Annotated in this window: 65 protein-coding genes and 2 tRNA genes (1 of these 67 only partly in view); 51 read left to right on the forward strand and 16 right to left on the reverse strand. The window is 59.7% G+C overall.

Annotation, left to right across the window (positions count from 1 at the left end):
• Nucleotides 1–469: 469 nt before the first annotated feature.
• A tRNA-Gly gene (locus tag WH91_RS20370) sits at nucleotides 470–543 on the reverse strand.
• A 227-nt stretch (nucleotides 544–770) separates the two neighbouring features.
• Here WH91_RS20370 and WH91_RS20375 point away from each other — a divergent pair.
• Nucleotides 771–1,163, forward strand: coding sequence for an MAPEG family protein (locus WH91_RS20375; RefSeq protein WP_052953017.1), 393 nt, complete (start codon nucleotides 771–773; stop codon nucleotides 1,161–1,163).
• Between the two features lie 55 nt (nucleotides 1,164–1,218).
• Nucleotides 1,219–1,294: transfer RNA gene (locus WH91_RS20380), tRNA-Trp, on the forward strand.
• 94 nt (nucleotides 1,295–1,388) lie between these two features.
• Here the strand turns inward: WH91_RS20380 and WH91_RS20385 are convergent.
• From WH91_RS20385 to WH91_RS20395, 3 genes are all read right to left on the reverse strand, one after another.
• Nucleotides 1,389–1,886 carry a hypothetical protein gene (locus tag WH91_RS20385; RefSeq protein ID WP_143078111.1) on the reverse strand — a complete coding sequence of 166 codons (498 nt, stop codon included), beginning with the start codon at nucleotides 1,884–1,886 and terminating at the stop codon, nucleotides 1,389–1,391.
• A 60-nt stretch (nucleotides 1,887–1,946) separates the two neighbouring features.
• Nucleotides 1,947–2,210 carry a PilZ domain-containing protein gene (locus WH91_RS20390; RefSeq protein ID WP_052953018.1) on the reverse strand — a complete coding sequence of 88 codons (264 nt, stop codon included), beginning with the start codon at nucleotides 2,208–2,210 and terminating at the stop codon, nucleotides 1,947–1,949.
• Between the two features lie 244 nt (nucleotides 2,211–2,454).
• Nucleotides 2,455–2,736: a hypothetical protein gene (locus tag WH91_RS20395; RefSeq protein WP_046172853.1), complete on the reverse strand. Its 282-nt coding sequence runs from the start codon at nucleotides 2,734–2,736 to the stop codon at nucleotides 2,455–2,457.
• Nucleotides 2,737–2,994: 258 nt separating this feature from the next.
• Between WH91_RS20395 and secE the strand changes: the two genes are divergently transcribed.
• From secE to WH91_RS20440, 9 genes are all read left to right on the forward strand, one after another.
• Nucleotides 2,995–3,189 carry a preprotein translocase subunit SecE gene (gene secE, locus WH91_RS20400; RefSeq protein ID WP_046172854.1) on the forward strand — a complete coding sequence of 65 codons (195 nt, stop codon included), beginning with the start codon at nucleotides 2,995–2,997 and terminating at the stop codon, nucleotides 3,187–3,189.
• A gap of 41 nt (nucleotides 3,190–3,230) precedes the next feature.
• The gene (gene nusG, locus WH91_RS20405; RefSeq protein WP_046172855.1) at nucleotides 3,231–3,761 is read left to right on the forward strand and encodes a transcription termination/antitermination protein NusG; all 531 of its coding nucleotides are present in this window, start codon (nucleotides 3,231–3,233) and stop codon (nucleotides 3,759–3,761) included.
• Between the two features lie 225 nt (nucleotides 3,762–3,986).
• On the forward strand, nucleotides 3,987–4,415 hold the full coding sequence (gene rplK, locus WH91_RS20410) for a 50S ribosomal protein L11 (RefSeq protein WP_046172856.1): 429 nt from the start codon (nucleotides 3,987–3,989) through the stop codon (nucleotides 4,413–4,415).
• Nucleotides 4,416–4,418: 3 nt separating this feature from the next.
• Complete coding sequence (rplA, locus tag WH91_RS20415; protein ID WP_046172857.1) at nucleotides 4,419–5,105, forward strand: 50S ribosomal protein L1; 687 nt, start codon at nucleotides 4,419–4,421, stop codon at nucleotides 5,103–5,105.
• Between the two features lie 314 nt (nucleotides 5,106–5,419).
• Complete coding sequence (gene rplJ, locus WH91_RS20420; RefSeq protein ID WP_046172858.1) at nucleotides 5,420–5,941, forward strand: 50S ribosomal protein L10; 522 nt, start codon at nucleotides 5,420–5,422, stop codon at nucleotides 5,939–5,941.
• A 59-nt stretch (nucleotides 5,942–6,000) separates the two neighbouring features.
• Nucleotides 6,001–6,372: a 50S ribosomal protein L7/L12 gene (gene rplL, locus WH91_RS20425; RefSeq protein WP_046172859.1), complete on the forward strand. Its 372-nt coding sequence runs from the start codon at nucleotides 6,001–6,003 to the stop codon at nucleotides 6,370–6,372.
• Between the two features lie 403 nt (nucleotides 6,373–6,775).
• The gene (rpoB, locus tag WH91_RS20430) at nucleotides 6,776–10,918 is read left to right on the forward strand and encodes a DNA-directed RNA polymerase subunit beta (protein WP_046172860.1); all 4,143 of its coding nucleotides are present in this window, start codon (nucleotides 6,776–6,778) and stop codon (nucleotides 10,916–10,918) included.
• Nucleotides 10,919–10,998: 80 nt separating this feature from the next.
• A complete protein-coding gene (gene rpoC / locus WH91_RS20435; protein WP_046172861.1) occupies nucleotides 10,999–15,183 on the forward strand; it encodes a DNA-directed RNA polymerase subunit beta' in 4,185 nt (1,394 codons plus the stop codon).
• A 164-nt stretch (nucleotides 15,184–15,347) separates the two neighbouring features.
• The gene (locus WH91_RS20440; protein WP_046172862.1) at nucleotides 15,348–16,649 is read left to right on the forward strand and encodes an esterase-like activity of phytase family protein; all 1,302 of its coding nucleotides are present in this window, start codon (nucleotides 15,348–15,350) and stop codon (nucleotides 16,647–16,649) included.
• 43 nt (nucleotides 16,650–16,692) lie between these two features.
• On the opposite strand, the gene WH91_RS20445 is transcribed toward WH91_RS20440, so the two are convergent.
• Complete coding sequence (locus WH91_RS20445; RefSeq protein WP_052953019.1) at nucleotides 16,693–17,160, reverse strand: YbjN domain-containing protein; 468 nt, start codon at nucleotides 17,158–17,160, stop codon at nucleotides 16,693–16,695.
• 487 nt (nucleotides 17,161–17,647) lie between these two features.
• Between WH91_RS20445 and rpsL the strand changes: the two genes are divergently transcribed.
• The 31 genes from rpsL (at nucleotide 17,648) to rplQ (ending at nucleotide 35,940) form a co-directional block, all read left to right on the forward strand.
• Nucleotides 17,648–18,019 (forward strand): 30S ribosomal protein S12, encoded by a 372-nt coding sequence (gene rpsL, locus WH91_RS20450; RefSeq protein ID WP_046136734.1) that lies wholly within the window; start codon nucleotides 17,648–17,650, stop codon nucleotides 18,017–18,019.
• Between the two features lie 12 nt (nucleotides 18,020–18,031).
• Nucleotides 18,032–18,502 carry a 30S ribosomal protein S7 gene (rpsG, locus tag WH91_RS20455; protein WP_046172863.1) on the forward strand — a complete coding sequence of 157 codons (471 nt, stop codon included), beginning with the start codon at nucleotides 18,032–18,034 and terminating at the stop codon, nucleotides 18,500–18,502.
• A 12-nt stretch (nucleotides 18,503–18,514) separates the two neighbouring features.
• Entirely contained in the window at nucleotides 18,515–20,605 is a 2,091-nt protein-coding gene (fusA, locus tag WH91_RS20460) for an elongation factor G (RefSeq protein WP_046172864.1), read from the forward strand.
• Between the two features lie 55 nt (nucleotides 20,606–20,660).
• Nucleotides 20,661–21,851 carry an elongation factor Tu gene (gene tuf, locus WH91_RS20465; RefSeq protein WP_046172865.1) on the forward strand — a complete coding sequence of 397 codons (1,191 nt, stop codon included), beginning with the start codon at nucleotides 20,661–20,663 and terminating at the stop codon, nucleotides 21,849–21,851.
• Nucleotides 21,852–21,918: 67 nt separating this feature from the next.
• The gene (gene rpsJ, locus WH91_RS20470; RefSeq protein ID WP_046172866.1) at nucleotides 21,919–22,227 is read left to right on the forward strand and encodes a 30S ribosomal protein S10; all 309 of its coding nucleotides are present in this window, start codon (nucleotides 21,919–21,921) and stop codon (nucleotides 22,225–22,227) included.
• Between the two features lie 82 nt (nucleotides 22,228–22,309).
• Entirely contained in the window at nucleotides 22,310–23,011 is a 702-nt protein-coding gene (rplC, locus tag WH91_RS20475) for a 50S ribosomal protein L3 (RefSeq protein WP_046172867.1), read from the forward strand.
• Entirely contained in the window at nucleotides 23,012–23,629 is a 618-nt protein-coding gene (gene rplD, locus WH91_RS20480) for a 50S ribosomal protein L4 (RefSeq protein ID WP_046172868.1), read from the forward strand.
• A complete protein-coding gene (locus WH91_RS20485; RefSeq protein WP_046172869.1) occupies nucleotides 23,626–23,919 on the forward strand; it encodes a 50S ribosomal protein L23 in 294 nt (97 codons plus the stop codon). Before rplD ends, WH91_RS20485 begins: the two co-directional genes overlap by 4 nt.
• Before the next feature lie 18 nt (nucleotides 23,920–23,937).
• Entirely contained in the window at nucleotides 23,938–24,777 is an 840-nt protein-coding gene (gene rplB / locus WH91_RS20490) for a 50S ribosomal protein L2 (protein ID WP_046172870.1), read from the forward strand.
• Between the two features lie 3 nt (nucleotides 24,778–24,780).
• Nucleotides 24,781–25,059, forward strand: coding sequence for a 30S ribosomal protein S19 (gene rpsS, locus WH91_RS20495; RefSeq protein WP_046172871.1), 279 nt, complete (start codon nucleotides 24,781–24,783; stop codon nucleotides 25,057–25,059).
• A 1-nt stretch (nucleotide 25,060) separates the two neighbouring features.
• Nucleotides 25,061–25,441: a 50S ribosomal protein L22 gene (rplV, locus tag WH91_RS20500; RefSeq protein ID WP_046172872.1), complete on the forward strand. Its 381-nt coding sequence runs from the start codon at nucleotides 25,061–25,063 to the stop codon at nucleotides 25,439–25,441.
• On the forward strand, nucleotides 25,441–26,187 hold the full coding sequence (rpsC, locus tag WH91_RS20505) for a 30S ribosomal protein S3 (RefSeq protein WP_046172873.1): 747 nt from the start codon (nucleotides 25,441–25,443) through the stop codon (nucleotides 26,185–26,187). The genes rplV and rpsC overlap by 1 nt, the downstream gene beginning before the upstream one ends.
• Nucleotides 26,188–26,202: 15 nt before the next feature.
• Nucleotides 26,203–26,616: a 50S ribosomal protein L16 gene (gene rplP / locus WH91_RS20510; protein WP_046172874.1), complete on the forward strand. Its 414-nt coding sequence runs from the start codon at nucleotides 26,203–26,205 to the stop codon at nucleotides 26,614–26,616.
• An 11-nt stretch (nucleotides 26,617–26,627) separates the two neighbouring features.
• A complete protein-coding gene (gene rpmC / locus WH91_RS20515) occupies nucleotides 26,628–26,822 on the forward strand; it encodes a 50S ribosomal protein L29 (RefSeq protein WP_046172875.1) in 195 nt (64 codons plus the stop codon).
• A gap of 12 nt (nucleotides 26,823–26,834) precedes the next feature.
• The gene (gene rpsQ, locus WH91_RS20520; RefSeq protein WP_046172876.1) at nucleotides 26,835–27,089 is read left to right on the forward strand and encodes a 30S ribosomal protein S17; all 255 of its coding nucleotides are present in this window, start codon (nucleotides 26,835–26,837) and stop codon (nucleotides 27,087–27,089) included.
• Entirely contained in the window at nucleotides 27,086–27,454 is a 369-nt protein-coding gene (gene rplN / locus WH91_RS20525; RefSeq protein WP_046138380.1) for a 50S ribosomal protein L14, read from the forward strand. Before rpsQ ends, rplN begins: the two co-directional genes overlap by 4 nt.
• Nucleotides 27,454–27,765 (forward strand): 50S ribosomal protein L24, encoded by a 312-nt coding sequence (gene rplX / locus WH91_RS20530; protein WP_046172877.1) that lies wholly within the window; start codon nucleotides 27,454–27,456, stop codon nucleotides 27,763–27,765. Before rplN ends, rplX begins: the two co-directional genes overlap by 1 nt.
• On the forward strand, nucleotides 27,758–28,315 hold the full coding sequence (gene rplE, locus WH91_RS20535; RefSeq protein ID WP_046172878.1) for a 50S ribosomal protein L5: 558 nt from the start codon (nucleotides 27,758–27,760) through the stop codon (nucleotides 28,313–28,315). Before rplX ends, rplE begins: the two co-directional genes overlap by 8 nt.
• Nucleotides 28,316–28,345: 30 nt before the next feature.
• On the forward strand, nucleotides 28,346–28,651 hold the full coding sequence (gene rpsN, locus WH91_RS20540) for a 30S ribosomal protein S14 (protein WP_046172879.1): 306 nt from the start codon (nucleotides 28,346–28,348) through the stop codon (nucleotides 28,649–28,651).
• 12 nt (nucleotides 28,652–28,663) lie between these two features.
• Nucleotides 28,664–29,062 (forward strand): 30S ribosomal protein S8, encoded by a 399-nt coding sequence (gene rpsH, locus WH91_RS20545; protein ID WP_046172880.1) that lies wholly within the window; start codon nucleotides 28,664–28,666, stop codon nucleotides 29,060–29,062.
• Between the two features lie 52 nt (nucleotides 29,063–29,114).
• A complete protein-coding gene (gene rplF, locus WH91_RS20550) occupies nucleotides 29,115–29,648 on the forward strand; it encodes a 50S ribosomal protein L6 (RefSeq protein ID WP_046172881.1) in 534 nt (177 codons plus the stop codon).
• Nucleotides 29,649–29,660: 12 nt separating this feature from the next.
• Nucleotides 29,661–30,023, forward strand: coding sequence for a 50S ribosomal protein L18 (gene rplR, locus WH91_RS20555; protein WP_046172882.1), 363 nt, complete (start codon nucleotides 29,661–29,663; stop codon nucleotides 30,021–30,023).
• Nucleotides 30,024–30,046: 23 nt separating this feature from the next.
• Nucleotides 30,047–30,580 (forward strand): 30S ribosomal protein S5, encoded by a 534-nt coding sequence (gene rpsE, locus WH91_RS20560; RefSeq protein ID WP_046172883.1) that lies wholly within the window; start codon nucleotides 30,047–30,049, stop codon nucleotides 30,578–30,580.
• Between the two features lie 23 nt (nucleotides 30,581–30,603).
• On the forward strand, nucleotides 30,604–30,792 hold the full coding sequence (gene rpmD / locus WH91_RS20565) for a 50S ribosomal protein L30 (RefSeq protein WP_046172884.1): 189 nt from the start codon (nucleotides 30,604–30,606) through the stop codon (nucleotides 30,790–30,792).
• 15 nt (nucleotides 30,793–30,807) lie between these two features.
• The gene (gene rplO, locus WH91_RS20570; protein WP_046172885.1) at nucleotides 30,808–31,308 is read left to right on the forward strand and encodes a 50S ribosomal protein L15; all 501 of its coding nucleotides are present in this window, start codon (nucleotides 30,808–30,810) and stop codon (nucleotides 31,306–31,308) included.
• A gap of 131 nt (nucleotides 31,309–31,439) precedes the next feature.
• A complete protein-coding gene (gene secY, locus WH91_RS20575; protein WP_046172886.1) occupies nucleotides 31,440–32,780 on the forward strand; it encodes a preprotein translocase subunit SecY in 1,341 nt (446 codons plus the stop codon).
• Nucleotides 32,777–33,340, forward strand: a complete 564-nt coding sequence (locus WH91_RS20580) for an adenylate kinase (RefSeq protein ID WP_046172887.1) — start codon at nucleotides 32,777–32,779, stop codon at nucleotides 33,338–33,340. Before secY ends, WH91_RS20580 begins: the two co-directional genes overlap by 4 nt.
• Before the next feature lie 176 nt (nucleotides 33,341–33,516).
• Entirely contained in the window at nucleotides 33,517–33,885 is a 369-nt protein-coding gene (rpsM, locus tag WH91_RS20585) for a 30S ribosomal protein S13 (protein ID WP_046172888.1), read from the forward strand.
• An 80-nt stretch (nucleotides 33,886–33,965) separates the two neighbouring features.
• Nucleotides 33,966–34,358, forward strand: a complete 393-nt coding sequence (gene rpsK / locus WH91_RS20590; RefSeq protein WP_046172889.1) for a 30S ribosomal protein S11 — start codon at nucleotides 33,966–33,968, stop codon at nucleotides 34,356–34,358.
• A gap of 97 nt (nucleotides 34,359–34,455) precedes the next feature.
• Nucleotides 34,456–35,481 carry a DNA-directed RNA polymerase subunit alpha gene (locus WH91_RS20595; RefSeq protein ID WP_244542363.1) on the forward strand — a complete coding sequence of 342 codons (1,026 nt, stop codon included), beginning with the start codon at nucleotides 34,456–34,458 and terminating at the stop codon, nucleotides 35,479–35,481.
• A gap of 33 nt (nucleotides 35,482–35,514) precedes the next feature.
• Nucleotides 35,515–35,940 (forward strand): 50S ribosomal protein L17, encoded by a 426-nt coding sequence (rplQ, locus tag WH91_RS20600; protein ID WP_046172891.1) that lies wholly within the window; start codon nucleotides 35,515–35,517, stop codon nucleotides 35,938–35,940.
• A 137-nt stretch (nucleotides 35,941–36,077) separates the two neighbouring features.
• Here rplQ and WH91_RS20605 read toward each other — a convergent pair whose 3' ends face one another.
• Together WH91_RS20605 and WH91_RS20610 are read right to left on the reverse strand one after the other, a co-directional pair.
• Nucleotides 36,078–37,259, reverse strand: a complete 1,182-nt coding sequence (locus WH91_RS20605; RefSeq protein WP_046172925.1) for a type III PLP-dependent enzyme domain-containing protein — start codon at nucleotides 37,257–37,259, stop codon at nucleotides 36,078–36,080.
• 148 nt (nucleotides 37,260–37,407) lie between these two features.
• Nucleotides 37,408–37,977, reverse strand: coding sequence for a hypothetical protein (locus tag WH91_RS20610; protein ID WP_046172892.1), 570 nt, complete (start codon nucleotides 37,975–37,977; stop codon nucleotides 37,408–37,410).
• A gap of 149 nt (nucleotides 37,978–38,126) precedes the next feature.
• Between WH91_RS20610 and WH91_RS20615 the strand changes: the two genes are divergently transcribed.
• From WH91_RS20615 to WH91_RS20640, 6 genes are all read left to right on the forward strand, one after another.
• Nucleotides 38,127–39,593 carry a Do family serine endopeptidase gene (locus WH91_RS20615; protein WP_143078110.1) on the forward strand — a complete coding sequence of 489 codons (1,467 nt, stop codon included), beginning with the start codon at nucleotides 38,127–38,129 and terminating at the stop codon, nucleotides 39,591–39,593.
• Between the two features lie 225 nt (nucleotides 39,594–39,818).
• Nucleotides 39,819–41,132 carry a replication-associated recombination protein A gene (locus WH91_RS20620; RefSeq protein ID WP_046172893.1) on the forward strand — a complete coding sequence of 438 codons (1,314 nt, stop codon included), beginning with the start codon at nucleotides 39,819–39,821 and terminating at the stop codon, nucleotides 41,130–41,132.
• 265 nt (nucleotides 41,133–41,397) lie between these two features.
• On the forward strand, nucleotides 41,398–41,778 hold the full coding sequence (gene crcB / locus WH91_RS20625) for a fluoride efflux transporter CrcB (protein ID WP_046172894.1): 381 nt from the start codon (nucleotides 41,398–41,400) through the stop codon (nucleotides 41,776–41,778).
• Nucleotides 41,775–42,761 (forward strand): RluA family pseudouridine synthase, encoded by a 987-nt coding sequence (locus WH91_RS20630; RefSeq protein WP_046172895.1) that lies wholly within the window; start codon nucleotides 41,775–41,777, stop codon nucleotides 42,759–42,761. The genes crcB and WH91_RS20630 overlap by 4 nt, the downstream gene beginning before the upstream one ends.
• Nucleotides 42,758–43,420: an HAD-IA family hydrolase gene (locus WH91_RS20635; protein ID WP_199533564.1), complete on the forward strand. Its 663-nt coding sequence runs from the start codon at nucleotides 42,758–42,760 to the stop codon at nucleotides 43,418–43,420. Before WH91_RS20630 ends, WH91_RS20635 begins: the two co-directional genes overlap by 4 nt.
• A gap of 3 nt (nucleotides 43,421–43,423) precedes the next feature.
• On the forward strand, nucleotides 43,424–44,203 hold the full coding sequence (locus tag WH91_RS20640) for an ATP12 family chaperone protein (protein WP_046172896.1): 780 nt from the start codon (nucleotides 43,424–43,426) through the stop codon (nucleotides 44,201–44,203).
• Here the strand turns inward: WH91_RS20640 and folK are convergent.
• The 4 genes from folK to WH91_RS20660 are packed head-to-tail and all read right to left on the reverse strand — an operon-like array spanning nucleotide 44,200 to nucleotide 46,751.
• Nucleotides 44,200–44,646 carry a 2-amino-4-hydroxy-6-hydroxymethyldihydropteridine diphosphokinase gene (gene folK / locus WH91_RS20645; RefSeq protein WP_046172897.1) on the reverse strand — a complete coding sequence of 149 codons (447 nt, stop codon included), beginning with the start codon at nucleotides 44,644–44,646 and terminating at the stop codon, nucleotides 44,200–44,202. The two genes, WH91_RS20640 and folK, sit on opposite strands and share 4 nt — an antisense overlap.
• Complete coding sequence (gene folB, locus WH91_RS20650; RefSeq protein WP_046172898.1) at nucleotides 44,643–45,029, reverse strand: dihydroneopterin aldolase; 387 nt, start codon at nucleotides 45,027–45,029, stop codon at nucleotides 44,643–44,645. Before folB ends, folK begins: the two co-directional genes overlap by 4 nt.
• 3 nt (nucleotides 45,030–45,032) lie before the next feature.
• Nucleotides 45,033–45,884 (reverse strand): dihydropteroate synthase, encoded by an 852-nt coding sequence (folP, locus tag WH91_RS20655; RefSeq protein WP_052953021.1) that lies wholly within the window; start codon nucleotides 45,882–45,884, stop codon nucleotides 45,033–45,035.
• 9 nt (nucleotides 45,885–45,893) lie between these two features.
• Nucleotides 45,894–46,751, reverse strand: a complete 858-nt coding sequence (locus tag WH91_RS20660) for a helix-turn-helix domain-containing protein (RefSeq protein ID WP_046172899.1) — start codon at nucleotides 46,749–46,751, stop codon at nucleotides 45,894–45,896.
• 132 nt (nucleotides 46,752–46,883) lie between these two features.
• On the opposite strand from WH91_RS20660, the gene WH91_RS20665 reads away from it, so the two are divergent.
• Nucleotides 46,884–47,822 (forward strand): phytanoyl-CoA dioxygenase family protein, encoded by a 939-nt coding sequence (locus WH91_RS20665; protein ID WP_046172900.1) that lies wholly within the window; start codon nucleotides 46,884–46,886, stop codon nucleotides 47,820–47,822.
• Between the two features lie 90 nt (nucleotides 47,823–47,912).
• Here WH91_RS20665 and WH91_RS23840 read toward each other — a convergent pair whose 3' ends face one another.
• The 5 genes from WH91_RS23840 to WH91_RS20685 form a co-directional block, all read right to left on the reverse strand.
• On the reverse strand, nucleotides 47,913–48,083 hold the full coding sequence (locus tag WH91_RS23840) for a DUF2934 domain-containing protein (protein ID WP_074797465.1): 171 nt from the start codon (nucleotides 48,081–48,083) through the stop codon (nucleotides 47,913–47,915).
• Nucleotides 48,084–48,176: 93 nt separating this feature from the next.
• A complete protein-coding gene (locus WH91_RS20670; protein ID WP_046172901.1) occupies nucleotides 48,177–49,397 on the reverse strand; it encodes an MFS transporter in 1,221 nt (406 codons plus the stop codon).
• 118 nt (nucleotides 49,398–49,515) lie between these two features.
• Nucleotides 49,516–50,742, reverse strand: a complete 1,227-nt coding sequence (locus WH91_RS20675) for an NAD(P)/FAD-dependent oxidoreductase (protein WP_046172902.1) — start codon at nucleotides 50,740–50,742, stop codon at nucleotides 49,516–49,518.
• Nucleotides 50,743–50,755: 13 nt separating this feature from the next.
• The gene (locus tag WH91_RS20680; protein WP_046172903.1) at nucleotides 50,756–51,067 is read right to left on the reverse strand and encodes a MocE family 2Fe-2S type ferredoxin; all 312 of its coding nucleotides are present in this window, start codon (nucleotides 51,065–51,067) and stop codon (nucleotides 50,756–50,758) included.
• A gap of 12 nt (nucleotides 51,068–51,079) precedes the next feature.
• On the reverse strand, nucleotides 51,080–52,168 hold the full coding sequence (locus WH91_RS20685) for a fatty acid desaturase family protein (RefSeq protein WP_046172904.1): 1,089 nt from the start codon (nucleotides 52,166–52,168) through the stop codon (nucleotides 51,080–51,082).
• Nucleotides 52,169–52,320: 152 nt separating this feature from the next.
• On the opposite strand from WH91_RS20685, the gene WH91_RS20690 reads away from it, so the two are divergent.
• Nucleotides 52,321–53,349, forward strand: coding sequence for a LacI family DNA-binding transcriptional regulator (locus WH91_RS20690; protein ID WP_046172905.1), 1,029 nt, complete (start codon nucleotides 52,321–52,323; stop codon nucleotides 53,347–53,349).
• A 148-nt stretch (nucleotides 53,350–53,497) separates the two neighbouring features.
• Nucleotides 53,498–53,979, forward strand: the 5' portion of a protein-coding gene (locus WH91_RS20695) for a TIM barrel protein (RefSeq protein ID WP_046172929.1). 349 nt of this gene lie beyond the right edge of the window; 482 of the gene's 831 nt are visible here — the first part of the coding sequence; the start codon lies at nucleotides 53,498–53,500; its stop codon lies beyond the right edge, outside the window.

Here is a 53,979-nt window from a genome sequence, read left to right on the forward strand (position 1 = left end):
GCATCAGCATATCCTGCTGCATCCGCTGGCGAAGCGGCCTGGTAGGAGCCTCGGTCGATAGAGTAGCCATGGCAAGTTCCTCTCGTTGAAGGGAACTCCATGGTCAGATCAGCTGCCGCTCGATCAAAAGCTTATAATGAAACCGAGACCCCGCCGCCCGCACCCTCCCGCGAAGCGGGTTCGTGCATGGGGCGCGAAGCCGTCGTTAGCGGATTCGCATAATATGCGGTCTGGAACGCCAGAAATTGATTCCATGCTGCAGCAGGTCAAGATGGGGCACCCTTGGCAATGCCCGCCTAGAGTTCATGCTTCAGCGACCCATCATAGTTCAGCAGGAATTCCCGCGATTCTCATGATGCGCTCACATCTCAGAACGCCCGCGGAACATGGCAAGAAACGGCGATGTAACGGCAATGAAACGGTCGACGCTTGCCGAAGCAAAAACTCCAAGCCTTTCAATAGGAAGGCTTGGAGCGGGTAGCGGGAATCGAACCCGCATATTCAGCTTGGAAGGCTGCTGCTCTACCACTGAGCTATACCCGCAAGGTCGGTGACCGACGCACAGGCATTAGCGCGACAGGGCCGCAGATGGCAAGCCCTTGCGATCGGTCGATGTTGGTCGCCGACGTAGCTACTTCCCACATGTCGTTATCAGCTCGGTGCTTGCGTCTGCGCATGCAAAGCAATTGTTGTTCGTTCCGGGGTCCTGATGCGTTAGAAGCCAAGAGCACCGGTTCATTGAGAGCCGGCTTCCAATTTAGAGGTCCGTCGTGCTGGCTGTGATTTTTATCGTTCTGCTGTTGCTGCTGGTCCAGACCTTTTTGCCGGGGCGCTATCTGAGTGCGCAGGTTGGCAATAACGCCCAGATGGGGCCGCGCGATGACCTGCCGAAGCCAACCAGGGAACTCGCCCGATCGCGCCGTGCCCTGGCCAATTTCCAAGAAACACTGCCGATCTTTCTGGTGCTGGCAGTGCTGTCCATTGTGCTGGGCGAACAAGGCTGGCTGTCGGTGCTGGGTGCCGCGGTGTATTTCCTCGCACGTGCCTCGCATCTCTATTTCTACATGAAGGGTCTGTCGCCCTGGCGTTCCATCGCGTTTCTGGTCGCCCTGATCGGCACGTTGATGATGGGCATACCGCTTGTGCCGCATCTGTGGGGTTAAGGCGCAAAGGGTCTTGCGAAACCGAGCCATTGCCATTAGACAAACCCTCGCCTGAAGGGGTTTAGCTCAGTTGGTAGAGCATCGGTCTCCAAAACCGAGGGTCGTGGGTTCGAATCCCCCAGCCCCTGCCAGGCATTTCAAGACATTTTATCAATGAGCCGACCGGTCTTGGATCGGGGACGGAGTCTTGGCGCAGCGCAGTTTGCGCTGCCCAGGGCGGATTGGTTACATCAACGGCGCATCCGCGGTGAGGGGCTCGTATTGTCCGTCTCTGCACAGGGGCAGGTCGAAGCCTTCGCGGACTGCAGGCCTCGCGGTGTCACTGTTGAACACCAGCATCACATTATGAATGCCTTGATTCGCGCCCGGGTCGAGAACGCCTTGCAGCAGCTCATCGATGCGCGGCAAGCGCTCTGGTTTTTTCGCCACGGACAGTCCTCGCACGCAAGAATACCATCGCTGTGGCGATAGAGGCGTCGCGCCGATAAGGTTGCGCGGATAGGATACGGTGATTTGTGCCCGGTCCGCGCCCTTTTTGGCGACAATGCGCGCCGTTTCCCGCTGATAATGCGCAGGAAAGGGCACGGTATCGCCGGAAAACTGGACGCCGTTGGGCGAGAAAGCCGAGCAGCCCGCAAGCAGCACGACGACCGGTAATAGTGCGAGAGCCCTCACGTTTTTGCCCCACAAAACCCTAGGGCGGCAGAGAACCACGTCCTTCACAACTAGGCCACTCCTATTCATGGGTTGCTGAAAGACGACGCCTGATGAATCGGGGTGGCCCTACTCTGCGAGGACTGTTTCGAATTTCACTCCGGCTAACCGGGCCTGGCGCCAGACGACGCGGCAGGGCTCCAGCGAGTGGTGAAACAGCAGAGTAAAGGCGTCAGGGAGTTCGATGCTTTCGGCGATTTCCACCATGGCTCCAGATCGCGACAGGTTTACCACCAGAACATCCTCGCGGATGAGGCCATCATTCATTACGGCGGTCGCCGCAATGGATATGGCGTCGCGTTTGTGCACGCGCTTGTCGATCCATGTTTTCATCGGGAGAGAGCTAGGCCGCCTCGCTTAACGCGCTTTGAACGGAAAGGTTAAAATTGTAAGCAACGTCGGTATTCTTCACGAGCCGGCTTTGAGCTGTGGAAAGCGCATTGGTAGCGGGGAAAACACAGCGACCCCGGCCTTGTGCATAAGCCGGGGTCATTCATGAGAGTCGTCGGGGGCCGCAGGGGCAAACCTGCAATTGATTAACGCACGGCCCTCGCCGTAGTTCCCCGGCGCCCGCTCGCTACTCTGCCGCGACCGGCAACGCGTCGGTGTGGCGCGACTTCAACTTGTTGAGCTGGTGCGCTGCATGCGTCAGCAGAGCGGTTCTGACCTGAGCGGAAGAGACAAAGCCGACGTCGGCCTTGACCTTGAGGTCGAGATGATAGCGGGACAGGTTGCCCATGAAATTTTCTTCCACGATCACCCGGACAACGCCGGTTATGCGGCCACGAATGGTGCGGTGTGGCCCATAGTAGCGGAGCTCGCATCCCTTGACGTCAAAGCTCGCAGCACGATCTGGCATGTCACAGCCTCCCACGGCCACTTTTTGGTCCCAATTCGATCAAACGCCGTTGCTGGCGACTGTGCAAGCGTGATTCGCCGGGTTGTTAACGTATCGTTAATATAATGTGGCGGCGGTCAGACATGCGCCCGTTCGGCCAAACTCGTCGTCGGCTGTTGCAATTGGACGGAAGTTTCTCTAGATAGCGGCATTCCAGCCGTGCGGGAGTCCTGCGCGGCCTTTGGTTTTGCACCAAAACACCAAAGAGTAGATTCGCCGATGGCACGAGTAAACCCGATCCAGTTCCTGCAGCAGGTTAGGCAGGAAACAGCCAAGGTCACTTGGCCGGGCCGCAACGAAATCCTGATCTCGACGATCATGGTCCTCGTACTGGTGATCTTTGCGAGCCTGTTCTTCCTGCTCGCCGACCAGGTTATATCCTGGCTGGTCGGGCTCATGCTTTCGATCCGCTAGTCGGTTCACTGACACTCTAAGACTGGGAGCGGCGACGCTTAATGGCCAAGCGCTGGTACATCGTTCAGGCATACAGCAATTTCGAGCGCAAGGTGGCGGAAGACATCCGCCAGAAGGTCGCGCAGAAAAAGCTCGAGCATCTGTTTGAAGACGTGATCGTACCGACCGAAAAGGTCGTCGAGATCCGTCGTGGCCGCAAGGTCGATGCCGAACGCAAGTTTTTCCCCGGCTACGTGCTGGTGAAGATGGACATGACTGACGAGGCATTCCATCTGATCAAGAACACGCCCAAGGTTACCGGCTTCCTCGGTTCGGACAACAAGCCGATGCCGATCTCGGAAAAGGAAGCCCAGGCCATCCTGCAGCAGGTGCAGGAAGGCGTTGAGCATCCCAAGCCTTCTGTCTCCTTCGAAGTGGGAGAGAATGTGCGCGTGTCGGACGGTCCTTTCGCCAGCTTCAATGGCGTGGTGGAAGAAGTCGACGAAGAGCGCGCCCGCCTCAAGGTGGAAGTGTCGATCTTCGGTCGCCCCACTCCGGTGGAGCTCGAATACAGTCAGGTCGAAAAGGTCTGACCCAGTCGTTGCGCAAGCACGACCATGATGATTTCAGTCGTTGCGCAAGCACGGCCATGAAGAATTTCCGGCGTGAGCCGGAGAACGCCGAGCCCCGGCTCGGTTAAGGACTGTGGAAGAGGATGGTGCACTGCCAGCACCAGCTACACCTCAGACCACGGTGTCTAGCCAGCTTTAACTAGTTGGCGCCTAAGGCCGCTTATGGCCGAAGAATAGGAGACGAAATTGGCAAAGAAAATCGTTGGCTACGTAAAGCTGCAAGTCGCTGCGGGTTCCGCAACGCCATCCCCGCCGATCGGGCCCGCGCTCGGTCAGCGCGGCCTGAACATCATGGAATTCTGCAAGGCGTTCAATGCCGCCACGCAGGAACTGGAAAAGGGTTCGCCCATCCCAGTCGTGATCACCGCCTATGCCGACAAGAGCTTCACTTTCGAGATGAAGTCGCCGCCGGTCAGCTACTTCATCAAGAAGGCCGTAAACCTGAAGTCGGGCAGCAAGCTGCCAGGCAAGGAATCGGCCGGCACGATCACCACAGCCCAGCTGCGTGATATTGCCGAGAAGAAGATGAAGGATCTCAACGCCGACAATATCGACGCTGCTGTGTCGATGATTGCAGGCTCTGCCCGTTCCATGGGCATTCAGGTCGAGGGCTGATAAATGGCTGGCAAGAAGATCGCAAAGGCCCGCGAGGGCATCGACCGCAACAAGCTGTACAAGCTTGACGAGGCCGTGAAGATGGTGAAGTCGCGCGCTTCGGCGAAGTTCGACGAAACCATCGAAATCGCCATCAACCTTGGTGTTGATCCCCGTCACGCCGACCAGATGGTCCGTGGCGTGGTGAACCTGCCGAACGGCACGGGCAAGACCGTGCGCGTGGCCGTGTTCGCCAAGGATGCCAAGGCTGACGAAGCTCGCAAGGCCGGCGCAGACATCGTTGGTGCCGAAGACCTGATGGAACTGATCCAGTCTGGCAAGATCGATTTCGATCGTTGCATTGCCACTCCGGACATGATGCCGCTGGTCGGTCGCCTGGGTAAAATCCTGGGCCCACGTAACCTGATGCCAAACCCCAAGGTCGGTACGGTTACTCAGGACGTTGCCGGTGCCGTCAAGGCTGCCAAGGGCGGCGCTGTTGAATACCGCGTCGAAAAGGCCGGTATCCTGCATGCCGGCGTTGGCAAGGTTTCCTTCACTCAGGAAGCTCTGATGCAGAACATCAAGGCGTTCACCGACGCCGTGATCCGGTCCAAGCCGGCTGGTGCCAAGGGCACCTATGTCAAGCGCGTCGCCGTGTCCTCCACCATGGGCCCTGGTGTCCATGTCGAGCCGGCTTCGGCACTTTAATTCAAGAATTCCGGGCGGTTTCGGCCGCCCGGTTTTGCTTTTCGCAAGGAAAGCAGAAGTCCTGTCCGAGACTGCCGGTGCTGATCAATCTGGGTCAGCTTAATGTCCACCGACGCCAGCATAGATGGGGTGAGACCACAATTTTCCGGCCCGAAAGGGCAGGGTGATCGCGGTTCGAACCAGGCCAGTTGCCTTCACAGGCAGCACGGTTGACAGGCGTTTAACCGTTGCTCCTCTCCTCCTTACGGAGATCGGAGGGCAGCAATTGGCAATGGCCCGGCTGAATTTCGCCGGGCTCAATGTGGAGACTAGCAGTGGAAAGAGCGGAAAAGCGTGAGCTTGTCGCATCGCTTCAGTCAGCCCTGTCGGGCGCTGGTTCGATCGTCCTCGCGCAGAATGCCGGTCTGACCGTAGCAAATCTGGAGACTCTTCGCCGTGAGGTGAAGGGTGCCGGTGGTTACGTTAAGATCGCAAAGAACCGTCTTGCCAAGCTTGCTCTTAAGGAAACCGACCACGCCGACATTTCGGGCCTGTTTACCGGCCCGATCGTCATCGCCTACGCGGCCGACCCCATGACTGCGCCAAAGATCGCGCAGAAATTCGCTGACAAGAACGCAAAGTACATCGTTCTTGGTGGCGCTATGGGCAAGACCGCGCTTGACGCAATTAACGTCAAGGCGCTGGCGACCATGCCGTCGCTCAACGAACTGCGCGCTACGCTCGCCGGGATGCTCAAGCAGCCCGCGACCCGTATCGCTTCGGTCATCGTTGCGCCGGCAGGCAATATCGCGCGCGTGTTGGCCGCTCACGCGGAAAAGAGCAACGAAGCAGCGTAACCCCTTGGCCCTCTCGGGGGCTGGTTTGAACTGAACATCTAAAAAGAGAGATTTATCAAATGGCCGATCTCGCCAAAATTGTTGACGACCTGTCTGCATTGACCGTCCTGGAAGCTTCTGAGCTGTCCAAGATGCTGGAAGAAAAGTGGGGCGTTTCCGCCGCCGCTCCGGTTGCCGCTGCCGCTGCTGGTGGTGCTCCGGCTGCCGCTGTTGAAGAAAAGACTGAATTTGACGTCATCCTGGTCTCGTTCGGCGAGAACAAGATCAACGTCATCAAGGAAGTCCGTGCGATCACCGCTCTGGGCCTCGGCGAAGCCAAGGCTCTGGTTGAAGCGGCTCCGAAGGCTGTCAAGGAAGGTGTCAACAAGGCTGAAGCCGAAGACATCAAGAAGAAGCTTGAAGCTGCCGGCGCCAAGGTCGAATTCAAGTAATTCGACTTTCGCCTTGAATTATGCGAGGTGGCGCTCTATGTGCCATCTCGCAGTCTCGTTTTAGCGGGATATGATTCGCCGGACCGGTTGGATAGGTCCCTGGCGCCAATTCGCGGAATATATGAATAATTTGATGTCCGAGCTACGCTAACGGCCCCGTTGCCCTATGGTTTCTGACCATGGGGTGTTTGGCGTTTGCGCAGCTTCCTTTCCTTGGCTGGGGCAGGGTGGAGATCATCGAGCCAAAACTAATGCCTAACAAGGGCAAATATCCCGAGACCCGACGGCTGATAGTCGGATTTTTGGATATCTGCCTCCGAGACAAATCGCACGGTAGCGTTCAGGAAAGGGTCACTTTTCCGCATCGAGACGCGACCAAAGAAGCGCAGAAACAGGAGCTTTCATGGCTACCACGTTCAACGGCCGCCGCAAGGTACGCAAGTCCTTCGGTTCGATCCGCGAAGTCATCCAGATGCCCAACCTGATCGAGGTCCAAAAGGCCTCCTATGATCAGTTTCTCCTCGTCGACGAGCCCAAGGGCGGTCGTCCCGATGAGGGGCTTCAGTCGGTGTTCCGCTCGGTTTTCCCGATCACCGATTTTTCCAATACGGCTTCTCTCGAATTCGTGAAATACGAGTTCGAGCAGCCCAAATACGACATCGATGAGTGCCGTGCGCGCGACATCACGTTCGCTGCCCCGCTCAAGGTGACGTTGCGCCTGATCGTGTTTGAAGTGGACGAAGAAACCGGCGCCCGCTCCGTCAAGGACATCAAGGAGCAGGACGTCTACATGGGCGACATGCCCTTCATGACGATGAACGGCACCTTTATCGTCAACGGCACCGAGCGCGTCATCGTTTCGCAGATGCACCGTTCGCCAGGCGTGTTCTTCGATCACGACAAGGGCAAGACCCACTCGTCCGGCAAGCTGCTGTTTGCCGGCCGTATCATCCCGTACCGCGGTTCGTGGCTCGATATCGAGTTCGATGCCAAGGACGTGGTGTTCGCCCGTATCGATCGTCGCCGCAAGATTCCGGTTACCTCGCTGCTCAAGGCTCTCGGTATGGATACCGAAGAGATCCTCAGCACCTACTACAACACCATCACCTTCGAGAAGACCGAGGCGGGCTGGCAGAAGCCATACGACGCCGAGAAGATGAAGAATGCCAAGCCTTCGGCTGACCTTATCGACGCCAAGACGGGCGACGTGGTTCATGAAGGCGGCAAGAAGCTCTCGGCCCGTCAGGCCAAGAAGCTGGCCGATGATGGCCTGAAGCACCTGCTGGCGGTCAACGAAGACCTCTATGGCATGTATGTCGCCGAAGACATGATCAACCTCAAGACCGGCGAGGTCTATATGGAGGCAGGCGACGAGCTCGACGAAAAGACCCTGGCCAAGATGATGGATCTGGGCTTTGACAATCTGCCGATCCTCGACATCGATCACATCTCGATCGGTGGCTATATCCGCAACACGCTGGCCGTGGACAAGAACGAGTCGCGTGAAGACGCGCTGTTCGACATCTATCGCGTCATGCGCCCCGGTGAGCCGCCAACCGTCGATACCGCTGAAGCCATGTTCCAGTCGCTGTTCTTTGACAGCGAGCGCTATGACCTGTCCGCAGTGGGCCGCGTCAAGATGAACATGCGCCTCGAGCTCGACGCTCCCGACACCATGCGCACCCTGCGCAAGGAAGACATCGTCGAAGTCGTTCGCACGCTGGTTGACCTGCGCGATGGCCGTGGCGAAATCGACGACATCGACAACCTCGGAAACCGTCGGGTTCGCTCGGTTGGCGAGTTGATGGAAAACTCCTATCGCCTTGGCCTGCTCCGCATGGAACGCGCCATCAAGGAGCGCATGTCTTCGGTCGAAATCGACACCGTGATGCCGCAGGACCTGATCAACGCCAAGCCCGCCGCGGCTGCCGTGCGTGAATTCTTCGGTTCGTCGCAACTTTCCCAGTTCATGGATCAGACCAATCCGCTCTCGGAGATCACCCACAAGCGTCGCCTGTCGGCGCTTGGGCCGGGTGGTCTTACCCGTGAGCGCGCTGGCTTTGAAGTCCGTGACGTGCACCCGACCCACTATGGCCGTATCTGCCCGATCGAGACTCCGGAAGGCCCGAACATTGGCCTGATCAACTCGCTGTCGACCTTCGCCCGCGTCAACAAGTACGGTTTCATCGAGACCCCGTACCGCAAGATCGTGGACGGCGTTCTGACCGAGGATGTGGTCTATCTCTCCGCCATGGAAGAGGCCAAGCACTACGTCGCCCAGGCTAACGTGAAGTTCAACAAGGACGGCACGCTGCAGGACGATCTGGTCGTGGCTCGCCATGCTGGCGACAACGGCCTGACGCCCAAGGAAAACGTCGATCTGATGGACGTTTCCCCCAAGCAGATGGTGTCGGTTGCCGCCTCGCTGATCCCGTTCCTCGAGAACGACGACGCCAACCGTGCTCTGATGGGCTCGAACATGCAGCGTCAGGCTGTGCCGCTGCTGCGTGCCGAGGCTCCATTCGTGGGCACTGGCATGGAAGCGATCGTGGCCCGTGACTCCGGCGCCGCCATCGTGTCCAAGCGCAAGGGTATCGTCGATCAGGTGGATGCGACCCGTATCGTTATCCGCGCCACCGAAGAAACCGATGCGTCGGTTTCCGGCGTCGATATCTACAACCTGATGAAGTTCCAGCGTTCGAACCAGTCGACCTGCATCAACCAGCGTCCGCTGGTCGTTGTCGGTGACCACGTCAACCAGGGCGACATCATCGCCGACGGTCCGTCGACCGAGCTGGGCGATCTGGCACTTGGCCGCAACGTGCTCGTCGCGTTCATGCCTTGGAATGGCTACAACTTCGAAGATTCCATCCTGCTTAGCGAAAAGATCGCCATGCAGGACGTCTTCACCTCGATCCATATCGAGGAATATGAAGTGATGGCTCGCGACACCAAGCTTGGGCCTGAGGAAATCACGCGCGACATTCCGAACGTGTCGGAAGAAGCGCTGAAGAACCTCGACGAAGCCGGTATCGTGCACATCGGTGCCGAAGTGGCTCCCGGAGACATCCTCGTTGGCAAGATCACCCCCAAGGGTGAATCGCCGATGACGCCGGAAGAAAAGCTCCTCCGCGCCATCTTCGGCGAGAAGGCATCTGACGTTCGTGACACCTCCCTGCGCGTGCCGCCGGGCGATGCTGGTACTGTTGTTGAAGTGCGCGTGTTCAATCGCCACGGCATCGACAAGGACGAGCGCGCCATGGCTATCGAGCGCGAGGAAATCGAACGTCTCGCCAAGGATCGTGACGACGAACAGTCCATCCTCGACCGTAACGTCTATGCACGTCTCAAGGAGATGTTGTTCGGCAAGGCGGCGACGGCGGGCCCGAAGGGCTATGTCGTGGGCACCAAGCTCAATGACCAGATGTTCGAGGCGCAGCCCCGCTCCAAGTGGTGGCAGTTTGCGGTCGAAGACGACAAGGTCATGACCGAGATGGAAGCTCTTCATGCTCAGTATGAAGAGAGCCGTCGCCTGCTCGAGCAGCGCTTCATCGACAAGGTGGACAAGCTGCAGCGCGGTGACGAACTTCCACCCGGCGTGATGAAGATGGTCAAGGTCTTCATCGCGACCAAGCGCAAGATCCAGCCGGGCGACAAGATGGCCGGCCGTCACGGTAACAAGGGCGTCGTTTCGCGCATCGTTCCCGTGGAAGACATGCCGTACCTAGAAGACGGCACCTCGGTCGATATCGTGCTGAACCCGCTGGGCGTGCCGTCGCGCATGAACGTTGGCCAGATTCTCGAGACTCACCTGGGCTGGGCTTGCGCAGGCATGGGCAAGAAGATCGACGAGATGGTCCGTGCGTATCATCGCAATGGCGACCTGAAGCCGCTGCGTCTTGAAGTCAAAGACCTGTTTGCCGGTGATGAGAGCATCACCGACCTCGACGACGACGGCCTGGTGCGTCTCGGCGAACACCTTTCCAAGGGTGTTTCGATCGCGACCCCGGTGTTCGACGGCGCCAAGGAAGCCGACATCGTGACGATGTTGGAGCGCGCAGGGCTGAAGGCTTCTGGCCAGTCGACCGTTTATGACGGACGTTCGGGCGAGCAGTTCGATCGCCAGGTGACCGTGGGCTATATCTATATGCTCAAGCTCGATCACCTTGTGGACAACAAGATCCACGCCCGTTCGATCGGTCCGTACTCGCTGGTCACCCAGCAGCCGCTGGGCGGCAAGGCCCAGTTCGGCGGTCAGCGCTTCGGCGAGATGGAAGTGTGGGCTCTCGAGGCCTATGGCGCTGCTTATACGCTCCAGGAAATGCTTACCATCAAGTCGGACGACGTTGCGGGTCGTACCAAGGTCTACGAGTCCATCGTGCGCGGCGACGATACGTTCGAGCCGGGCATCCCCGAGAGCTTCAACGTCCTGGTCAAGGAAATCCGTTCGCTCGGTCTCAATGTCGAACTCGACATGCGGGACGTGATCGAGGACGCCAGCCAGGCCGAAGCGGAGCTCGCACCTCCTCAGGAAGCGGCGGAGTAATCCGGCACTTCCTACCCCCCATTCATTTCCGTTCAGAATCCATTCATTTCGGCATTCTGAACGGATAGAGGAGAGAATTGATGAATCATCATTCCCACGTCATGGACCCCTTTAACCCAGCGGTTCCGGTCCAGACTTTCGATCAGATGAAAATCTCGATCGCGTCGCCAGAGAAGATCCTTTCCTGGTCCTACGGCGAGATCAAGAAGCCAGAGACCATCAACTATCGTACGTTCAAGCCTGAACGCGATGGTCTGTTCTGCGCCCGTATTTTTGGGCCAGTGAAGGACTATGAGTGCCTGTGCGGCAAGTACAAGCGCATGAAGTTCAAGGGCGTCATCTGCGAAAAGTGCGGTGTGGAAGTCACCCTGAGCCGCGTTCGTCGCGAGCGCATGGGTCATATTGAACTCGCAGCGCCGGTTGCTCACATCTGGTTCCTGAAGTCTTTGCCGTCGCGTATCGCGCTGCTGCTCGATATGACGCTGAAGGACATCGAGCGCATCCTGTACTTCGAAAACTACGTCGTTCTCGACGCAGGTCTTACGCCGTTCACCCAGCATGAATTGCTGACCGAAGAGCAGTTCCTCGATAGCCAGGACGAGTATGGTGCCGACAGCTTCACCGCCAAGATCGGCGCCGAAGCTATCCGCGACATCCTGCTGGCACTTGATCTCGAGAAGATTGCGGCTGAGCTGCGCGTGGAAATTGCTGAGTCCACGACTGAACTTAAGCCCAAGAAGCTCGCCAAGCGCTTGAAGATCGTCGAGCAGTTCATCGTGTCGGGCAACAAGCCCGAGTGGATGATCATGACCGTCATCCCGGTCATTCCGCCGGAGTTGCGCCCGCTGGTGCCGCTGGATGGCGGCCGCTTCGCGACCTCCGATCTGAACGATCTGTATCGTCGCGTCATCAACCGCAACAACCGCCTGAAGCGCCTGATCGAACTGCGCGCTCCAGACATCATCATCCGCAACGAAAAGCGCATGCTGCAGGAAGCTGTCGATGCGTTGTTCGACAACGGCCGCCGTGGCCGCACCATCACCGGTGCGAACAAGCGTCCGCTGAAGTCGCTGTCCGACATGCTCAAGGGCAAGCAGGGCCGCTTCCGCCAGAACTTGCTCGGCAAGCGCGTCGATTACTCGGGTCGTTCGGTCATCACCGTGGGCCCGAACCTCAAGCTGCACCAGTGCGGCCTGCCCAAGAAGATGGCGCTCGAGCTGTTCAAGCCGTTCATCTACAGCCGTCTTGAAGCGAAGGGTTTCTCTTCGACCGTCAAGCAGGCCAAGAAGCTGGTCGAGAAGGAAAAACCCGAGGTTTGGGATATCCTCGACGAAGTGATCCGCGAGCATCCCGTTCTGCTGAACCGTGCTCCGACGCTGCATCGTCTTGGCATCCAGGCATTCGAGCCGATCCTGATCGAAGGCAAGGCAATCCGTCTGCATCCGCTGGTCTGCTCGGCTTTCAACGCCGACTTTGACGGCGACCAGATGGCCGTGCACGTTCCGTTGTCGCTCGAAGCGCAGTTGGAAGCACGTGTGCTGATGATGTCGACCAACAACATCCTGCACCCTGCCAATGGCCAGCCGATCATCGTGCCGTCGCAGGATATCGTGCTGGGGCTCTACTACCTCTCGTTGATGAACGAGAAGGAGCCCGGTGAAGGCATGGCCTTCGGTTCCTATGCGGAACTCGAGCACGCGCTCGACAACAAGATCGTCACGCTGCACACCAAGATCAAAGGCCGCGTCACCTCGTTTGACGAGAATGGCAAGCAGACAACCGAGGTCGTGGAAACGACTCCGGGCCGTATGCTCATCGGCCAGATCCTGCCCAAGCACCCGGCTGTGCCGTATGCGACGGCAAACCAGCTGATGACCAAGAAGATGATCTCCAAGATGATCGACACGGTTTACCGTGGCTGCGGTCAGAAGGAGACGGTCATTTTCTGTGACCGCGTCATGCAGCTTGGCTTCAAGAACGCCTGCGATGCCGGTATTTCGTTCGGCAAGGACGACATGGTTATCCCTGCGTCCAAGTACACGATCGTGGAAGCCGCCCGTAAGCAGGTCGAAGAGTTCGAGCAGCAGTACAATGACGGCCTGATCACCCAGGGCGAAAAGTACAACAAGGTGGTCGACGCCTGGGCCAAGTGCGGTGACAAGGTTGCCGAAGAGATGATGGACGCGATCCGCAAGGTGCAGATCGACGAGGAAACCGGCCGTCAAAAGCCGATCAACTCGGTTTATATGATGTCTCACTCCGGTGCCCGCGGTTCCCCGGCCCAGATGAAGCAGCTTGCCGGCATGCGCGGCCTGATGGCCCGTCCTGACGGCTCGATCATCGAGACCCCGATCACGGCTAACTTCAAGGAAGGCCTGAACGTTCTCGAGTACTTCAACTCCACCCACGGTGCCCGTAAGGGTCTCGCGGATACGGCGCTGAAGACCGCGAACTCGGGTTACCTGACGCGTCGTCTCGTTGACGTGGCGCAGGACGCGATCATCGTGTCGGTCGATTGCGGCACCGAGCGTGGCCTGACCATGGAGCCGATCGTCGATGCGGGCCAGGTCGTGGCCTCGATCGGCCAGCGCGTGCTGGGCCGTACTGCAGCCGACGACATCTTCCACCCGCTGACCGGCGATCTGATCGCTCCAAAGGGTACGCTGCTGGAAGAAAAGCATATCGACGTCATCGAGGACGCCCGGATCCAATCGATCCGTATCCGTTCGCCCCTGACTTGCGACATGCGCCAGGGCACCTGCGCGGCCTGCTATGGTCGTGACCTTGCTCGCGGTACTCCCGTGAACATGGGTGAAGCTGTGGGCGTTATCGCCGCGCAGTCGATCGGTGAACCCGGTACCCAGCTCACCATGCGCACGTTCCACATTGGTGGCACAGCTCAGGTGGTCGATAGCTCGTTCCTCGAGTCCGGCGCAGAAGGCACCATCGCCATCCGCAACCCGAACGTCGTCAAGGTCGAGGGCGGCAAGCTGGTCGTCATGGCTCGTAACGTCTCGCTCGCCGTGCTTGACGCTGAAGGCAAGGAACGCGCCACCCATAAGGTGACCTACGGTTCCAAGCTCCTCGTCAAGGAAGGCGATGCGGTCCGTCGTGGCCAGCGTCTGGCTGAATGGGACCCCTACACCCGTCCGGTGCTTGCCGAAGTCGAAGGCGAGGTCCAGTTCGAGGATCTGGTCGATGGCATCTCCGTTGCCGAAAACACCGACGAAGCCACCGGCTTCACCAAGCGCGTCATCATCGACTGGCGCACAAACCAGCGTGGCGAGGGCCTGAAGCCGGCCTTGGCAATTTCGCGTGGTGGTGTTGTCCAGAAGGTCGAACGTGGTGGCGAAGCGCGCTACATGCTTTCGGTCGATGCCGTTCTCAACGTCGAGCCAGGCCAGAAGGTCTCGCCCGGTGACGTGCTGGCGCGTATTCCTCTGGAAAGCGCCAAGACCAAGGACATCACGGGCGGTCTGCCGCGCGTGGCTGAATTGTTCGAAGCCCGTCGTCCGAAGGACCACGCCATCATCGCCGAGATCGATGGCACGATCCGCTTTGGCCGCGACTACAAGAACAAGCGTCGCGTCATCATCGAGCCGCATGAAGAGGGTGGCGAGCCCGTCGAGTATTTGATCCCCAAGGGCAAGCCGTTCCACCTTCAGGAAGGCGATGCCATTGAAAAGGGTGAATACATCCTCGATGGCAACCCCGCACCGCATGACATTCTGGCAATCAAGGGCGTGGAAGAGCTTGCTCGTTACCTCGTCAATGAAATCCAGGAAGTCTATCGCCTGCAGGGCGTGCTGATCAACGACAAGCACATCGAGGTGATCGTTCGCCAGATGCTGCAGAAGGTCGAGATCGTGGACCCAGGCGACACCGGCCTGCTCAAGGACGAGCAGCTCGACAAGCTGGACTTTGACGAGCTCAACGATGCTCTGGTTGCTGACGGCAAGAAGCCGGCAACGGCTAACCCCGTGCTGCTCGGCATCACCAAGGCATCGCTGCAGACCCGCTCGTTCATCTCGGCTGCCTCGTTCCAGGAAACCACTCGCGTCCTCACGGAAGCGGCAGTTTCCGGCAAGGCCGATCTGCTCGAAGGCCTCAAGGAAAACGTCATCGTCGGCCGCCTTATCCCGGCCGGTACCGGTGCCGGTATCTCATCGGCCAAGCTGATCGCCGCCAAGCGCGACGACCTGATCCTCGACGAACGCCGCCGCCAGGCGACCACCGTCAAGATCGCAGCGCCTGCCGCCGAATAAGCGACGTCAAATCACTGAATTGAGGGAAGGGGGCCGAAAGGCTCCCTTTCTTTTGGTCAGATGCACAGGCCCGTGCATTGTCAGCGAACCGCCACATCACCGTAGCGTCATCGACACACGGGAGGGTCAATTTCCAGTCGCTTCCTTATTCCGGAGACGATTTCGTGACCAAGACCTTCCTGACGACCGGCCTCCTCGTGGCGCTGCTGACCACTGCCGTTTATGCTCAGCCGGTTGCCTTCGACGCCACGCTCAAGGCCCATGCCCAATTGCCGGCCCAGACATTCGTCGCCGCTCCGGCCGACGCACCATACGGCCTTTCGATGTCGGGCCGTTTTACCTCGGGCAAGCGCGTCGAGACCCCCTATGGCTGGACCAATCCGGCATCGGGCATTGCCATGCCGTTCCCCGGCCAGCCCGTGCAGGGCATGTCCGGTGTGCGCTCGTTGGGCGATGACCGTTTCGTCTTTCTCACCGACAACGGGTTTGGCAACAAGGCCAACTCGTCCGACGCCATGCTGATGTTCAACTTCATGAAGATGGACTGGGAAGCCGGCAAGGTTGCGCTGGAACGCACCGTTTTCCTCAGCGATCCGAACCGCATCGTACCGTTTCCGATCGTCACCGAGCACAGTGAAAGCCGCTACTTGACTGGCGCCGATTTCGACCCGGAATCGATCCAGCCCGTCGGCGATCATTTCTGGATTGGCGATGAGTTTGGCCCGTGGCTGGTCGAAGTCGATGCCAATGGCGTTGTGCTGCAGGTTGTGGCCACCAATCCGGGCGGCGTCGACTACAAGTCGCCAGACAACCAGTTCACCTCGCAGCCTGCTGCCGGCGCTACCGTGACCGGCATCAATACCGGCCGTTCGGGCGGCTATGAAGGCATGGCAGTGTCGCTCGATGGCTCGACGCTCTATCCACTGCTCGAAAAGGCCTTCTACGACGAAACCGCTGCAGCGCTCGAACTGATCGGCGGCAAGCCAGTCATCCGTATGCTGGAATTCAACGTGGCCGACGCCACTTGGTCCGACAAGATCCGCTACTACCCGCTCGACGATGCCGGCAACGCCATCGGCGACTTCAACATCATCGGCGGCACCCGTGCCTTGATCATCGAGCGTGACGCTAATGAAGGCGACGATGGCCGCGAGAAGGCTGCTGCCTTCAAGCGCATCTACCTGGTCGACCTTGAGCGTGCCGACGAAAACGGAGTTCTCGAGAAAATCGCCTATATCGACCTGATGGCAATCAAGGATCCGGACGGCATTGCGCCACGCGGTACCAAGGATAGCGTGTTCACCTTCCCCTTCGTCACCATCGAAGACGTCGACCTGGTCAATCCGACCACCATCGTTGTGGCCAATGACAACAACTATCCCGGCTCGACCGGACGCGCAGCCGGCCGTGCCGATGACAACGAGTATATCCTGCTCGACGTCGCCGGTTTCCTCAAAGCCGAGTAATCCATCTCACAGTGGATGGGGAAGGGGCCTTCCGGCCCCTTTTCTATTTGTAGCCGATGTGGGTCGAGAACTCGGCGACCACGAGGCTCCATAGGCCCATCTGCGAGGCCAGGTAGTCCGGCGTTACGCCTTTGACCAGATCGAGGTCCATTTCCACGGCGGCGTCTTGCACTTCATCGAGATAGGCGCGGCCAAAGCGCTTGTCGCGGTTCCAGTCATTGATGACCGCAATCGTCGGCTTGGTCCCACCAAAGCCGGCATAGAAGTTGAGGTCTTCGCAGGCTGCATTGTTGGTGCAGTTCTTGAAATAGATCTGGTAGCCGAGATCGCCAATTTTGCCGTCGATCAGAGGGTCGCCATTGGGCTGAGCGGCTAGGGTCGCGGTACCCAGCAGTTTGGCCGCATCAAGAATGGCTCCGGTATCGGACCCGGTCAGCAATGTATGGGCCTGCGCCGAGAGGGTCATTGCGAGCGCCATCGCTGCGCCGGCAATAGTTGGCATGAGCTTCATGGCATTCTCCCTTGTGCTTCAGCGATGGACGAAGACCTGTCAGGCGTGCTTTTCAGTTAATTTGGCGATCCTACACAATTGGCCGGTGCAGAGAAGCCTCGGCATGGATGGTCGAGGCGGGCGGGGAATGGCTTGTCGTTTTGCCGTTCATCTTCGGAAAAGCATTGCAAGTCCCTGCATGGCTCGGGCGCGGCTTTTTCATGAAAGAATCCTTGACGGCTGGGCGAGTCGGTTCTAAACAGCGCCTACCTAAGCGGTCGGTCGTGAATGTCATACCGGGTACCTGCCATCGTGTGCGGGCATCCAGGACACTCAAACACACTGTCGGGTAACTAGACGAAGCAAATCCTTGTGCGCATGACTGCTCATTTACGTGGGTGGTCCGCTGCAATTAAGGCGCCGCCGCACCCTTTGCTGGGTTCGGATGAGCGCCGTTTTGGTTTGTTTCGATAGACCGCAATGAATTTTGGACGATGGAAAGAGCGCAATGCCCACCATTAATCAGCTGATCCGCAAACCACGCGCCAGCAAGCCAAAGCGGAACAAGGTTCCGGCCATGGAAGCAAATCCACAGAAGCGTGGCGTTTGCTCTCGTGTTTATACGACGACTCCGAAGAAGCCAAACTCGGCTCTCCGCAAGGTTGCCAAGGTTCGTCTGACGAACTCGCGCGAAGTCATTTCGTATATTCCGGGCGAAGGCCACAACCTGCAGGAACACTCCGTGGTCCTGATCCGTGGCGGCCGTGTTCGCGACCTTCCGGGTGTTCGCTATCACGTGCTCCGCGGTGTCCTTGACACGCAGAGCGTCAAGGACCGCAAACAGCGCCGGTCCAAGTACGGCGCGAAGCGTCCTAAGTAAGGAGATCGAGATATGTCCCGTCGTCACCGCGCAGAAAAACGCGACGTTATCCCGGACGCCAAGTATGGCGATCTGGTCCTTACCAAGTTCATGAATTCTCTCATGAAGGACGGCAAGAAGTCGTCGGCCGAAAGCATCGTCTATGGTGCCTTCGACATCGTCGAAGCCAAGGTCAAGCAGAACCCGGTCGAAGTGTTCCACACTGCGCTCGAAAACATCCGCCCGTCGGTTGAAGTTCGTTCGCGCCGCGTTGGTGGTGCTACATACCAGGTTCCGGTTGAAGTCCGTACCGATCGTCAGCAGGCCCTGGCTATTCGCTGGCTGATCGAATCTGCCCGCAAACGCGGCGAGAACACCATGCGTGAGCGCCTGTCGGGCGAACTCATGGACGCTCTCAATGGCCGCGGTCAGGCCGTCAAGAAGCGCGAAGATACGCACCGTATGGCTGACGCCAACCGTGCCTTCTCGCACTACCGCTGGTAGTAGGAGCGCCCCATGGCACGCGAATACCCAATCCCGCTGTATCGTAACTTCGGCATCATGGCTCACATCGATGCTGGCAAGACGACCACGACCGAACGCATTCTGTACTATACCGGCAAGTCCCATAAGATCGGCGAAGTCCACGACGGCGCCGCGACCATGGACTGGATGGAGCAGGAGCAGGAACGCGGCATCACGATTACGTCGGCTGCCACCACGACCTTCTGGAAGGACCGTGACGGCGTCCAGCACCGCTTCAACATCATCGACACACCCGGCCACGTGGACTTCACCATTGAAGTCGAGCGTTCGCTGCGAGTGCTCGACGGTGCTGTCGCACTGCTCGATGCTAACGCCGGCGTAGAGCCCCAGACCGAAACGGTCTGGCGCCAGGCTGACAAGTATAATGTTCCGCGTCTCATCTTCGTGAACAAGATGGACAAGATCGGCGCCGATTTTTATCGCTGCGTCGAGATGGTCGGTTCGCGCCTCGGCGCCAAGGCCGTTCCTGTCCAGTTGCCGATCGGTGCCGAGACCGAATTCAAGGGCGTCGTCGATCTGATCGAGATGAACGCTCTGGTATGGCGCAACGAAGAGTTGGGCGCGCAGTGGGACGTCGTCGAGATTCCGGAAGACCTCAAGGCTAACGCCATGAAGTACCGTGAGCAGATGATCGAGGCTGCCGTCGAACTCGACGACGACGCGATGACTGCTTACCTGAACGGCGACCTGCCGAACAACGACACCATCCGTCGACTGCTCCGTCGCGGCACGATCGATGCCAAGTTCTTCCTGGTCTTCGCTGGCTCTGCCTTCAAGAACAAGGGCGTTCAGCCCTTGCTCGATGGCGTTATCGACTTCCTGCCGTCCCCGGCAGACGTTCCGGCTATCAAGGGCATCGATGCTCGTACGGAAGCGCCGATCGAGCGTCATGCTGACGACAAGGAGCCGCTGGCCATGCTGGCGTTCAAGATCGCCAACGATCCGCACATGGGTACGCTGACGTTCTGTCGCATCTACTCGGGCCAGCTCGAGCAAGGTATGATGATCGAGAATACGGTCAAGGAAAAGCGCGAGCGCGTTGGTCGTCTGTTCCAGATGCATGCCAATAGCCGTGAGCAGATCACGGAAGCCTTTGCTGGTGACATCGTCGCCATCGTCGGCCTCAAGGACACCACGACGGGCGATACGCTTTGCGCTTCGAACGCCCAGGTTATTCTTGAACGCATGATCTTCCCGGAACCGGTTATCGACATCTCGGTGGAGCCGAAGTCCAAGGCCGATCAGGAAAAGATGGGCCTCGCGCTCAATCGTCTTGCTGCCGAAGATCCCTCGTTCCGCGTCAAGACCGACGAAGAATCAGGCCAGACCATTATTTCTGGCATGGGCGAGCTTCATCTCGACATCCTCGTCGACCGTATGCGTCGCGAGTTCAAGGTCGAGGCCAATATCGGCCAGCCGCAGGTTGCGTATCGCGAAACCATCACCAAGCCTGCGAGCGTGGACTATACCCACAAGAAACAGTCTGGTGGTTCGGGCCAGTTTGCTCGCGTCAAGCTCAGCATTGAGCCTGGCGAAGTCGGCAAGGGTCTGGAATTCGTGAACGCCATCGTCGGCGGTTCGGTGCCCAAGGAATACATCCCGGGTGTCGAAAAGGGCGTGAAGTCGGTTATGCCATCTGGCCCGTTGATCGGTTTCCCGATCGTGGACGTCAAGGTGACGTTGACCGAAGGCGCCTACCACGATGTCGACTCCTCGGTTCTGGCCTTCGAAATCGCTGGTCGTGCCGGGTTCAACGAAGCACTTCGCAAGGCGACTCCGAAGATCCTCGAGCCGATCATGAAGGTTGAAGTTGTCACACCAGAAGACTACATGGGCGATGTCATCGGCGACCTCAATTCGCGTCGTGGTCAGATTCACGGCACTGAAGGCCGTGGCATCCTCCAAGTCGTGAATGCTTACGTGCCACTCGCGAACATGTTCGGTTACGTGAACTCTCTGCGCTCGATGAGCCAGGGTCGTGCACAATACTCGATGACGTTCGATCATTACGAGCAGGTGCCGCAGGCCGTCGCCGACGAAGTCCAGGCCAAATACGCCTAAACAACAAACTGAAACTCAAGGTTGGCCGCAGGGCTAACGAATACGGAGAGAAGCCATGGGCAAGGAAAAGTTTTCCCGCAATAAGCCTCACTGCAACATCGGCACCATTGGTCACGTTGACCATGGCAAGACCTCGCTGACCGCAGCGATCACCAAGGTGCTGGCTGAAACCGGTGGCGCGACCTTCAAGGCGTACGACCAGATCGACGCTGCCCCTGAAGAGAAGGCACGCGGCATCACCATCAACACAGCTCACGTCGAGTACGAGACGGCTAACCGTCACTACGCTCACGTGGACTGCCCAGGCCACGCCGATTATGTGAAGAACATGATCACCGGCGCTGCCCAGATGGACGGCGCGATCCTTGTCGTGTCGGCCGCTGACGGCCCGATGCCACAGACCCGCGAGCACATCCTGCTCGCTCGTCAGGTTGGCGTTCCTGCGCTGGTCGTGTTCCTGAACAAGTGCGACATGGTCGACGATCCGGAACTGCTCGAACTCGTTGAGATGGAAGTGCGCGAGCTGCTTTCGTCCTACGAATATCCCGGCGACGACATCCCGGTCATCAAGGGTTCGGCTCTGGCCGCTCTCGAAGACTCGGATCGCAAGCTTGGCCACGACTCAGTTGTCGAGCTGATGGCTGCTGTCGATGCGTACATTCCGCAGCCGGCTCGTCCGCTGGACCTGCCGTTCCTGCTCCCGATCGAAGACGTGTTCTCGATCTCGGGTCGCGGTACTGTGGTTACCGGCCGTGTCGAACGCGGCATCGTCAAGGTTGGCGAAGAAGTCGAAATCGTCGGCATCAAGGCAACCCAGAAGACCACCGTTACCGGTGTCGAAATGTTCCGCAAGCTGCTCGATTCGGGCCAGGCTGGCGACAACGTCGGCGCACTGATCCGCGGTATTGATCGCACTCAGGTTGAGCGCGGCCAGGTTCTCTGCAAGCCAGGTTCGGTTAACCCGCACACCGACTTCACCGCTGAAGTCTATATCCTGACCAAGGAAGAAGGCGGTCGCCACACTCCGTTCTTCGGCAACTACCGTCCCCAGTTCTACTTCCGTACCACGGACGTGACCGGTATCGTGACGCTGCCAGAAGGCACCGAGATGGTGATGCCTGGCGACAACCTGAACATCAACGTTCAGCTGATCGTGCCGATCGCCATGGAAGAGAAGCTCCGCTTCGCTATCCGTGAAGGTGGCCGTACCGTTGGTTCGGGCGTCGTTGCTTCGATCCTGAAGTAAGCTTTTTTTGACAAATTCGCGGCGCGCGAGATGCGCGCCGTGATCCATTTTCGTCAGGATTTAAAAGATGACCGGTCAGAATATTCGCATCCGCCTCAAGGCGTTTGACCATCGCGTTCTCGACGCTTCGACCCGTGAGATCGTGTCGACGGCCAAGCGTACAGGCGCGCAGGTTCGCGGCCCGATCCCGCTGCCGACGCGAATCGAAAAGTTTACCGTGAACCGCTCGCCGCACATCGACAAGAAGTCGCGCGAGCAGTTCGAAATTCGGACCCACAAGCGTCTGCTTGACATTGTGGACCCGACACCTCAGACGGTGGACGCACTCATGAAGCTCGATCTCGCCGCCGGCGTCGACGTCGAAATCAAGCTCTAAATAGCGAGTTTCCGCGCTCACCAGAAAAAGGGTCCTCTGAAACCATGACCCGGTGCAGCGCCAAAGAGAAGGTAATAACCAGATGCGTTCTGGATTGATCGCACAGAAGCTGGGCATGACCCGCATATTCACAGCGGACGGCTCGCACGTCCCAGTGACCGTGCTGGAACTGCAGAACTGCCAGGTGGTAGGCCAGCGGACCGCGGATAGGGATGGCTACGTTGCTCTGCAGCTTGGCGCAGGCCAGGCTAAAGTGAAGAACACGACCAAGGCAGAGCGCGGCCAATTCGCCGTCGCCAAGGTCGAGCCGAAGCGTCACGTCGCGGAATTCCGCGTCGACGAAGCCAACCTCATTGAGGTCGGCGCTACGCTGCAGGCGGACCATTTCGTCGAAGGCCAGCTGGTGGATGTCACCGGCACTTCGATCGGCAAGGGTTTTGCTGGCGGTATGAAGCGCTGGAACTTCGGCGGCCTGCGTGCAACGCATGGCGTGTCCGTTTCGCACCGTTCGATCGGTTCTACCGGTGGTCGTCAGGACCCTGGTAAGACCTTCAAGAACAAGAAGATGCCGGGCCATATGGGCGATCGTCGCATCACCACGCAGAACGTCAAGGTCGTCAAGACCGACGTGGAACGTGGCCTGATCATGGTCCAGGGTTCGGTTCCCGGCTCCAAGGGTGCCTGGATTCAGATCAAGGACGCGGTAAAGAAGCCAGCTCCGCAGGGCGCTGCTTTCCCGGGCTCGTTCAAGGCCGCCGCTGATGTCGCGGGGGAAGGTAACTAAATGGAACTCAAGGTCACAACCCTCGACGGCGCAGCCGCTGGCACCATCCAGCTTGCTGACGATGTCTTCGGTCTGGAAGTCCGCCAGGACATCCTGCACCGCATGGTTCGCTACCAGCAGCTCAAGGCAATGTCCGGCACGCACGATGTTAAGAATCGTTCGGAAGGCGTTCGCACCGGCAAGAAGTTCAAGAAGCAAAAGGGCGGCGGCGCTCGTCATGGCGATCGCAAGGCTCCACAGTTCCGTGGTGGTGGCCGTGCATTCGGTCCGACCCCGCGTAGCCATGCTATCGACCTTCCCAAGAAGGTTCGCGCTTTGGCGCTGAAGCATGCGCTGTCGTCCAAGGTTAAGTCCGGCTCGCTTATCGTCATCGATAACGTGTCCCAGACGATCGGCAAGACTGCTGCCCTGCGCACCACTTTCGGCAAGCTCGAATGGCTGAATGCGCTGATCATCGATGGTGCTGTCGTCGACCAGAACTTCGCTCTGGCCGCGCGCAACATTCCGCATATCGACGTGTTGCCGGTGCAGGGGATCAACGTTGTGTCGATCCTCAAGCGCGACAAGCTCGTCCTGACCAAGGCAGCGCTTGAAGCGCTGGAAGCGAGGTTCGCATGAACAAGCTCAGCGCTTACGACATCGTTCGTAACCCCGTCGTGACTGAAAAGTCGACGATGGCTTCGGAACATAACCAGGTCGTTTTCGACGTGGCGATTGATGCCAACAAGACCGATATCAAGGCTGCCGTCGAGCAGCTGTTCTCGGTCAAGGTCAAGGCAGTGAACACCCTGGTCCGCAAGGGCAAGGTGAAGCGCTTCCGTGGCAAGATTGGCACGCGCAACGACGTCAAAAAGGCGATCGTGACCCTCGTCGACGGCCAGTCGATCGATATTTCGACCGGCCTCTAAGGGATAAGAGACAGCAAAATGGCTCTAAAAACTTACAACCCTACTTCCGAAGGCCGTCGTCAGCTCGTTACGACTGACCGCTCGGAACTCTGGAAGGGCAAGCCGGTCAAGACATTGACCGAAGGCCTTTCCAAGTCCGGTGGCCGCAATAACCGCGGTCGCATCACCTCGTTCCATCGTGGTGGCGGACACAAGCGCACCTATCGCATGATCGACTTCAAGCGGGTCAAGTTTGACCAGGTTGGGACGATCGAGCGCCTGGAGTATGATCCCAACCGTACGGCTTGGATCGCTCTGGTGAAGTACGAAGATGGCGAACTCGCCTACATCGTAGCTCCCCAGCGCCTTGGCGCCGGCGACAAGGTCATCTCGTCGATGAATACTGTCGACGTGAAGCCAGGCAATACGATGCCGCTCGAACGCATGCCGGTCGGTACGATCGTGCACAACATCGAGCTCAAGCCCCGCAAGGGTGGGCAGGTCGCCCGTTCGGCTGGTGCTTATGCCCAGTACGTCGGTCGTGACCAGGGTTGGGCGATCCTCCGCCTGAACTCGGGCGAACAGCGCCGCGTGCATGGCACTTGCCTTGCAACCGTCGGTGCCGTTTCGAACCAGGATCACTCGAACACTTCGCTCGGCAAGGCCGGTCGTAGTCGTTGGCTCGGTCGCAAGCCCGTCAACCGCGGCGTGACCATGAACCCGGTCGATCACCCGCACGGTGGTGGTGAAGGCCGTACTTCTGGTGGCCGTCATCCGGTTACGCCATGGGGCAAGCCGACCAAGGGTAAGAAGACCCGCAGCAACAAGGCAACGGACAAGTTCATCGTTCGCAGCCGTCACGTGAAGAAGGGCAGGTAAGCCATGACCCGTTCAATCTGGAAGGGGCCGTTCGTCGACGGCTACATGCTCAAGAAGGCCGAGAAGGCCCTCACGTCCGGTCGCAGCGATGTGATCAAGATCTGGAGCCGCCGCTCGACCATCCTGCCACAGTTCGTTGGTGTCACCTTCGGTGTTCACAACGGTCACAAGCACATCCCGGTCAACGTCACTGAAGACATGATCGGCCACAAGTTCGGCGAATTCGCACCGACCCGTACATACTACGGTCATGCCGCCGACAAGAAGGCCAAGAGGAAGTAAGATGGGCAAGCCAAAAACCCAGCGCGCGCTTGCGGACAATGAAGCCAAGGCTGTGCTGCGCATGTTGCGCATCAGCCCACAGAAGCTCAACCTTCTGGCCCAGTTGATCCGTGGCAAGAAGGTCGAGAAGGCTCTGGCCGAACTCGAGTTCAGCCACAAGCGTATCTCCGGCCAGGTGAAGAAGGTGCTCGAGAGCGCCATCGCCAATGCCGAGAACAACCATGGCCTCGACACCGACACTCTCGTCGTTGCTGAAGCCTTTGTTGGTAATTCGCTTGTAATGAAGCGTTTCACCGCTCGCGGCCGTGGCCGGTCGTCGCAGATCCAGAAGCCATTCGCGCATCTGACGATCATCGTTCGGCAAGTTGAGGAGGCCGCATAATGGGCCAGAAAATCAATCCAATCGGCTTCCGCCTCGGTATCAACCGTACATGGGACAGCCGTTGGTACGCCAACAAGGGCGAATACGGCAATCTGCTCCAGGAAGACCTGAAGATCCGCACGATGCTGCTGGAGGACCTCAAGGCCGCCGCAGTGTCCAAGATCGTCATCGAGCGTCCGCATCGCAAGTGCCGCGTGTCGATCCACACTGCTCGTCCGGGCATCGTGATCGGCAAGAAGGGCGCAGACATCGACAAGATCCGCGCCAAGGTGAAGAAGTTCACCGAGAGCGAAGTGCACATCAACATCGTTGAAGTGCGCAAGCCGGAAACCGATGCGACACTGGTTGCCCAGGGCATTGCCCAGCAGCTGGAACGCCGCGTGGCTTTCCGTCGTGCCATGAAGCGTTCGGTGCAGACCGCAATGCGCATGGGCGCTGGCGGCATCCGCGTTAACGTAGGTGGTCGTCTTGGTGGTGCCGATATCGCTCGTACCGAATGGTACCGCGAAGGTCGGGTTCCGCTGCACACGCTGCGCGCTGATATCGACTACGGCACTGCCGAAGCCGCTACCACGTACGGCATCATCGGTATCAAGGTCTGGGTGTTCAAGGGCGAAGTCCTTGAGCATGATCCCACTGCACACGAGCGTCGTGCGACCGAAGGTAACGAGGGTGGCCAGCGCCAGGAACGCAGTGAGCGTGGCCCCCGTCCTGATCGCGGTGACCGCGATCGCGATCGCGCATAAGAAAGTTAGTTCATTATGCTGCAACCTAAGAAGACCAAGTTCCGCAAGGCCCACAAGGGCCGTATCCATGGCGTTGCCAAGGGCGGTACCGATCTGGCATTTGGCCAGTATGCCTTGAAGGCGACCGAACCCGAGCGCGTTACTGCTCGCCAGATCGAAGCGGCTCGCCGCGCGATCACCCGCGAAATGAAGCGTCAGGGCCGTGTTTGGATCCGTATTTTCCCGGATCTGCCGGTCACCAAGAAGCCGACCGAAGTTCGTATGGGTAAGGGCAAGGGTTCTGTTGAACTCTGGGCCGCCCGCGTGAAGCCCGGTCGTATCGTATTCGAGATCGACGGCGTCCCCGAGGACGTCGCCAAGGAAGCTCTGCGCCTCGGCGCTATGAAGCTCCCGATCATGACGCGGGTTGTCACCCGCATTGCCGACTAAGGACAACGAGCATGAAAGCCAGTGATGTGCGGAGCAAGACCGCAGACGAACTGAAGGACCAGCTCGTCGACCTCAAAAAAGAACAGTTCAACCTGCGTTTCCAGCGTGCTACCCAGCAGCTTGAAAAGCCGGCCCAGGTGAAGTCGGTCCGCCGCGATATCGCGCGGATCAAGACTATACTTGGCGAAAAGAACGCAGCGAAGTAAGGAGCCGCGACCATGCCAAAGCGCGTTTTGCAGGGGACTGTGGTCTCCGACGCCAATGATAAGACGGTCGTGGTGCGCGTTGAGCGCCGCTTCACGCATCCGGTAATGAAGAAGACTGTTCGCCGGTCCAAGAAGTACCATGCTCATGACGAGGCCAATCTGGCCAAGATCGGGCAGGTAGTCTGGATCGAAGAATGTGCGCCGATTTCCAAGAACAAGCGCTGGACGCTGGTTCTGGGTGCGGCTCAGGAAGGTGCTGCGCCATGATCCAGATGCAATCCAATCTCGACGTGGCGGATAATTCCGGCGCAAAGCGTGTCATGTGCATCAAGGTACTCGGCGGTTCGCACCGCAAGTATGCTTCGGTCGGCGATATCATCGTCGTGTCCGTCAAGGATGCCATTCCGCGCGGTCGTGTCAAGAAGGGCCAGGTCATGAAGGCCGTGGTCGTTCGCACCGCGTTCGACATCCGTCGTCCCGATGGCACCGTGATCCGCTTCGACAAGAATGCCGCGGTTCTGATCAACAATCAGAAAGAGCCAATCGGCACCCGCATCTTCGGACCGGTTCCGCGCGAGCTTCGCGCCAAGAACCACATGAAGATCATTTCGCTCGCACCCGAGGTGCTGTAATGGCTGCCAAGATCAAGAAGGGCGATAAGGTCGTCGTCCTCACTGGCAAGGACAAGGGCAAATCTGGCCAGGTCCTGTCGGTTATTCCGACCGAAACCAAGGCACTGGTTCAGGGTATCAACCTTGTGAAGCGCCACACCAAGCAGACCGCGTCGACCGATGCCGGCATCTTCACCAAGGAAGCGCCGATCCACCTGTCGAACCTCGCGATCGCCGACAAGGATGGCAAGCCGTCCCGCGTTGGTTTCCAGATCAAGGACGGCGTCAAGACGCGCGTCGCCAAGTCGACCGGAGATTCGATCGATGGCTGAGACAGCTTACGTTCCGCGTCTTCGTACTGAATACGAAGACAACATTCGCAAGGTTCTGCAGGAGCAGTTCTCCTACACTAACGTCATGCAGCTGCCCAAGCTCGACAAGATCGTCCTGAACATGGGCGTTGGCGAAGCCGTCAACGACACCAAGAAGGTCAAGACGGCCGCGTCGGAAATGGAAAAGATCGCCGGCCAGAAGCCGATCATCACTTACGCTCGTAAGTCGATCGCTGGTTTCAAGGTGCGTGAAGAAATGCCGCTCGGCGTAAAGGTCACGCTGCGTAGCACTCGCATGTACGAATTTCTCGACCGCCTGGTGAATATTGCATTGCCGCGCGTTCGCGATTTCCGCGGGCTGAACCCGAACTCCTTCGACGGCCGTGGCAATTATGCTATGGGCATCAAGGAACACATCATTTTCCCCGAAATCGACTATGATCAGATCGATCAGGTTTGGGGTATGGACATCGTGATCACCACGACCGCGAAGTCCGATGATGAAGCTCGTGCACTGCTCAAGGCATTCAACTTCCCGTTCCGCGCGTAAGCGGGCAGGGAAGGGACAGAGGATCAGGATATGGCAAAGACCAGCTCCATCGAAAAGAACAATAGGCGTGCAGCGCTCGTCAAGCAGTATGCTGGCAAGCGCGCCGCTCTCAAGGCACAGACCAAGGATCAGTCGATCCCGGCCGATCAGCGCTTCGCAGCCCAGCTCAAGCTGGCCGAACTGCCGCGCAATTCTGCCAAGGTTCGTGTGCGTAACCGCTGCGAAGTTTCGGGTCGTCCCCGTGGCTTCTACCGCAAGCTGAAGCTGAGCCGTATTGCTCTGCGTCAGCTGGGTAACCTGGGTCAGATCCCGGGTCTTGTGAAGTCGAGCTGGTAAGGAGAAACCAAGATGAGCTTTTCCGATCCTATCGGCGACATGCTGACCCGTATCCGCAACGCCCAGATGCGTCGCAAGAATTCCGTTTCGACTCCTGCATCGACCCTTCGTGGTCGCGTGCTGGATGTTCTCCAGTCCGAGGGTTTTATCCGCGGCTACTCGGAGACCAAGTTCGAAAACGGTGCTTCCGAATACGAGATCGAACTCAAGTATTCGGATAATGAAGCCGTCATCCGCACGATCGAGCGCGTTTCGCGTCCCGGCCGTCGCGTCTATGCATCCGTCAAGAATATTCCTCAGGTTGCCAATGGCCTCGGTGTTTCGATCCTCTCCACCCCCAAGGGTGTGATGGCCGATCACGAAGCCAAGGCTGCCAATGTTGGTGGCGAGGTACTCTGCCGCGTGTTCTAAGGCCATTGGCCTTGGATCCGCTGTAAGACGATTACTCAAGGATTGAACTAGAATGTCACGTACTGGCAAGAAACCGGTTCCACCGGTTAGCGGTGTTACGATTACGATCAATGGTCGTACCGTCACCGCGAAGGGCCCCAAGGGCGAGCTCAGCATCGATTTGATGGATGTCATCAATGTCGAAGAGACGTCTGAGGGCCTGGTGGTTACCCCCACCAATGACACCAAATTTGCTCGCGCCGCTTGGGGTACTACCCGCGCGCTGCTGCAGAACATCGTTACTGGCGTTTCGGCAGGCTTTGAAAGGCGGCTGGCGATCCAGGGCGTTGGTTATCGCGCTGCGCTGCAGGGCAAGGACATCAAGCTGTCGCTTGGTTTCAGCCACGAAGTGATCTATCAGGCCCCAGCCGGCATTACGCTGGCGGTGCCTGCACCGACCGAAATCATCATTACTGGTGCTGACAAGCAGCAGGTTGGCCAGGTTGCGGCGAACATTCGCGCATGGCGCAAGCCGGAGCCCTACAAGGGCAAGGGTGTGCGGTACCTGGGCGAACAGGTCTTCCGCAAAGAAGGCAAGAAGAAGTAAGGAGCGCCTGCAATGGCTATCAGTGCAAAAGGTGCGGACCGCCGCAAGGCTCGTGTCCGCAAGGCGCTCAAGGCTCGTGCCTTCGGTCGTCCCCGTCTGTCGGTTTTCCGTTCGGACAAGAATATCTACGCCCAGATCATCGACGACGCGACCGGCCGTACGCTGGCCGCTGCTTCGACACTCGACAAGGACATTAAGTCCTCCGTCAAGAACGGCGCAACCGCCGAAGCCGCTGCAACGATCGGCAAGCTGATCGCCGAGCGCGGCACCAAGGCCGGCATCGCTGAAGTGATCTTCGATCGTGGCGCTTACATCTATCATGGCCGTGTAAAGGCCCTTGCAGACGCTGCCCGTGAGGGCGGCCTGCAGTTCTAGACACGGACAAGGAAAGAAACATTATGAGCAGAGACGTTCAAGAACGCGACAGCGAATTCGTCGATCGCCTGGTCCACATCAATCGTGTGGCCAAGGTGGTCAAGGGCGGCCGTCGTTTCGGTTTCGCTGCACTCGTCGTCGTTGGCGACCAGAAGGGCCGCGTTGGCTTTGGTCACGGTAAGGCCCGCGAAGTTCCAGAAGCCATCCGCAAGGCTACCGAGGCTGCAAAGCGCACCATGATCCGCGTGCCGCTGCGCGACGCGCGTACGCTGCACCACGACGTGCAGGGTCGCCATGGCGCCGGCAAGGTCATTCTGCGTGCAGCCGTCCCAGGCACCGGCATCATTGCCGGTGGTCCGATGCGCGCTGTGTTCGAAACGCTTGGCATCAACGATATCGTTGCCAAGTCACAGGGCACTGCCAATCCGTACAACATGGTTCGGGCCACTTTCGATGCGCTGAAGCGCGTCGATAGCCCTCGCTCGGTTGCTTCCCGCCGTGGCCTCAAGGTTTCGGAACTGCAGGCTCGCCGCGGCGAGACTGCGGTCGAAGCTTGATCGCTCAGGTCAGGAGATAAATCATGGCTGAAAAGAAAACCCTTATCGTCAAGCAGATCGGTTCGCCGATCCGCCGTGACAAGGTGCAGCGCGCGACCCTGATCGGTCTCGGGCTCAACAAGATGAACAAAGAGCGCGAGCTAATCGATACGCCCGAAGTGCGCGGCATGATCAACAAGCTCCCGCATCTCGTCCGCGTAATCGGCGAGTAAGAGGGAAGTCGATCAATGACCCGTTTGAATGAACTCCGGGACAATCCCGGCGCCAACAAGATCCGTATTCGCGTCGGTCGCGGCATCGGTTCCGGCAAGGGCAAGACCGGTGGTCGTGGCGGCAAGGGGCAGACTGCACGCTCCGGTGTTGCTATCAACGGCTTCGAAGGCGGTCAGATGCCCCTTCACATGCGTATGCCAAAGCGCGGCTTCAATGCCTACAATCCAGGCGACTGGAATGAAGTTCGCATCGACCGCATCCAGGCTTATATCGACTCTGGAAAGCTTGATGCCAAGGCAGTGATCGACGCAGCAGCGCTGATTGCTGCCCGCGTGATCCGTCGTCCCAAGGACGGCGTTCGTCTGATCGGCGGCGCAGGTCTCACCACCCAGAAGGTGTCCTTCAAGGTGGACTACGCGACCAAGGGTGCTGCCGCTGCCATCGAAGCAGTGGGTGGTCAGGTTGAGCTCATCCCGGTCAAGGCACCGTGGAAGAAGACTCCTTACGCCGGCTAAGTCCGACGACATTGCGCATCCGGCCTTCATGGCCGGGTGCGCTTTTTTGGTTTGTTGCGTTAGGGGCGCAGATGCATACGCTCCCGAAGCGCTCCGAGCGCACCTGGCATTGAAGCCATAGGGAGCGATACATGGCGTCCGCAGCCGAACAGCTGGCACGTAATCTGAATTTTTCGACCTTTTCCAAGGCGAAGGCTCTGCAGCAGCGCATCTGGTTCACACTGGGCGCGCTGCTCGTCTATCGTCTGGGCACGTTCATTCCCGTCCCGGGCATCGACCCAGATGCATTCCGCGCGACGTTTGAGCAGAGCCAGCAGGGCATCATCGGGATGTTCAACATGTTCTCCGGCGGTGCCGTCGAGCGCATGGCGATCTTTGCCCTCAACCTGATCCCCTACATTACCGCGTCAATAGTGGTGCAGGTCATTTCCACCGCTTCTCCGCGTCTCGAGCAGATGAAGAAGGAGGGTGGCGAAGCCGGTCGTCGCAAGATGAACCAGTACACCCGCTACCTTGCAGTGGTGTTTTGCGCCGTGCAGGCCTACGGCATTGCCGTCGGTCTCGAAGCGAGCCAGGGCGTTGTGCTCAATCCGGGCTGGTTCTTCCGTGTCTCGACCGTTATCACCCTCGTGGGTGGCACTATGTTCCTGATGTGGCTGGGCGAGCAGATTACCGCCCGTGGCGTTGGTAACGGCATTTCGCTGATCATCTTCGCCGGTATCGTGGCAAATCTCCCCACGACCGTCGCCCAGACGCTTGAACTCAGCCGTACGGGTGCCATTCCGGGCATTGCCGGCCTTGGCATGCTGGTTCTGGCGCTGGTTGTCATAGGGGTCATCGTGTTCTTCGAACGCGCCCAGCGACGCCTGCTGATCCAGTATCCAAAGCGCCAGGTCGGCAACAAGATGTTTCAGGGCGACAGCTCGCATCTGCCGCTCAAGCTGAACACCTCCGGTGTTATTCCGGTGATTTTCGGTTCCTCGCTGCTGTTGCTGCCGGCTACCATTGCGTCGTTTGCGGCGCAGGGGAATGCTCCGCAGTGGTTGCAGGTGGTGACGGCTCTGCTGGGCCGCGGCCAGCCGCTCTATCTGGCGCTGTTCGCCTTCTTGATCATTTTCTTCGCCTTCTTCTATACGGCTATCGTGTTCAATCCGACCGAGACGGCCGATAACCTGAAGCGGTCTGGCGGTTTCATCCCTGGTATTCGTCCGGGTGAGCGTACCGCGCAACATATCGACTATGTGCTGACCCGCATCACGGTTATCGGTGCTCTGTACCTGACGTTCGTGGCGCTGATTCCCGAAGTGTTGTTCAGTCAGCTGGCCATCAGCCAGTTCATTGGCGGCACCTCGTTGCTGATCATGGTGACGGTCACCCTTGATACGGTCAGCCAGGTACAGAGCCATCTGATAGCTCAGCAGTATGAGGGACTCGTCAAGAAGTCCCGTCTTGGAGGAGGCAAGCGTCGATGAGGTTGATTTTGCTCGGACCGCCGGGAGCGGGGAAGGGGACGCAGGCCAAGATTTTGATCGAGGCTTATGGTATCCCCCAACTTTCTACTGGTGACATCCTGCGCTCCGCTATTCACGATCGTACGCCTCTTGGGCTGGCGGCCAAGGAAGTGATGGATCGTGGTGATCTGGTCTCCAACGATATCGTCAATGGTATCGTCTCGGACCGGCTCGACGCGGTCGACTGCAAGAGCGGTTTCATTCTCGACGGTTTCCCCCGCACCATAGGTCAGGCGGAAGCGCTTGACCGGATGCTGGCGGACAAGGGCATCAAGCTCGATGCTGTCATCGAGATGACTGCCGATGCCGACACGCTGGTGTCGCGGGTCATCAACCGCGCCAAGGAAAGCAATCGTCCGGATGACAATCCGGAAGTGATCCGCAAGCGCCTTGATGTCTACAAGAACGACACGGCTCCGCTAGTGGATTATTACCGTCAGCAGGGCCTGGTTAAGACCGTCGACGGTATGGATCCGGTCGAGCAGGTCACGGCAGCGATCAGGGCTGCCATCGAGGCCTAGAATTTTGGCGCTTGACTTCGCGGTTGACTCCGCGGAATCGAGACCTTAAAGAACCGCTTCAGTCTCAAGGTTTTGGGCTGGATTCGGTTCCTCATAGAAGTTGGGGGTCGAATTCGGTCCCTTGTTGTTTACAGGCGCCAGCCGTGATGGTTCGCGCTGAATGAAGGAGAGCAGACGTGGCACGTATTGCTGGCGTCAATATCCCGACCAATAAGCGCGTAGTTATTGCGCTGCAGTATATCCACGGGATCGGCGACAAGTTCGCCGAGGAGATCTGCACCAAGGTTGGCATTCCGGTTGCGCGTCGTGTGAACGAGCTCACCGATGCCGAAGTCATCCAGATCCGTGAAGCTATCGACCGCGACTATGTCGTGGAAGGTGATCTTCGCCGTTCGGTGGCAATGAACATCAAGCGTCTGATGGATCTGGGCAACTACCGTGGCCTGCGTCATCGTCGTGGCCTTCCGGTCCGCGGCCAGCGCACTCACACCAATGCCCGTACCCGCAAGGGTCCCGCCAAGGCAATCGCCGGCAAGAAGAAGTAAGAACCCAAATCTCGGGTTCTTCGATGTAGCTGCTGGGGCATTTTGCTAACGGCAGCGCTAATATCGTTTTGAGGAATTAAATGGCTAAAGCTGAAGTCGCGCGCGTAAAGCGCAAGGAACGCAAGAATATCACTTCGGGCGTTGCCCACGTGAATGCTTCCTTCAACAACACCATGATCACCATCGCCGACATGCAGGGCAACACCATTGCCTGGTCTTCGTCGGGTGTGATGGGCTTCAAGGGCTCGCGCAAGTCGACCCCTTATGCGGCCCAGGTCGCTGCCGAAGATGCTGCCAAGAAGGCGCAGGAACACGGCATGAAGACTCTCGAAGTCGAAGTTCGCGGTCCGGGTTCGGGTCGTGAATCGGCGCTTCGTGCCCTGCAGGCTGCAGGCTTCAACGTCACATCGATCCGTGACGTTACCTCGATCCCGCACAATGGCTGCCGCCCGCGCAAGCGGCGCCGCGTCTAATTTAGACCGATTGAAGAGCTCTCGGCCGCAGAAGGCCGGGAGTCTTATTGCGTTTGCGGCGGAGCGGCTCGGGCTGGAGCCGCGATTTTGAAAGGACATAACCGTGACGATCCAGAGGAACTGGCAAGAACTGATCAAGCCGACCAAGCTGGAGATTGTTTCGGGCAGCGACAACGCGCGCGTGGCCTCGGTAGTTGCCGAGCCGCTTGAGCGCGGTTACGGGCTTACCCTTGGTAATGCTCTTCGTCGCGTGCTGCTGTCGTCGCTTCAGGGCGCGGCAGTTACCGCTATCCAGATCGACGGCATTCTGCATGAATTCTCGTCGCTTCCTGGCGTGCGTGAAGACATCACCGATCTCGTTCTCAACGTGAAAGAAATCGCGTTGCGGATGGGCGGCGAAGGCCCGAAGCGTCTCAATCTCTCCAAGCAGGGCCCCGGTGCCGTTACCGCTGGCGACATCAAGGTCACCGGCGATATCGAAGTGCTGAACCCTGAACTCGTGATCTGCCATCTCGACGATGGCGCCGAGATCAACATCGAGTTCACCGTCGACAACGGCAAGGGCTATGTTCCTGCCGACAAGAACCGTCCTGAAGATGCGCCGATCGGTTATATTCCGGTCGACTCGCTGTTTTCGCCCGTTCGTCGCGTCAGCTACAAGGTCGATGCTACCCGTGCAGGCGAAAGCCTGGACAAGGACAAGCTGACCCTGCAGATCGAAACCAATGGCGCCGTGTCGCCCGAAGATGCTCTGGCTTACGCCGCGCGCATCCTCCAGGACCAGCTGTCGGTGTTCGTGAACTTCGAAGAGCCCAGCAAGGAAAAGGCACAGGATGCCGTTCCGGAACTGGCCTTCAACCCGGCTCTGCTCAAGAAGGTCGACGAACTCGAACTTTCGGTACGCTCGGCCAACTGCCTCAAGAACGACAACATCGTATACATCGGCGACCTTATCCAGAAGACGGAAGCCGAGATGCTGCGGACCCCGAATTTCGGCCGCAAGTCGCTCAACGAAATCAAGGAGGTCCTGGCACAGATGGGGCTTCATCTCGGAATGGACGTTGCAAATTGGCCACCCGAGAATATCGATGACCTCGCCAAGCGCTACGAAGATCATTATTGATCTTTGCGCTGCCAAGCACTTTAGGAGACCACCATGCGCCACGGTAATTCCGGCCGCAAGCTCAACCGAACCGCCAGCCACCGCAAGGCGATGTTCGCAAATATGTCTGCCGCGCTGATCAAGCACGAGCAGATTGTCACTACGCTTCCCAAGGCAAAGGACCTCCGTCCGATCGTCGAGAAGCTGATTACCCTTGGCAAGCGCGGCGATCTGCATGCGCGTCGCCAGGCGATTGCCCAGATGCGCGACGAAGGCCAGGTTGCCAAGCTTTTTGCAGTGCTTGGCCCGCGCTACAAGGAACGTCAGGGCGGCTATCTCCGCATCATGAAGGCTGGCTTCCGTTACGGCGACAACGCTCCGATGGCCGTCATCGAGTTCGTTGACCGCGACGTCAACGCCAGGGGCCTCGATAGCGGTCCGGTCCAGGTCCGCGACGAAGACGAATACGAAGCCGCATAAGCTTCGTTCAACACCAGATTTGAAACGGCCGCGGCTCACCCCGCGGCCGTTTTCGTTTGTGTGGATTGGGAAAGCCAGTTTCTAGAAACAAAAATCCCCGCCGGAGCGGGGATCTGTAGGCTTGTGAGTTAGTCGGCTTATTCCGGCTGCTGGTCTTTGCCGGTGTAGGCTTCGTCAACCCAGTATTGGTCGCGGCGGTCGAAGCCGTTGAAGGGGGTCAGCGAGGCCTGGGTGTAGGCGCCCATCAAGCCAAACTCGATCCAGTCGTCTTCGTCGATATCGGCCGGCAGGGTAAACACTTGGGGCAGCACGTCGTAGCTGTCGCAGGTTGGGCCCCAGACGGTGAATTCGGAGAACTCCGCGTCATTGTCGTGCACGCGCGGGCCGCGCCAGACGCGTACCGGCGGGGTGAAGTGCATGAACTTCACTTCCATCAGGCTGCCATAGGCGCCGTCGTTGACATAGACCGACTGGCCGCCGCGCTGATGCTTTACACGCAGCAGCAGCGAGGTCGACGAGGTTACCAGCGCCCGGCCGGGTTCGATGATCAGCTCGGGCTTGTTCTTGTCGCCGAAGTGGTCGGATACGGCAGTCGAGATGGTTTCGAAATAATAGTCTATCGGCGGCGCTTCACTGGTCGGGTAGGGGGCCGGATAGCCGCCGCCGATATTGAGGCGCTTCAGCTCTATGCCGGATTCCTCGACGATGCGGGCTGCCGCAGCGATGTGGCGCTCGTAGGCATAAGCGTCTTCGCACTGGCTGCCGACGTGGAAGCAGAGGCTTGGGGTAAAGCCCATGGTCTCGACAGCGGTGACGATTTCGGCCGCGCCCTGTTCCATGACGCCGAACTTGATGCCGAAGTCGTACGACTTCAGCGCCTTGCCGGCCTTGAAACGCGTGGTCACTTCGACGTCGCGCGATGGCGATACCACGGCGGCGAGCTGGTCGAGCTGCTGGGGATGGTCGATGGTGAAGGAGCGGACGCCGAACTCTTCATAGGCCCGCGCGATTTCGCGCTTGGACTTGATCGGATTGTTGTAATGCATCGCCGCGCCCGGCGCATTGTCGCGCACCAGTTCCATTTCGACGTTGGAAGCGACGTCGAATGCCTTGAGGCCTTCGCGGTGTAGCTGGGCGATCACATGCGGCGAGGGGTTGCACTTGACGGCATAGGTCAGCAGCCCGTCAAAGCCCTTCTTGAACACCTTTGTGGCCTTGTGAAGCTCACGTTCGGAGAACAGGAAAGCCGGGAAATCCGGGGCTTCGGCCGCGATCAGCGCGGAGGTGTTCGAGTAAACGTGCTTCGGCTCGGTGGTCATCGACGACTGGCCTTTCGGGCTGGGGATGCGTGAAAAGAAGCGCTGCATATAGGGCCACGTGTCCCCCGGCGCAAACAATTATTTGGCCGCAAAATACGACGATCCGATGACGGTGTTTTTGCGGGTGAAAGCCTTGGACTTCCGGGCGTTAATCCAGTTGCACGTCCGGCAGTTCCATCGATGCCAAAGCGCTGATTGACGCGGTACGCCAGTCCTTCAGACCGCCAATGAAATCGCTCGCCAAATCGCCGTAGGCGCGACGGCTGATGGCATAGAGCACGAAGCCTTCGCCATAGGGCACGTAGCGGTAGGCGTTCCACTCGACGATGATGGTCCCGGTGCTGCTGTCGCTGACCAGGAAATCGAGGATCAGCTCGCCGGTCGCGTCATTGGCCACCATGGCGTAATTGACCACCGGATCGTTCGCCTTGCGCTCTTCGAGGCCGGCAATCACATCGGCTGCCGTAGTTTCGGGCGTACCGCCTTCGGTCAGCACGTCGACCATGAACATCTGGTTGTAGGCTTCGACGGTCTCGCCCTCGGGCAGGTATTCCTGCTTGAAATAGGCCGGGAATGGATGGCTGGTCCAGGCGAGGGCGAAGTCGGTTTCCTGAAAGCTAATCGGACCCGGAATGCCTACGGCGTCTTCCTGCCCAAAAGCGGGCAGGGCGAGGGTTGCGATTGCCACAAGGGCGGCAGCGAGGCGAAACAGCGACATTGAGGTGCTCCAGATTGGTATCGAATAGACCGCAGTTTCCCGACGCTGGCAAACGACTTCATCACTATGTCGTGTCGGAGGCTTCCGCCATTATCAAGCCTCAGTCCGGGCGCCTGCCTCTGCGGCGATTTGATCTGGAGGCTGGATAAATGAACCTGCGCCCGCTGCTGTTTGCCGGCGTTGCCGTGGCCGTTCTTGCCATCGGTGGCACCCTGGCTTTTGCGCCCTGGAATGCTCCCAGCGTGGCGCAGGCCGATACGGTCGTCGTGGCTCCGCCCGAGCCGCGCCAAGTCCCCGGTAGCGATACCCAGGTCAAGCTGAGCTTTGCCCCCGTGGTGAAGGCCGTCGCGCCGTCGGTGGTCAATGTCTATGCCACCCGTATCGAGCAGCAACAGGCGTCTCCCTTCGCCAGCGATCCATTTTTCTCCCGCTTTTTCGGCAATGGCCAGTTCCAGAGCCGGCCGCGCGAGTCCCGCGCGCTGGGTTCGGGCGTCATCGTCGATGCCGGCGGGGTCATCCTGACCAATCGCCACGTGATCGAGGGCGCCACTGACGTTCGGATCGCGCTGTCCGATGGCCGCGAGTTTGCCGTCGATGTCGTTATCGAGGATGCCCAGACCGATCTCGCAGTCCTACGCGTGCGTGAGCCCGGCGATACCAGTTTCCCCTCCATCACTTTTGCCGATAGCGACGCCCTGCTGGTCGGTGACCTCGTGCTGGCCATTGGCAACCCGTTCGGTGTCGGCCAGACCGTCACCAGCGGCATCGTCTCGGCTCTGGCGCGTACCGGCGTCGAGAGTTCGGACTATGAGTTCTTCATCCAGACCGACGCGGCGATCAATCCCGGCAACTCCGGCGGCGCCCTGGTCGATCTCGACGGGCACCTCGTCGGCATCAACACCGCCATCTTCTCCCAAACAGGCGGCTCGGTCGGCATCGGCTTTGCTATCCCGGCCAACATGGCCGAGTTGGTCGCCAAGGCCGGCATCAGCGGCAGCGAAATCGTCCGCCCATGGTTCGGCGCCAAGCTCCAGACCGTAACGTCCGATATCGCCTCAAGCCTTGGCATGGCCGCGCCGCAGGGTGCCCTGATCTCCGAAGTGGCCCCCGACGGCCCAGCGGCCCGCGCCGGCTTTGCGGCCGGAGATGTAATCCTTTCGATCGACGGTTTTGCCATCGAGGATCCCAGCGCCTTCAACTTCCGCCTCGCCACCAAGCCAATCGGCCAGGCGACGGCACTGGAGCGCCTGCGCGGCAATGACACATCCACGGTCCAGTTCACCGTCGAGCCGGCGCCAGCGGCCGGCTCAGACATGCTGGCGACCATAACCGGAACCTCCCGCTTCGCCGGCACCAGCGTCCGCCAGATCGATCCAGCCCTCGCCGAAGCTAAAGGTCTCCCCTATGACGCCAAGGGCGTCATCGTCACCGCCCTCGACCCCGGCTCAGCCGCCGCCCAGATGGGGCTCCATATCGACGACGTCATTCTGTCGCTGAACGATGTGGCCATAGACACGGCGAAAGCGTTCTCCGACACCGCCAGCCAGCGTGCGCGGACGTGGCAGATTATCTTGCAGCGGGATGGAAGAGTTAGCCGCAGCATTGTGAGTGGGTGAGGGAAGGGTAGCCAGAAGGAAGAACACCCCCACCGAGCCTCCCCCTGAAATGGGGGAGGAATCTGGTCGGTGATTATCCGAGATTGTGCCAAAACCCGATGGTGTCTCTCCCCCTCATCAGGGGGAGGCTAGGTGGGGGTACCCCAACAAAGACTCTTCCTATCTCCCACCCCAAATCCTCCGTTTCGCCTTTTGACCGCCCCCGCAATCGGCTAAACCCAATCCATGTCCGATCTCTTCTCCGCCGATCCATCCGAAGCCGACAGCGCCCGCCCGCTGGCTGATCAACTCCGCCCGCGCACCCTCGACGAAGTAATCGGCCAAACCCACTTGCTCGGCCCCGATGGTACCTTGCGCCGGATGATCGCCAGTGGCCGGCTCGGCTCGCTGATCCTGTGGGGTCCGCCCGGCACCGGCAAGACCACGGTTGCTCGCCTGCTGGCCGCCCAGATCGACTACACCTTCGTGCAAATATCGGCGGTGTTTTCAGGCGTCGCCGACCTCAAGAAGGTTTTCGAGAAAGCCCGCTTCGAACGTTTGAGTGGACACAAGACTCTGCTGTTCGTCGACGAAATCCACCGCTTCAACCGGGCCCAGCAGGATGGTTTTCTACCGGTGATGGAAGACGGCACGGTGGTGCTGGTCGGCGCCACCACCGAAAACCCGAGCTTCGAGCTCAATGCGGCCCTGCTATCGCGCAGCCAAGTGCTGCGCTTTGAGTCGCTAGGCCTCGAAGACCTCGAAAAACTGGTGCAACGCGCCGAGGAACTGACCGGCGCGACGCTGCCACTTGAAGAGGAAGCGCGCCACACGCTTCTCACCCTCGCCGATGGCGACGGTCGCGCCCTGCTTGGCCTTGTCGAAGAAGTGCTCGCTTCAGCCAAGGAGGGCGAAGTTCTCGATGCGGCAACCATGCTCACCGTCATCCAGCGCCGCGCCCCGATCTATGACAAGGCGCAGGACGGCCACTACAACCTGATCTCCGCCCTGCACAAGACCATCCGCGGTTCTGACCCCGATGCGGCGCTATACTATTTTGCGCGCATGCTCGTAGCCGGCGAAGATCCGCTGTTCCTTGCCCGCCGGCTGATCCGCATGGCCTCCGAAGACATCGGCGAGGCCGACCCACAGGCGCTGCCCCTGGCCGTCGCCGCCCGCGATGCGTTCCAGATGCTGGGATCGCCAGAGGGCGAACTGGCGCTGGCGCAAGTGGTGGTGCACCTGGCGCTTGCGCCCAAATCCAACGCCGTCTACACCGCCTTCAAGGCCGCCATGAGCCTTGCCAAGGAGACCGGCTCGCCGATGCCGCCCATGGTCATCCTCAACGCCCCAACCAAGCTGATGAAGGGTTCGGGCTACGGCGAGGGCTATATCTACGACCACGATCTCCCGGACGCCTTCTCCGGCCAGGAGTATTTCCCCGAAAAACTCGGCCGCCAGAAGTTTTATGAACCGGTAGAGCGTGGCTTCGAACGAGATTTGAAAAAACGCATCGACTATTTCGAGCGCCTTCGCGCGAGCAGGAAGGGCGAGGAATAGTCTCTGCATAATGCGACCCGCAACCACCGGGTTCACCCTCCCCCTTGAGGGGAGGGAGCGAGATAGGACTTTTCCCTTCGCTAAGTCCGTAATCGAGTAGGGAGGGGGTTCTGAGCCATCCAGGAACTCAAAGCTCTTGGATCGCGCGGAACCCCCTCCCTTGATGCTTCTTCACTCAAATCGCTCCACTGGAGCGATTTGTCCCTATGGGCTCGTTCGAAGCCCTCAAGGGGGAAGGTGTCGACTGAAATTTAGAGGCACAAGCATGTATCCCTTCCTTCTCGTCGGCATTGGTGGCGCTCTGGGTTCAATGAGCCGCTATGGTGCTAGTCTTGTCATCTCCCGCATGTGGCCGACCGGCTTCCCACTCGCCACACTGCTGATCAACATCATCGGCTCCACCGCCATGGGCCTGCTTATCGGGCTGCTGCCACGCCTGATGCCCTCCTTGCAGGAGGAAGCACGCTTGCTGGTTGCAGTGGGTATTCTGGGTGGTTTCACCACGTTTTCTGCCTTTTCGCTCGATACAATCGTGCTTATAGAGCGCGGCGAACTGCTGTTGGCTGGCACTTATGTGCTGTTGTCGGTTGTGATTTGCCTCATTGGGCTTTATCTCGGGCTTTTGGTGACCCGAGGCGTAGCATGAGTGGCGTTCAACAGCGGCAGGTGAATGACGACGAAGACGGTATGCGTCTCGATCGTTGGTTCGCCACGCATTTCCCCCAGCTCGGCTTCGGCCGGCTGCAAAAGCTGATCCGCAATGGCGAGGTCAAGGTCGACAAGGCCAAGGTAAAGACCGACAGCCGGGTCTCGGCCGGCCAGACCGTGCGTATTCCCCCGATCGACGATCCCGATTTCGTCAAGCCGGTTCAGCTCGACAATCGCGACGCCGAATTCCTGCGCAGCCTGATCCTCTATGAGGACGAAGACATCTATGTCTTCAACAAGCCGCATGGCCTCGCCGTGCAGGGCGGCAGTGGTCAGACGCGCCATCTCGATGGCATGCTGAAAAGCCTGCCCAACAAGAAGGGCGAACCGCCCCGCTTGGTGCATCGCCTCGACCGCGACACCTCAGGTTGCCTCGTCGTCGCCAAGACCAAGCAGGCCGCCAGCCATTTCGGAAACGTGTTCCGCTCGCGTTCGGCCCGCAAGATCTACTGGGCCATCGTTGCCGGCAATCCACATCCGCAGCAGGGCGAAATCTCCTGCTTCCTGGCGCGCCAGAGCACCGACGATGGCGAGCAGATGGTCGTGGTCCGCAACGGCGCCCCGAACGCCCAGCATTCGCTGAGCTATTATTCGACCACCGACACAGCCAGCAAACGCTTTGCCTGGGTCACGCTGAAGCCGGTCACCGGCCGCACGCACCAGCTGCGCGTCCATATGGCCCAGCTCGGCACGCCGATCATTGGCGACCCACGCTATTTCAACATCGAGAACTGGCAGGGCGCGCCTGGTCTGGCAGAAGGCTTGCACCTGCATGCTCGCCGCATTGCCATTCCGCTGCGCAACGGCAAGCGCCTCGACATTTCGGCGCCGCTCCCGCCCCATATGCGCGCCAGTTTCGAAACGCTGGGCTTTGATCCCGACCGCTATGATGTGAGCGGCGATCCGGAGGACGGCGTTTGAAACTCGTCGTCTTCGACATGGATGGCACGCTGATCGATACCCAGGCGTTGATATCCGAGCACATGGCAACGACGTTTATCGGTGCCGGGCTCGACGCGCCGACGCCGGAGCAATCGCGCCAGGTGATCGGCCTGTCGCTGCCCATCGCCTTGGCTCGCCTCGCCCATACCGACGATGCCGTGCTGATCGACAAGCTGGTCGAGGATTATCGGGGGCATTACCGCAGCTCGCTGCTGACAGATGGCGACCGCGAAGGGCTTTATCCCGGCGCTGTGGAGGCTTTGAACGCTCTGCGCGGCTTGGACGAGGTCGTGCTTGGCATTGCCACCGGCAAGGGCCTGAACGGCGTGCATCGCATCCTTGCCCTGCATGGCCTGACCAATCACTTCGTCACGCTTCAGACACCCGACCACAATCCGTCCAAGCCGCATCCCGGCATGCTGGAGACGGCGATGCGAGAAACTGGCGCCACTCCAACTGAGACCGTGATGATCGGCGACACGACCTTCGATATCGAAATGGGCGTCGCCGCCGGCTGCCGGACCATCGGCGTCACCTGGGGCTATCACGAGCCGCGCCAACTGATCGCCATCGGCGCCGATACCATGATCGACCGCTACGACCAGCTCGTTGGTGCGGTTGGCAAACTTCTGGACTGAGACATGCGCGACCAGCTCGACGAAATCCAAAAGCACCTCAACGACGGCTATGGCCGAGCCCAGCAGCTTGACAAGGTCGAACTGCCCAAGCGCTTCTACAAGGATATCGGCGTTTCCCCGGTCGATGGGGGTTTCGTCGTCACCCTCGATGGCCGCCAGACCCGTACGCCGGGCCACAAGCACAAGATCACCGTGCCGTCTGCCGCCATCGCCACCGCCATGGCCGAAGAATGGTCGGCGCAGGGCGAGTTCATCGACGCCACCACCATGCCAATGGTGCGGCTGATCAACTCGGCCGTCGAGAGCGGCGAAGACATGATCCCGGCGTTTCGGGAGGAAGTGCTGAAGTTCGCTGCCGGCGACCTGCTACTCTATCGCGCAGACACGCCGCAAGAACTGGTGGCCAAGCAGGAGGCCGTTTGGGACAAGGCGCTGACGACGCTGGCGCGGCACTTCGGGGTTAGTTTTCAGCCGACGATGGGGATAATCCATCAGGCACAGCCCAAGGCGACGCTGGACCGGTTGGCTGAGTCGCTGGATGCGGAAAATCTACTCACGGTGACAGCACTGGTTTCGATGACTGGCCTGACAGGTTCAGGGCTGCTCTCCATCGGCCTGCTGCACGAATTGTTTTCGCCCGACCAAGTCTGGGACGCGGCGCATGTCGACGAGGATTACCAGATCGGCCATTGGGGCCAGGACGAGGAAGCGGTGCATCGCCGCGCCAAGCGCCGGGCCGAGTTCGACACGGCTGTCGCGGTCGTCGAGGCGCTTCGCCCCTAGTGAGGATTGCGTGACACTTCAGTTACCCAAGCGCTAACGTGGGGGGCTATTTCTTCCAACGGAATCAACACGAAATCGCGCTCGTGTGCAAAGGGGTGCGGCAGGGTCAGGCGGGGGGTTTGCACCTCGACCCGGTCGTAGGCGATGATGTCGATATCGATCAGCCGCGGACCCCAAACCTCATGGCGCACCCGCCCCATATCGAGTTCGATCTGCAGCACAGAGTCGAGCAATTCCAATGGCTTGAGCGCGGTCTCTAACTCGACCGCCATGTTGGCAAAGTCGGGCTGGTCAGTCTTGCCCCAAGCCTTGGTGATAGCCACACTCGACCGTTTGCTGATGTGGATATCTTCATGCGCCTCAATCCGGCGCAAAGCCTCGGCCAGCTGAGCCGCCGGATCGCCCAGATTGGCTCCGAGACTAAGCCAAGCCCTTGAAGTCATGAAGTTTTCCGCTGCCGATGCAGCTCGATCCCTGCTTCGCCGCGCACCATGGCAATCGGCGCCTCAGGCTTGCGAATGCGAATAACAATCCAGTTAACGCTTTGAAATGTCTCGAACAATTTCTCGACGATGTTGCCCGCCACGGCCTCCAGCAGCTTCATCCGCTGGGTCTCGAAGGCCGCTTTCACCACATCATAGATGTCGGAGTAGGATATCCCCGTGCTGAGGCGGTCGGTGGCGGCAGGCTCGGAGAGATCGACGCCCAGTTCGAGGTCGATGAAGAATCGCTGGCCGAGCGTGGCTTCCTCGGCGAAGACGCCGTGATAGCCGTAAAAACCCAAGTCCTTCAGGATGATACGGTCGCCCGTGAATGCTCCGGCCATGCGCTACCCCAGTTCTGCTGGCGGACCATACAGCGTCGCCTGCGCCACGCGAAGGGCATCGCGGTTGGCGCGCACCTCGTGGACGCGAAAGATATGCCCGCCCCCCATGTACCCGAGTACACTCGTCGCAATGGTCCCGGCGAGCCGCTCATCCGGCTGATTTTCCAGCAGCCTGCCAATCATGGATTTACGCGAAGTGCCGACGAGGATCGGGAAACCGCCAGGACGCACCGCGGATAGCTGGCGCAACAAATCGTAGTTCTCCTGCAGGGACTTACCAAAACCGAAGCCGGGATCGAGGATGATCCGATCCGGACTTATCCCCGCCTGCTCAGCCAGTGCGATACTGCGGGAAAAATACGCCGCCATGTCATCGAGCAGCGGCACGCCGCGATCACGGTCCTTCTGCCAGTGCATGATGATGACCGGCACGTCATGCAGGGCTGCGACCTCAGACATTTCCGGCGCGCCTTGCAGGCCGTGGACGTCATTGATGATCGATGCGCCGGCCTGAATAGCCTGATCGGCCACCAGCGGCTTGTAGGTATCGATGGAGATTGGCGTGGTGATGCCGGCAGTCACCAGCGCCTGGATTACCGGCATGACCCGATCGAGTTCCTGCTGTACGCCGACTGGTTCGGAGCCGGGGCGGGTGCTTTCGCCGCCGATGTCGATGATGTCGACACCCTCCGCGATCATCTGGCGGGCACGGGCAACCGCGGCCTCTACCAGATTGTGCTGGCCGCCGTCGGAAAAGCTGTCGGGAGTGACGTTGAGAATACCCATGATCAGCGGTGTCTCGCCCAGGATCAGGGCAGGTCGGTTGGGCAGGAGGATGCTGTGAGTGGTGTGCATGGATGAGGTCTACTGCGAAAACGCCGCCCTGTATTGCCTTGGCGTGGTGCCTTTGAGGGATTTGAACTGGCGATTGAAATTGGCCAGCGAGTCATAGCCGACTTCGCCGGCGATCTGGCCGATGGGCAGGCTGCTAGAAGACAGTAGCGCACAGGCGCGACCGATGCGCAGGCGGATCAGATATTGGCTGACGGTCTGGCGGGTGTGACGCAGAAAAGTCCGATGCAGGCCGGAGGGGCTGAGCGCCGCGATGTCGGAAAGTTCAGTAATGGTAATGGGTTGGGCGAAGTGGTTGTGAATATGATTCAGCACACGATCAATGCGGCCGCGATCGGCTGAGGCTGGTGCCAGTTCCGGCGCAGTGGCTGAGAGCGGAATTGCCTCGCGGTCTTTAGCCAGCGTGTTGAGGATGGAAACGAGGCCAAGAAAGCGTTCGACCGGCGGCTGGGTGAACAGGTGCTCCACTGCTGGCCGGATTTCACCAGCGGCTGCGTCAGAGAACTTCAGCCCGTTGGCGGCGCGGCCAAGCATGGCGGCGACCGGGCGCAGTTCGGTATTGGCGGTAAGGCGCTCGGCCCATTCGGGCAGGAACCACATGACCAGCGCGGTGTGGGACAGGTTGTCATTAGGTCGATCCAGCGAGTGCCAAGTGTGCGGCAGGTAGGGACCGATCAACACCAGATCGCCGGGCTCATAGCGGCCAATGTGATCGCCGATGAAGCGCTGGCCGCTGGAATTCAGCGTCAGGGTCAACTCGAACTCCGGATGATGGTGCCACTGGAACGGAATGCCGTCATCCAAGCGACGGTTTAGTGTCGCCCAGGAGGCGTCCTCGTCTGCGGTGAGATGTTCCAGATAGGACTTCATGTGGCGTCGGTAGCTCTCATTGCGCCAGAATAGTATCAATATTCGCCAGCCTTGAGCAAGATGCTCATGCCGAACGCGCCTAGTGTCACTCCATCAGCGAGCCCCAAGGGGGACGGCACATGGGAGAGAGACATGCAGGCGACGACCAAGCGAGACAGCCATCCGACGACGCAAGTTGTGACAACCCAGCTCAAGGATATCGTCAAGAAACTGCCGCTGCGGGTGCTGAGCCCGGAGGACTGGGAGCACTGGGTGACCCGGGGCTACGTGATTGTGCGCGGTGCGGTTCCGCCGGAAAATGTCGAGCAGCTCACGGCTTTACTGTGGAAATTTGATGAAAAGAATCCGGCAGACCACAGCACCTGGTACGCGCCGCAGCGCCGCGATCACCTCATGAAAGAGCTCAACGGCACTGGCATGGTGGAAATCTACAACCACCAGTTTTTGTGGGATAATCGGATGGAGCAGCGCATCTATGATGCGTTCGTCGATATCTGGGATATCGAAGAGCTGTGGACCAGCATCGACCGGGCCAACCTCAATGTGCCCAAGAGGCTGCATGGCAATCCGAACGGCTTCATCCACTGGGACAGCGACACCTCGCTCGATCCGCTGCCGATCGGCGTGCAGGGGGTGCTCAGCCTCGTCAAGCAGGACGGCGATGTCGGTGGCTTCCAGTGCATTGCCGAGCTGTTTTATGACTTCGAGAACTGGGTAAAAACCCAGCCAGCCGCCCGCGACCCGATGCACCCCGATACCACCGGGCTCAAGATAACCAATATCGAGATGGAGCCGGGCGACCTGATGATCTTCAACACGCTGCTAGCCCATGGCGTGCGGCCCAATCACTCCAAGGACCGGGTCCGCATGGCGCAGTACATCTCGATGTACCCGGCCGACGAAGGCAACGTGGCCGAGCGCACCGAACGCGTGCGGCTATGGCGCGAACTAGACCATCCACAGCGTGATGCCTTTCCGGGCGATCCGCGCGAGTGGGAAAAGAAGCATGCGAAGACGGCGGAGCTGACGGAGTTGGGCGAGAAGTTGCTGGGGTTGAAGGACTGGCATTAAGGGCAGTCAGCTTTAGGCAATTATGGTTCGACGCGGGCGTCCCTCGGATAATCTCCGGGGGACGCTAAGATGGGCGGTGGCCTTCGACGTTCAAGCGGCCTTCTTCACCTTGGCCACCCGTTTGCGCGCTGGCTTGATGGTTGCGGCGCCTGCGGTGGCAATCTCCGCCAATGCCTTGAACCAGTATTGTTGGCCTTGTCCGGACGGCGAGCCATCGGCTTCCCACATTTCATAGGCACGGCGTTTTACCTGGTCTTCCATCGGTAACCTCACGCTGACTGGTACAGTCAGACTGCCCCAACATGGTTGCCGGAGGGTAAACATGTCGATTCTGTCGAGGGGAGACGGCAAGCCCTAAGCGGTCTGCAAATTACCCTCGACAGGCGCCGGTCCCGATCCCTTCGGAAACGTCAGCGCAACCAGCGCCGCCGCAATCCCGATCCCTGCCGAACTCACATACAGCCAGTGATAATCCCCGAACGTATCGAACAGCCAGCCGCCGCCGACCGGGCCGAACGCCATGCCGATGCTGGAGGTCATGACGATACCGCCCAGCACCGTGCCCATTACCCGGGGGCTGAAATACTCGCGCGCCAGCACCGAATACAGCGGCATCACCCCGCCATAGGCCAGCCCCAGCACCGCCGCCAGCATGTAGAACTGGCCCAGTTCGCCGATATAGATGTAGCTGTAGATACCGACGGCCTGCAGAACGAGGCCGCCGACGATCACGCGCTTGACGCCGATCCGGTCGGCCAGCAGACCAAAGATCAGCCGTCCGAACAGTCCCGCCAGTCCCTCAACGCTATAGATGCTGGCCGCCGCGATCGCCGAGGCGCCGCATAGCATGGCATAGCTCACCGTATGGAAGATCGGCCCGGAATGCGCCGCGCAGCATAGAAAAAACACCCCGGCGGGCACGATGAACTTGGGTTGCCGCATCACCGACAAAACGGAGGTGCTCTGTGCCGGAGCCGCCACCACGCCGGCCTGTGGCGCTTCTTCGACCGCCGCCGGTGGGCGTCGCACCAGCAGGCCCGTCGGCAGGATGATCATGGTGGCGACGAGCGCCGTTGTCATCATCGCGTTGCGCCAGCCCATTTGCTCGATCAGCACAGTGGCCAGCGGCGTCATCACCATGGGCGCCACGCCACCGCCCAGCGACACCAACGACACCGCCAGGCTCCGATGCTTGTCGAACCAGCCGAGCACCGTCGCCATCAGCGGCGCAAAGAATGCTCCACCAGACGCGCCGACCAGCCCCCCATAAGCGATCTGGAACACCAGGATGTCATTGGCCCGGCTGGCTATGAACAGGCCCAACCCCAACGTTACCGCCGCGATGAGCACGACCGGCCGCGCACCGACCCGGTCGGTCAGCGTACCCCACAAAAACCCCGCCACACCCATCACGATGAAGCCGATCGTCATGGCGCCGGATATGCCGGCGCGAGTCCACCCGGTGTCCTCGGCCATGGGTTGCAGATAGACCGGCAGGGCGAACATCGCGCCCATTGCCACACAGGTAATCACCGCGCCCGCGGCAACGATGACCCAGCCGTAATTCCGTTCCATTTGACAGATGCCCTCCGCTATCCTGCCCTATAGACGAGGCGGCGCTGCCGAGATCGACATCGCCATGGAATTTTCCTGGCAATAATATGCGCCGGGTTTGCTGGGATGGAAACGGCTGTCAGGCCGCCAGTAGCGATTTCAGTTTTACGTCCGCATCTGCCAGCGACGCTTGCATCGGTCTCGCCTGTTTGGCGATCAGCATTTCGGCCAGCCGGATATCCTTGGCCACGGCGTTACCGACGCCGATGCCGCTGGCGGCCACCAGCCGTCCGTCGGCGCTGATATGGAACAGGATGCTCGCGCCGTTTCCCAGGTCGCGCCTGACTATGCTCGCCCCTTCGTCTGACAGGCCGGCGATCTGCAGGCCCAGCTCATACTGGTCCGACCAGAACCACGGCACGGTGCTGATAGCCTCATTAGCGCCCAGCATGTTGCACGCCGCCAGGGAGCCCTGATCCTGCGCATTGCGCCAGCTTTCGAGCCGCACCCGCCGTCCGCCATAAATCTTCAGCGGAAACGAGCAGCAATCGCCCGCCGCGAATATGTCGGCGTCGCTGGTCGCAAGATGCCGATCCACCGCGATGCCGTTGTCGATTTCCAGCTCGGCTTCCGCCGCCAGCGAAATATTTGGCACCGCGCCGATCCCCACCAGCACGAGATCAGCCTCCACTCGCCGCCCGCTGTTCAGCGCCACCGTCGCCGAGTTTGCGTCGCTGGTAACGCCTGCGATGCCGTCGCCAAATACTAGTTTAACTCCCGCCAGTTCATGCCGCGCTTGGATCTGCGCCGCAATCGCCTCCGGCACCGCCCGCGACAGGAGCCGCGGCAGCGCCTCGATCAGCGTCACCTCGGCTCCACGCGCCCGCGCACTCGCCGCCAGTTCCAGCCCGATAAACCCGCCGCCAACGATCGCCAATCGCCTGCCGGGCAACAACTCGCCCCGCAAGCGCTGTGCATCCTCCAGCGTCCGCAAATAAAAGATCCGCTCACCCTCGACGCCCGGCAGCCGTCGCGGCGATGCACCCGTCGCCAGCAACAGTTTGTCATAGGGCAGGGCCGTACCATCCGCCGTCAGCAGCCGCTTGCCTCCGCGGTCGATCGCGGCAACCTGAACTCCACCGCGGAACCCCACATTAGCCTCGGCCAGCCGCTCCGCCGTGGCGATCGTCTTGGCCGCAAACACCTCCGCCAGCATGCCGTGCTTGCTCAGCGGAGGCCGCTCATAGGGCAGGTGGGTTTCACCCCCCACCAGCGTCACGTCGCCGTCGAAGCCTTGCTCCCGCAATGCCATCGCCGCCCGCGCGCCGCACTCGCCAGCGCCCACGATCACAAAATGCCGTGCCATTACGTCCGCCCCTTCAAACCTCGATGAATACCGCGCCATTCTCGAGCTTCACCGCATACGTCCTCAGGTTCACGCAGACCGGCGCGCCCTTGGCCTCCCCCGTCTTGTAGTTGAACCGCCCATTGTGCTTGGGGCACTCGATGATGTCGTCCATCACCAGCCCATCTGCCAGGCTGATCTGCTCATGCGTGCACAGCCCGTCGGTCGCGTAGTACCGGTCATCGGGGCTGCGATAGATAGCGAACACTTTTCCCGCATGGTCGAAGCGGATCACATCCTCCTCGTCCACGTCATCCGCCCCACAAGCTTCGATCCACTCGACCATTGCTGTCTTCCTCTATTCAGCCGCGACGGCATCGCCGCCATTGTGAAACTCTTCCTTGTAAGGCTGGGCCGTTACTGGCAGCTCGCGCCGCAAGTAGTAATCCTCGTTGCGCAACTGGCGCAGGAACGCCGGGACCATCTCGCGATACCCCGCCCAAATCGAACGGTTCGGCGCCGGCAGGTCGTGCTTGATCATCTCATGCAGCTGCGGCAGCGCGTGGTAGGGCACCATGGGAAACATGTGGTGCTCGACGTGGTAATTCATGTTCCAATAGATGAACCGGCTCACCGGATTCATCAGCACCGAGCGCGAATTCAGCCGGTGGTCGGTCACATTGTCGGCCAGTCCGCCATGCTGCAGCAGGCCGGTCAGCACATGATGCCAGGCGCCATAAAGTCGCGGCAGGCCGACCAGCATCAGCGGCAAAATCGACCCCATCCACAGCGACAGTGCAATCGTCGCCGCGTAGATCGCCAGCCAGATGCGCGCCACGCGGATCACCTTGTGCCGCTCCATTTCGGGGATGAAGCTTGCCTCTTCCTTGCTGATGTTCCCGGCGGCATTGCGCAGCATGTCCCGCACCGCATGGCCTGCATCCAGAATGCCGAAGAAATTAAGCACCACCCGCGCCAGGTCCGGTGGTCGCATCACGGCGATTTCCGGATCGCGCCCGACGATCACGGTATCGGTATGGTGCCTCGCATGGCTCCAGCGCCAGGTCACCGGATTGCGCATGATCATGAAGCAGGCGATCTGGTAGACCGCGTCGTTCATCCACCGCGTCTTGAATGCTGTGCCATGGCCGCATTCGTGCCAGCGCGAATCCGAGGCAGAGCCGTACAGCACGCCATAGGCGATAAACACCGGCACCGCCCACCAGCTGCCCCACAGCAGCACGCCGGCCACCGCCAACACCAGCATGGCGCCGAGCCAGATCACCGTGTCGCGGATCGCCGGACCGTCCGAGCGCTGCATCAGCGCCTTCATGGCCTTGCGCTCTACGTCGCTGTGATACCACTCCGCCGCGGCCAGTCCGTTGGCCAAAGCAGCCTCCGAGCTTTTGCCGAGCAGGGCGTAGTCGCGTGTCACGGATTGGGCCATTCGGTCACTCTCAACGTTAGCAGTCTGCTAGCCGATTGCAGTCCAACAACCGCTAATCCCGTTGCGGAATGCTGGCAATCCAGCGATGATGGTTTCTATCATTCCCGTCATGTGGCCACCCGCACAGATGATGGTTTCTAGCAGGATCATCCATGACCCGCCCCACCGTTGCCGATATCGCCGCCCTGTCGGGCCTCAGCGTCGCCACCGTCGATCGGGTGCTCAATGCCCGCCTGCCAGTGCGGACCGAGACAGCCGAGCGCGTTTTCAATGCAGCGCAACAGCTCGGCTATCACGGCACCGGCCTGATCCGGCGTCGGCTTGAGCAGAGCTTGCCGCACCATCGGTTTGGCTTTTTATTGCAGCGGCCAGATCAGGCGTTCTATCAGGATTTTGCCCGCGCCCTTGAGCACGCCTCCACTGAGCCTACGCAGTATCGCGTGGCTGCGACCGTCGCTTTTCTCCAATCACAGACGCCCGGCGAGATTGCCGAGCGGCTCAAGGATATGGCGAAGCGCAATGATGCGGTTGCCATGGTGGCCGTCGACCATCCCGCCGTAACTGCTGCCGTGGCTGAAGTGCAGACGGCCGGAACGCCGGTGTTCGCGCTGCTTTCAGACTTTGCGCCCGGCGTGCGGCATGGCTATGTCGGCACCAATAATCGCAAGGTGGGGCGGACCGCGGGCTGGCTTATTGCCAAGGCCGCCAATGGCGCCGGCAAGGTCGTCGTGTTCGTTGGCAGTTACCGGTTTCACGGCCATGAGATGCGCGAGATCGGCTTCCGCTCCTATCTGCGCGAGGCGGCTCCGCATCTCACTGTCGTCGAGACCCAGGTCAGCCTTGAGGACGGTGCATTGGCCCATGAAGCGACGCTCGACCTGATCCGGCGTTACCCTGACCTTGTCGCCATCTATGTGGCAGGCGGCGGCACCGAGGGCGTAATCGCCGCCTTGAGGGAGGAAAAACTGGCTGGTCAAATTGCCGTGGTCTGCAACGAGCTCAACCCCTTTACCCATGCGGCTTTGGCCGAAAATGTCGCCACCGCGCTGATCGGGACGCCGCTCGCGATGCTGTCGCGCAGCCTGATGGATTTGATGGCCGGCGCCATTGTCAATCCGCATGCCGACTCGGTCGGACAGACCTTTCTGCCGTTCGATATCCATGTTTCGGAGAATATCTGATCGACGTCAAAGCCTTGTGCTCCATATCATTATGTCTAATTTTGGAATGAACATTCCGTATTGACAGAAATGCGGAACCTGTGTTTCATTTGGCTCAACAAACGACCGGGCGCTTGCAAGCTGCCCGGCGTCACTGAGGAGGGTGCCGATCGTGTCGCTCGATTTCGCGATCAATCATATGGCTGCGCCGCAGCTCAGGCTGGCCGAACTATTCGCGCTAGCGGCAAAACTGGGTGCACCACGGGTCGAGATCCGTAACGACATTTCCGGCAATGCCATGCTTGACGGGACCCCTGCCCAGACGGTCCGCGAGCTGGCCGACGAACATGATGTAACCATCATTTCTATCAATGCCTTGCAGCAGTTCAATGTCTGGTCCGATGCACGCGCTGAAGAGGCCAAAACCCTCGCTGCCTACTGTTCTGGCAGCGGCGCCAAGGCGTTGGTGCTGGTTGCCGAAAATTCCGGCAATGTCCCAGATAGTTCCGCCACCCGTATCGCAAATGCTACCCAGGCACTCACCGCTCTGTCACCAATTATGCGGCACTACGGCATTATCGGGCTCGTAGAATGCCTTGGCTTCAAGACTTGCTCGTTGCGTTCCAAGAGAGAAGCATTGGTCGCCATCGA

The organism is Devosia psychrophila (genome assembly GCF_000971275.1).
Taxonomy (GTDB): domain Bacteria; phylum Pseudomonadota; class Alphaproteobacteria; order Rhizobiales; family Devosiaceae; genus Devosia; species Devosia psychrophila.

Excerpts from the sequence above, each read along its gene's own strand:
- WH91_RS20630 (WP_046172895.1), top strand. The coding sequence starts at position 41,775 with ATGAGTGGCGTTCAACAGCGGCAGGTGAATGACGACGAAGACGGTATG.
- rplB (WP_046172870.1), top strand. The coding sequence starts at position 23,938 with ATGGCTCTAAAAACTTACAACCCTACTTCCGAAGGCCGTCGTCAGCTC.
- WH91_RS20680 (WP_046172903.1), bottom strand. The coding sequence starts at position 51,067 with ATGGTCGAGTGGATCGAAGCTTGTGGGGCGGATGACGTGGACGAGGAG.
- folP (WP_052953021.1), bottom strand. The coding sequence starts at position 45,884 with ATGCACACCACTCACAGCATCCTCCTGCCCAACCGACCTGCCCTGATC.
- rplC (WP_046172867.1), top strand. The coding sequence starts at position 22,310 with ATGCGTTCTGGATTGATCGCACAGAAGCTGGGCATGACCCGCATATTC.
- folK (WP_046172897.1), bottom strand. The coding sequence starts at position 44,646 with ATGACTTCAAGGGCTTGGCTTAGTCTCGGAGCCAATCTGGGCGATCCG.
- folB (WP_046172898.1), bottom strand. The coding sequence starts at position 45,029 with ATGGCCGGAGCATTCACGGGCGACCGTATCATCCTGAAGGACTTGGGT.
- rplV (WP_046172872.1), top strand. The coding sequence starts at position 25,061 with ATGGGCAAGCCAAAAACCCAGCGCGCGCTTGCGGACAATGAAGCCAAG.
- WH91_RS20390 (WP_052953018.1), bottom strand. The coding sequence starts at position 2,210 with ATGAAAACATGGATCGACAAGCGCGTGCACAAACGCGACGCCATATCC.
- rpsS (WP_046172871.1), top strand. The coding sequence starts at position 24,781 with ATGACCCGTTCAATCTGGAAGGGGCCGTTCGTCGACGGCTACATGCTC.
- rpsC (WP_046172873.1), top strand. The coding sequence starts at position 25,441 with ATGGGCCAGAAAATCAATCCAATCGGCTTCCGCCTCGGTATCAACCGT.
- rpsQ (WP_046172876.1), top strand. The coding sequence starts at position 26,835 with ATGCCAAAGCGCGTTTTGCAGGGGACTGTGGTCTCCGACGCCAATGAT.
- rplL (WP_046172859.1), top strand. The coding sequence starts at position 6,001 with ATGGCCGATCTCGCCAAAATTGTTGACGACCTGTCTGCATTGACCGTC.
- WH91_RS20445 (WP_052953019.1), bottom strand. The coding sequence starts at position 17,160 with ATGAAGCTCATGCCAACTATTGCCGGCGCAGCGATGGCGCTCGCAATG.
- WH91_RS20675 (WP_046172902.1), bottom strand. The coding sequence starts at position 50,742 with ATGGCACGGCATTTTGTGATCGTGGGCGCTGGCGAGTGCGGCGCGCGG.
- WH91_RS20485 (WP_046172869.1), top strand. The coding sequence starts at position 23,626 with ATGAACAAGCTCAGCGCTTACGACATCGTTCGTAACCCCGTCGTGACT.
- rplD (WP_046172868.1), top strand. The coding sequence starts at position 23,012 with ATGGAACTCAAGGTCACAACCCTCGACGGCGCAGCCGCTGGCACCATC.
- secE (WP_046172854.1), top strand. The coding sequence starts at position 2,995 with ATGGCACGAGTAAACCCGATCCAGTTCCTGCAGCAGGTTAGGCAGGAA.
- rplP (WP_046172874.1), top strand. The coding sequence starts at position 26,203 with ATGCTGCAACCTAAGAAGACCAAGTTCCGCAAGGCCCACAAGGGCCGT.
- rpsH (WP_046172880.1), top strand. The coding sequence starts at position 28,664 with ATGAGCTTTTCCGATCCTATCGGCGACATGCTGACCCGTATCCGCAAC.
- rplR (WP_046172882.1), top strand. The coding sequence starts at position 29,661 with ATGGCTATCAGTGCAAAAGGTGCGGACCGCCGCAAGGCTCGTGTCCGC.
- rpsG (WP_046172863.1), top strand. The coding sequence starts at position 18,032 with ATGTCCCGTCGTCACCGCGCAGAAAAACGCGACGTTATCCCGGACGCC.
- WH91_RS20610 (WP_046172892.1), bottom strand. The coding sequence starts at position 37,977 with ATGTCGCTGTTTCGCCTCGCTGCCGCCCTTGTGGCAATCGCAACCCTC.
- WH91_RS20395 (WP_046172853.1), bottom strand. The coding sequence starts at position 2,736 with ATGCCAGATCGTGCTGCGAGCTTTGACGTCAAGGGATGCGAGCTCCGC.
- rplN (WP_046138380.1), top strand. The coding sequence starts at position 27,086 with ATGATCCAGATGCAATCCAATCTCGACGTGGCGGATAATTCCGGCGCA.
- WH91_RS20605 (WP_046172925.1), bottom strand. The coding sequence starts at position 37,259 with ATGACCACCGAGCCGAAGCACGTTTACTCGAACACCTCCGCGCTGATC.
- rpmD (WP_046172884.1), top strand. The coding sequence starts at position 30,604 with ATGGCTGAAAAGAAAACCCTTATCGTCAAGCAGATCGGTTCGCCGATC.
- WH91_RS20670 (WP_046172901.1), bottom strand. The coding sequence starts at position 49,397 with ATGGAACGGAATTACGGCTGGGTCATCGTTGCCGCGGGCGCGGTGATT.
- WH91_RS20620 (WP_046172893.1), top strand. The coding sequence starts at position 39,819 with ATGTCCGATCTCTTCTCCGCCGATCCATCCGAAGCCGACAGCGCCCGC.
- rplF (WP_046172881.1), top strand. The coding sequence starts at position 29,115 with ATGTCACGTACTGGCAAGAAACCGGTTCCACCGGTTAGCGGTGTTACG.
- rpoC (WP_046172861.1), top strand. The coding sequence starts at position 10,999 with ATGAATCATCATTCCCACGTCATGGACCCCTTTAACCCAGCGGTTCCG.
- fusA (WP_046172864.1), top strand. The coding sequence starts at position 18,515 with ATGGCACGCGAATACCCAATCCCGCTGTATCGTAACTTCGGCATCATG.
- crcB (WP_046172894.1), top strand. The coding sequence starts at position 41,398 with ATGTATCCCTTCCTTCTCGTCGGCATTGGTGGCGCTCTGGGTTCAATG.
- tuf (WP_046172865.1), top strand. The coding sequence starts at position 20,661 with ATGGGCAAGGAAAAGTTTTCCCGCAATAAGCCTCACTGCAACATCGGC.
- rpmC (WP_046172875.1), top strand. The coding sequence starts at position 26,628 with ATGAAAGCCAGTGATGTGCGGAGCAAGACCGCAGACGAACTGAAGGAC.
- rplA (WP_046172857.1), top strand. The coding sequence starts at position 4,419 with ATGGCTGGCAAGAAGATCGCAAAGGCCCGCGAGGGCATCGACCGCAAC.
- rpsE (WP_046172883.1), top strand. The coding sequence starts at position 30,047 with ATGAGCAGAGACGTTCAAGAACGCGACAGCGAATTCGTCGATCGCCTG.
- WH91_RS20665 (WP_046172900.1), top strand. The coding sequence starts at position 46,884 with ATGCAGGCGACGACCAAGCGAGACAGCCATCCGACGACGCAAGTTGTG.
- rplO (WP_046172885.1), top strand. The coding sequence starts at position 30,808 with ATGACCCGTTTGAATGAACTCCGGGACAATCCCGGCGCCAACAAGATC.
- rpsK (WP_046172889.1), top strand. The coding sequence starts at position 33,966 with ATGGCTAAAGCTGAAGTCGCGCGCGTAAAGCGCAAGGAACGCAAGAAT.
- rplX (WP_046172877.1), top strand. The coding sequence starts at position 27,454 with ATGGCTGCCAAGATCAAGAAGGGCGATAAGGTCGTCGTCCTCACTGGC.
- WH91_RS20690 (WP_046172905.1), top strand. The coding sequence starts at position 52,321 with ATGACCCGCCCCACCGTTGCCGATATCGCCGCCCTGTCGGGCCTCAGC.
- WH91_RS20685 (WP_046172904.1), bottom strand. The coding sequence starts at position 52,168 with ATGGCCCAATCCGTGACACGCGACTACGCCCTGCTCGGCAAAAGCTCG.
- nusG (WP_046172855.1), top strand. The coding sequence starts at position 3,231 with ATGGCCAAGCGCTGGTACATCGTTCAGGCATACAGCAATTTCGAGCGC.
- rplQ (WP_046172891.1), top strand. The coding sequence starts at position 35,515 with ATGCGCCACGGTAATTCCGGCCGCAAGCTCAACCGAACCGCCAGCCAC.
- WH91_RS20640 (WP_046172896.1), top strand. The coding sequence starts at position 43,424 with ATGCGCGACCAGCTCGACGAAATCCAAAAGCACCTCAACGACGGCTAT.
- rpsL (WP_046136734.1), top strand. The coding sequence starts at position 17,648 with ATGCCCACCATTAATCAGCTGATCCGCAAACCACGCGCCAGCAAGCCA.
- rpoB (WP_046172860.1), top strand. The coding sequence starts at position 6,776 with ATGGCTACCACGTTCAACGGCCGCCGCAAGGTACGCAAGTCCTTCGGT.
- WH91_RS20615 (WP_143078110.1), top strand. The coding sequence starts at position 38,127 with ATGAACCTGCGCCCGCTGCTGTTTGCCGGCGTTGCCGTGGCCGTTCTT.
- rpsN (WP_046172879.1), top strand. The coding sequence starts at position 28,346 with ATGGCAAAGACCAGCTCCATCGAAAAGAACAATAGGCGTGCAGCGCTC.
- WH91_RS20580 (WP_046172887.1), top strand. The coding sequence starts at position 32,777 with ATGAGGTTGATTTTGCTCGGACCGCCGGGAGCGGGGAAGGGGACGCAG.
- rpsJ (WP_046172866.1), top strand. The coding sequence starts at position 21,919 with ATGACCGGTCAGAATATTCGCATCCGCCTCAAGGCGTTTGACCATCGC.
- WH91_RS20660 (WP_046172899.1), bottom strand. The coding sequence starts at position 46,751 with ATGAAGTCCTATCTGGAACATCTCACCGCAGACGAGGACGCCTCCTGG.
- secY (WP_046172886.1), top strand. The coding sequence starts at position 31,440 with ATGGCGTCCGCAGCCGAACAGCTGGCACGTAATCTGAATTTTTCGACC.
- rplE (WP_046172878.1), top strand. The coding sequence starts at position 27,758 with ATGGCTGAGACAGCTTACGTTCCGCGTCTTCGTACTGAATACGAAGAC.
- WH91_RS23840 (WP_074797465.1), bottom strand. The coding sequence starts at position 48,083 with ATGGAAGACCAGGTAAAACGCCGTGCCTATGAAATGTGGGAAGCCGAT.